This is a genomic window from Halomonas koreensis, from assembly GCF_031451675.1.
GTDB lineage: Bacteria > Pseudomonadota > Gammaproteobacteria > Pseudomonadales > Halomonadaceae > Halomonas > Halomonas koreensis.
The window spans coordinates 1-51,551 of sequence record NZ_JARWAK010000013.1; the positions used below are offsets into that span (position 1 = coordinate 1).

The window sequence follows — 51,551 nt, forward strand, 5'->3', positions numbered from 1 at the left end:
CCACCGGCTACTCCTGCCGCAGCCAGGCCAGACGGCTGTCGGACACGACCCTGGCGCACCCCCTGCAGGGCCTGCTGGAGGCGCTCAGGCGGGCCGGCTGATCCCGCGCCCACCGGCGCGCCGGTGGGCGCGCCCCCTGGACCGCGACGCATGACGGCGAGCCCATGAACCGCACCCTGATCCTGATCGGCCTGCTGCTGGTCGCCGCCGGGGCCCTGTGGCCCTGGCTCGGCAAGCTGCCCCTGGGGCACCTGCCGGGGGACATCCTGATCCGCCGCGGCCACACCACCTTCTACTTCCCGCTCACCAGCATGCTGCTGATCAGCGCCGTGCTGACGCTGCTGCTGTGGATACTCCGACGTTGACGCGTTATCGCCGCGATTCATCGCGTCGATCGATTGCATGTCGCGCCCGGCGACGCTAGGCTGCGCGCCCTTTCATCCGATGGAGCGCGTACGACGATGGAGCATGCCGGCCTCTCCCTGGCCACGATCGGCCTGCTGGCGCTGATCTGCCAATGGCTCGCCTGGCAGTTGAAGCTGCCGGCGATCCTCATGCTGCTGGTGGCCGGCATCGCGGCGGGACCGGTCACCGGACTGCTCGATCCCGACGCCCTGTTCGGCGAGCTGCTGTTTCCGCTGGTCTCCCTGGCGGTGGCGGTGATCCTCTTCGAGGGCAGCCTGACGCTGAGCTTCCGCGAGCTCGGCGGCCACGGCCGCACCGTGCGCCGGCTGGTGACCTGGGGCGCGCTGATCACCGGGCTGATCGGCACCGTGGCGGCGCGCCTGCTGCTCGACCTCAGCTGGGAGATGGCCAGCGTGCTGGGCGCCCTGCTGGTGGTCACCGGGCCGACGGTGATCCTGCCCATGCTGCAGACCCTGCGGGCCCGGGAGCACCTGACCCAGATCCTGCGCTGGGAGGGCATCCTGATCGACCCCATGGGCGCCATCGGCGCGGTGCTGGTCTACGAGTTCGTGGCCCTGGGCTCGGGCAGCGAGGCGGCCACCCAGACGCTGATGCTGTTCGCCCAGATGGCGCTGATCGGCTTCGGCCTGGGCAGCCTCGGCGGCTACTGCTGGGGCCTGGTGCTGCGCCGCCACTGGCTGCCGCGCCAGCTGCACAGCTTCGGCACCCTGATGCTGATGCTGATGCTGTTCACGGCCTCCAACCTGCTGTTCCACGAGTCGGGGCTGCTCACCGTGACGGTGATGGGGGTGTGGATGGCCAACATGCGCGGGGTACCGACCCGGCCGATCATCGAGTTCAAGGAAACCCTCTCGGTGCTGCTGATCTCGGGGCTGTTCATCCTACTGGCCGCCCGGCTCACCGTGGACCAGCTGGCCCTGCTGGGCTGGCCGGCCTGGGGCTTCCTGGCGGTGCTGGTGGGCGTCGCCCGGCCGCTGACCGTCTGGCTGTGCACCCTGAACAGCGGCCTCGGCCGGCGGGAGAAGGCCCTGCTGGCCTTTATCTCGCCCCGCGGTATCGTCGCCGCCGCGGTGGCCTCGCTGTTCGCCCTGCGCCTCGAGGAGGCCGGGCTGCCCGGCGCCGAGCTGCTGGTCCCGGTCACCTTCCTGGTGATCATCAGCACCGTGGTCAGCCAGAGCCTGCTGTCGCGCCCGCTGGCCCGCTGGCTGGGCGTGCAGCGTCCCTCTCCCGACGGCGTGCTGATCATCGGCGCCAACCCGGTCGCCCGCCAGGTGGGCGGGGCGCTCAAGGCGGCGGGCGTGAGCGTGGTGCTGGCCGACAGCAGCTGGGACGCCATCCAGCTCGCCAAGCGGGCGGGGCTCTCCACCTACTACGGCGACCCGCTCTCCGAGCATGCCGCCCAGCACCTGGAACTCAGCGGCATCGGCTACCTGATGCCGCTGTCGCCCTATCGCGAGCTCAACGACCTGGCCGCGCTGCACTTCGAGCACCTGCTGGGCCGCGATCGGGTCTTCCGCCTGGCGGTGGACGAGGGACGGCGCGGCAACCGGCCCCATGGCCAGGCCCTGGACCACCTGCCGCTGCTGTTCGGACGCGACGTGACCTTCGCCCGGCTGTCGCGGCTGGTGGCCGAAGGCGGCGAGGTGCAGGGCCTGCGCTTCGACGAGAAGACCCGCATGGAGGCGCAGCGTCACGCCCACGGCGGGCACTGGCTGCCGCTGCTGTGCATCGGCCCGTCCGGCCGGGTGCGCCTGGCCACCGCCGAGGGGGGCCTCTCGCCCCGGCGCGGCGACACCCTGGTGAGCCTGATCTTCGCCGACTCGCCGGCCCTGCACCCCTCGCCGGCCGGCTGAGGCCCGCTCCTGGCGACGGCGCCCCGACCACCTCGGGTGGTCGGGGCGCCGGCATCCCGGGAAGGCGTCAGCCGGGGCTCAGGCGAACAGCTCGGCCAGGGCCTCGCCGGGATCGTCGCGGCGCATGAAGGCCTCGCCCACCAGGAAGCCGTGGACGTCGTGCTCGCGCATGCGCAGGACATCGTCGCGGGTATGGATGCCGGACTCGGTGACCACGGTGACGCCGGCGGGAATCCGCGGCAGCAGGTCCAGGGTGGTCTCGAGCCGGGTCTCGAAGGTGTGCAGGTCCCGGTTGTTGATGCCCACCAGGCCGAGATCCAGGGCCAGGGCCCGTTCCAGCTCGGCGGCGTCGTGGACCTCCACCAGCACGTCCATGCCCAGCTCGGTGGCCTGGCGATGCAGGTCGGCCAGCCGGGCATCGTCCAGGGCGGCGACGATCAACAGGATGCAGTCGGCGCCGATGGCCCGCGCCTCGCTGACCTGGTAGCCGTGCACGATGAAGTCCTTGCGGATCACCGGCAACGCGCAGGCCTCCCGGGCCGCGATCAGGTAGTCCTCGTGGCCCTGGAAGAAGTCGGCGTCGGTGAGCACCGACAGGCAGGCCGCCCCGCCGGCGGCATAGGCCGCGGCGATCTCCGCCGGGCGGAAGTCCTCGCGGATCACGCCCTTGGACGGCGAGGCCTTCTTGATCTCGGCGATCACGCCGGGATCGCCGCCGCGGATGCACGCGTCCAGGGCCGCCACGAAGCCGCGCGGCAGCGACTGGCGCCCGGCCAGGGTCAGCAGCTCGGCCTCGGACACCGCGCGGCGGCGCTCGGCGACCTCGGCATCCTTGCGGGCCAGGATGCGGGACAGGATGGTGGGAGTGTCGGGGGGTCGGGTCATCTCGGGCTTCCTGGGCGACGTCACTGGGCGAAGACGCGGGTGAAGTTGGCCAGCTCCTTGAGCTTCTCGTGGGCCAGCCGGCAGTCCTGGGCGTCCTGGGCCAGGGCCACCCCTTCCTTGAGGCTGTCGGCGACCCCGGAGGCGTAGAGCGCCGCGCCCGCGTTGAGGGCGACGATGTCGGCGGCGGGGCCCTCACCGGTCAGCGCCTGCTCCACCAGCCGCAGGCTGTCCTCGGCGGTCTTGACCTTGAGGGCGTCCAGGTCGTGGCGGGCGATGCCGAAGTCCTCGGGGGCGATGGTGTACTCGCGGATCTCGCCATCCCTGAGCTCGGCCACCCGGGTGGGCGCGGCCAGCGAGATCTCGTCGAGGCCGTCCTCGGCGTAGACCACCAGCACGTGCCGGCTGCCCAGCCGCTTGAGCACCTCGGCCATCAGCGGCACCAGGGAGGGCCGGTAGACGCCCAGCAGCTGGTTGGGGGCCCCGGCCGGGTTGGTCAGCGGGCCCAGGATGTTGAACAGGGTACGCACCCCCATCTCCCGGCGCGGCCCGATGGCGTGGCGCATGGCGGGGTGATGGTTGGGGGCGAACATGAAGCCCACGCCCACCTCGTCGATGCAGCGCCCCACCTGCTCCGGGGACAGGTCGAGGCCGATCCCGGCCACCGCGAACAGGTCGGCGCTGCCCGAGGAGGACGAGACCCCGCGGTTGCCGTGCTTGGCCACATGGGCCCCGGCGGCGGCCGCCACGAAGCTCGAGGCGGTGGAGACATTGAACAGGTTGGCGCCGTCGCCGCCGGTGCCGACGATGTCGACCACGTTCTCGGCGGCGAGCCTCACCGGCGTCATCAACTCGCGCATCACCTGGGCGGCGGCGCTGATCTCCTCGGCGGATTCGCCCTTCATGGCCATCCCCATCAGGAAGGCGGCCACCTGGGCGTCGGTGGCCTCGCCGGTCATGATCGCCGTCATCACCCCGTGGGTCTGGTCGAAGCTCAGGTCCTGGTGGCGCATCACCGCGCCGAGGGCTTCCCGCATCTGCATGGCCGTCTTCTCCTTTGGCAGTGGCACGTGTCAGCGACGCTCGAGAAAGTTGGCCAGGAGCTCGTGGCCCTGGCGCGTGAGGATGGACTCGGGATGGAACTGGACGCCCTCGACGTCCAGCTCGCGATGGCGCATGCCCATGATCAGGCCCGGGGTGACGTCGTCCTCGTCGGTCCAGGCGGTGACCTCCAGGCAGTCCGGCAGGCCCTCGCGCGCCACCACCAGGGAGTGATAGCGGGTCACCTCCAGCGGCTCGTCGAGTCCGGCAAAGACGCCGCGGCCGGCATGGCGGATGCGCGAGGTCTTGCCGTGCATCACCTGGGGCGCGCGGCCGACCTCGCCGCCATAGACCTGGCCGATGGCCTGGTGCCCCAGGCAGATGCCGAGGATCGGCAGCCGGCCGGCGAAGCGGCGGATCGCCGCCATGGAGATTCCCGCCTCGTTGGGCGTGCAGGGCCCGGGGGAGATCACCAGGTGGCTGGGGGCGAGGGCCTCGATCTCCTCGAGGGTGATGGCGTCGTTGCGGTGCGTCTGCACCTCGGCGCCGAGCTCGCCCAGGTACTGCACGACGTTGAAGGTGAAGCTGTCGTAGTTGTCGATCATCAAGATCATTTCGGGCCTAAGCTCCTGATTCTATTCAGTCCAGCGACTCCACCACCCGGATCGTACTCACAATCCTACTCACAATGCCCGAATCAACCCCTTGCGAGCCGGCAGATACAAAAATGCCGCCTCGGCGGGCGGCATGATGCTCAGACACACGAAAGCCGCCCCGTCAGATTGCGAGGCGCCACTGCTTTGCGATGGTCATGGAGATAGAGGTCATGGCCGCTATAGTGTGGTGACGGGCTTAGACTGTCAAGACGGCCACCAGGGCAGGGAGGGACAGCGTGGCGAGAAGATATTTTTCATCGGTAGACGAGATGAGGGGCTGGCTCAAGAAGACGACTGGCTGCCTGATCATAGCTGTAGGCCTGGCAAGCAGCGGAACTCAGCTTGCCACCTCGTTCACATCGCCAGTGGATATTGGTCGCGCGATAGAGCAATGCGACATCAAGATTGGCGACCTCCCCTGCTTCGTCGAATATGAGCCGATCGACAACGGGGCCGCCGGTGGCGACCTGGACTACTCGCAGTTCATTGTGGCCATCTTCTTTGACATCTCGAGGGATGGGGTGCGCTGGACGGACAATCAGGATCGGCTACTCAAGGCTGTCGATGACGACTGGCTTCTGGTCAGCACCGATGAGGAGCCTGGCTACAGGATAGGCAGGCTGCTGGTCAAGGCTCCACATGATCCGAGGGAGACGTTGGCGATAGCCAACAGGATGGCTGACAACGGCAGCGTCACGGTCTCCTGGCCTAATGGTGAGGATTACCTCGAGTTTGGGCGCAATACGGACTGGGGTAATTTCAGCACCCGACCGATCTAGCTGATGGATGACTACACCCTCCTCCGCATCACCCAGTGGCGGAAGCGCCTCGAGCGGAACGGCTGGACCGGGATCAAGAGAGCCACCCCGCCCCACAGCAGCCTGATCGAGTATCACATCATATGGCGTGGCCACCTGGTATCGGGCCGGATCCGGCTGAGCGATCACTCGAGCCAAGACGTGTGGCAGCCGGGCACGACGATGAACATGCTCTTGCGCGGGACGGATGTGACGGATGGGGCGTGGCGAGTGGCCAAGGATCAGAACAGGCGCCCAGGGCAGGTGCATCGGCGGCTGCCGATGTGAGGAGAGCAGGCTACGCTGATGGCAGCCAAGGAAGGAGATCGCCAGGCCCTCGCACGCCCCGCGAGGCTGCGCTACCTTGGGCGAGCAACATGCCCAAGGATGACACCATGAAGCACATCGCGACTTTCTTCGCCGCGGCGGCGCTTGCCGGCTGCGCGAGCCTCCCCGGCCAGAACGAGCCGCCCCATTACGACTACCAGCAGCAGGCCGTGATCGCGCCCGGCTTCCCGATCGAGAGAGTGGATCAGCCGGCTGGCTACTCTTTCTCTGGGGTCGAGACGAACAGCGACGTCGCCGAGTACTCGGCATGGGACTCCGGCAGCGGGCAGATCAACAGCCACTGGACCGCCTGGCAATCGCTCGAAGGAACGATCAGCGTGGCTCAGGCCGGCTATCTCTGGGTGGACGGACAGACCTATATGAAGCCGCCCCAGTCATCGCAGGGCTACGAGTTCGTGAACGGGCGCAAGGTGCTGCATATGTTCGATGCCGGACGCTATGAGGTCGTGGCCGGTATCGCCCCCGAAGGCGCGCCCGATTGCGCATACGCCACGGGCCTGGCCATCACCTCGCGCGACGCCCGGCGGCGGTATGTCAGCACCCTTACCGAAGGGATCTCGTGCGACGAGCTCGGCAACGTGACGCCGTCGGATCGACAGGCTCAGCTGGAGCGCACCTATCGCGTGATGGGGCTGAAATAGCAGGCCCTCGCATCTCCTTTCGTGCCCGGCTACGCTGGGCGCATGGGCGCAGACACCGAAACCATCATTGGCCTGGCCTTCATGCTGCCGCTGCTTGGCCTGCTGGTCATGATCGGCATGCCGAAGGACTGGCAGAACCTCCAGGGCTGGCTGATGGTCAGCTACCTGGGGCTGCCAGGCGCCATCCTGGCCATCGCCCTGGCGGTCAACGTGCCGGTGCTGCTGTTCGGCGCGCTGTTCCTGGCCGGCGTCCTTGCCGCCAGGCGCTGATCACCCCGCTCTTGCCTCAAGCACGCGCTCGCCCAGGGCCCGCTGGATCTGGTTCTTGATCGCGCGCAACCGGTCGATGCGCTGCCGTTTGATCTCGCCGTCCAGGTTCGAGCGCCGGATCATGTCGATGCGCTTGTTGACGGTGTTTAGGCGGCGCTGGGCCCGGTTGAGCGGCGTGCGCAGGGCCAGCATGTCGCGACGCGATTCCGCCACCTCGGCAGCCTCGGCCAGGCGCCCCATCTCGCGCAGCTCCTTGACGTCGGCGTAGGCCCGGCCTGCCTCGCGCAGCCCCTCATAGAAGACGGTGCCATAGCGGGTATAGCGGTCCTCCTCGCCCAGATCACGATAGAAGCGCCGCACCGGCTGGAACTCGTGCCAGCGGCTTGCCGGCGCGTCATTGCCCGTCGCGGCCCGCCAGCCAACGTCACCGATGCCGGCCACCCATGTGCCGACCTGCCCCAGGTAGCCGCCGATCAGGTGATCGACCTGCACCGGGGACAGGGCCAACGGGTTGGTGTCCGAGCTGCCGATGGCGCCGACCGTGGCATTGAGCCCCTCGCTGATCCACTCTGCAGCCTTAGACGTGCTCGAGCGCTTACGCAGTTCGGGCGACAGACGGTCCATGCCCATGCTCTCGATCGGTCGGCCCGTGAAGGCGTCGTAGTTCGCATAGACGTCCAGAGCCGGCTGCATCATCTGCGGCACCGGGCTGAAGCTGAAGGTGTCCGTCATCATGTGCATCATGCGCTGGCGGAACAGCTTGCCAGTGGCTTCGTCATCCACGAACTGCTGCGTCACCCGCTCGGCCATGGTGGCGATGGCGCCGACCTCGAACGGCTTGGGAATGAAGAAGGCGTTGTCGCCGGCGCGGAAGAACCAGTAGGTATCCTTCTGCCAGTCCTCGAGCTTCTGGTATTCCTCGTCGTCCTGGTTGTGCAGGTAGAGCGCCACCGTGGCCATGGTCAGCGCGCCGGCCACCGTCCAGAAGCGGGCCGCGGCCTGCTTGTCGGTGGTGTTGGCCTGCCCCTTGCCGAACACCTCACCCAGCACGTTCACGCCCGGCTTGAAGCCTGAGCGGTAGATCTTGTCCAGACCCTGGATGCGGGCGTTCAGGAACGGGACGATGTCGATCAGGATGCGCACCGCCGGCCAGGCGCCGTGGGCGCTGAAGTCGATCAGATCGCGTGACTCGAACGCCGCCCGCAGCTCGCCGCCCTCGCGGTTCTGGGCATAGATCGCTGCCCGGTTGACGTTCTCCGCCGTGTTGTTGACGTCGTTCCACCAAGCCCAACCGCGGCGCAGCACGTCGGGGATGGCGTAGGGCCCGTCCACGATCTGGGCGTTGCGCATGTCGCGGGTCAGCTGGGCGCGCAGCTCGTCGGGGTTGTTCTGGTACAGGTGGCCGAAGTTGAACGCCGCCCCGCTGGCCATCATTTGGGCCCGGGTGCGCTCGTCCTGCCAGCTGCGGGCGCCGCCGATCACGTTCTTGAAGGCGTTCTTCGAGACGTCGTTGGTGGCCGTCGCCTGCAGGCTGTCGCGAATCAGGTTGGCGACCATGAACTGCGGCGTGGTGGTCGTCAGGTTGGTGAACACGCGCTTGAAGCCGCGCATCACCTTCATCATCGCCGAGTTCATGCCCGGGTGGGCCAGCGAGGTCAGGGCCTCGAACACCAGCGGGTCGTCGATCTGGTAGTAGGCCTTCTTGCCACCCTCCATCACGAAGGTGGACTTGCTGGTGTCGCGGCCGGTCTCCGGCACCTGCTCGGCCAGGCCGAGGCGCTGGGCGTTCTCCACCGCCTGAACCGCCGCCTGGTTCTTAAGGCTGGCGTCCAGCAGGTGGTGGAAATTCATCATGGTGTTCTGCAGCAGGTCGTTGATGTTCTGCGTACCGCCTTTGAGGCGCTTGTAGGCCTGCTGGCGGGACAGCCCGCTGGTGGCCATCTGCCCGGTGGGCTCGCCCTTCTCCTCGCTGAGGCGGTAGAACGGCACATAGAACTCGTCGCGCCACATGGCCCGCTGGTCGGCGCTGATGATGCCCGACTGTTCGGCCACGGCCAGCACGTCGTCGCGGTACTGCTGGAAGTCGCGGAACACCTCCTGGTAGCGAGCCGCCCGGTCGCTGCCGTCCTCGAGGCGCCCCTGGTCGAGCTTCTTGCCGGCGGCAATCTCGTCCTCGCTGAACAGGAACTCGCGGCCCTCGCCCTTGAGCTTGTCCGAGCGGTTGGCGGCGATCCACATCATGAAGCGCTCAATCTCGGCGGCCGAGCCCAGGCGGCCCAGCACCGAACCTAGGCCGGTCGAGCCGTCGTCCTGCAGCTGGATGACCTTCTCCTTGGGGTCGAGCCGGATGCGGCCGTTGTGCAGCATGGCGTGCAGCGCGCCGTTGGCGGCGTTGCTCATGCGGGCCAGCACCCAGCTCGAGCGCTGGATGTTCTCGCCCAGGGCCGACTCGCCGTAGAGCCGCTCGTCCATCTCCTTGAGCGCGGCCACGCGATCCACCATGCCCTGGCGGATCTTGAGTCCGGCGCGATCCCACTTCTCGCGCACCCAGTCCACGGCCTTCTGGGGCGGCGTGCGCGGCCCGAACTTGGCCATGAAGGCGCGCTGCGCGTCGGACAGGTCGTCGAACTGCTCGGAAACCGGAGAGCGCTGCTTGCCGCGCAGGCTGTAGAGCTGGATGTCCTCGCCCTGACGCTCGGCCTGCTGCCGGCGCAGGTAGTCCCGGCTGCGTTCGCCCAGGGCCAGCACGTCGGTATAGGTCCATGCGATCGAGGGGAAGACGCGACGCAGCAACTCGCGGATCTTGGCCACGGCGCGCTGCCAGGCCTTGGGCCGGATGCCCTTCTCCAGCAGGTGGGCGACCATCTCCTCGCCGATGGTGACGCGGTCCTCGCGCTTCGACGGATCGAGGAAGGGGTAGTCGCGCCGCACCTCGGCCAGCGCCGCCCGGCCTTCCTTGCTGTTGGGCAGGCTGCGGTAGAGGTCGAGCATCACTCGCTCGAGATCCTCGCCGAGCACGGCTCGCATACCCTTGTGGCCCACGGCCTCGTGGACGGCGACCTCGAGGCCCTCCTGGGCCGATTCCAGGTTGTCGGCGATGACGTAGAGATCGCCGCCGATGTACATGCCGCGCACGTCGGCGGGGTTGATGTCGCGCAGCGCCATGCCGACCAGGGCGGACGGCGGCAGTTCCTGGGCGGACTGGAGGACGCGCGCGTCGGCCAGCTCGGGGTGGGCTTTGATGGCGGTGGCCACGTCCTCGGCGCGTGGCGCCGGACGCAGGGCCTCGCTGCTGGGGTTGAGCGAGTAGAGCTCGACGCCGCGGCCCGTCTTGCGGTGCTCCATGGTGCCGATCAATCGGTCGAAGGCCGGCGCAATGCTCGCCATCTCGGCGTCCGTCGGATAGGCCCCACCCTCATCGTCGATGTTGACCAGGTAGTCGTTGCGCACGCCGTCGGCATCCAGTCGGTCACGAACATGCCGCTCGAAGGCGCGGGCCGCCATCTCGATCGGCGTGCCGAAATAGGGCTTGGAGCGCGGGGCGTCAAGCTCGCGGGAGCGGGCCTCGAAGCCGCTGTCCTTCAGCGCCTGGCGCATTTCCCGCCAGCGATCGGCTAGCTCTGCCCTGGCCGGGCCATCGGTCACCAGGTCGGACTGGTAGCGCCGCGAGCCCTGGCCGTCGGGGATGAAGTTGTCCAGGGCGTGGAACCACTCGTGAGCCAGGCTGCCCGGCCCGCCATTCTTGGTCAGGTTGATGACCACCTGCCCGGGCTCGTAATGGGCCAGCGCGGCACGACGGCCGCCCTTGCCGCGGGCGCCGAACGCCAGGCCGAGGGTGCCATCCAGTGACATGGCGCGCGGCGGCACGCCGAGCACGGACGCCAGATCCATCAGGGCATCATAGGCACTGTTCAGATCCTGCTGGCGGCGCGCGCCCTCGACATAGTTGCCGAACTGCACGCCTCGGAAGCCGAACACTTCACTGAACTGCTCGGGGCTGACATCGCCCTCGCGACGGTCCTCGCCGCCCCGCGGCCGGTTGCTGTCGCGGCGCATCTGCGGCCCGCGGCGGAGGGCGTCGATCTGCTGCTGCAGCGCGTCGCGGTTGGTCTCGAGATAGTCCACGGCCTCGGCCACGGAGCCGAAGCCGGCGCGCAGGCGGATGACGCGGCTGCCGGCCTTGAAGGCCAGGAAGCGGTCGCCGGTGCGCGTGTCGCGATAGACGTCGATCTGGGTCTGCCGGCTCTTCGGCTTGCCCTCCGTCTTCATCACGCCGTTGGCGATGGCGTTGGCCGCGTTCTCGCGCATGGTGTCGAAGTCGGTGGACCACACGCCGGTGTGCCGGCCGCGGTCGTCGCGCAGCTCGTAGACGGTCTGGTTGGGGCTGATCCGCTCGCCGTTGAAGATCGAATAGCCACCGCCGGCCTCGACCTTCCACTTCGCGGCCTTGGCGTACAGGCTGGGCTTGAACGGGGCGATCAGCTCAGCGGTGTGCAGCGCGCCCTCCACGGCGCGATACCGGCCGTCACCCTCCTGGGCCTTGGCCAGCATGCGCTCGAAGTCGATGTCGCCGGACAGGATGTCCCGGGCCAGGGTCTGCGCCTGCTCGAGATCCTGCATCCAGCGCTTGAGCTTGAATGCCTTGCGCGGCTTGGCCGGCACGCCGTTGCGCATCACGGCCACGAAGGCCGCGGCCCGAGGATCGACGCCCTCCTCGATCAGCTTCGAGTAGTTGGGCGCCGGGAAGGCCTCGCCGAGCGTGGTGTCGGCCGTGACCTCGGTGTCGAGGCCTGCCACCACCCGGTTGACCTGATCCTTGCGGGCGCCTTCGATGCGCTCGCCGAAGTCGTCGATCCGATCGGCCTGGCGACGGGGCTGCGGCTCTGAAGCCTGGGCGTCGGCATTCGGCTCAGGTGGGGTATCCTGCCCGCCCTCGTTGTCCGGCGAGGGCGGGGCATCCGCGTTCTCGGTGGGCGCTTCTGAGGGCTGCTCCTGCTGCTGAGTGGTTGCTGGCTCGGCCTGGCGGGCAGGTTCGGCGGGCGATGACTTATCCTGAGTGGGCTGGGGTTCGGCCTCGGGCTGTTGGGCTTGCTCCGCCTCTTGGCGCCCCTCCTCGAAGGCGGCGCGCAGGTCGTTGTTGGTCACGCCGATGGCGCGCCGGGCCTCGGTGATGTTGCGCGAGCCACCCAGCGCGGAGCGCATGCGCTGTCCGGCGTTGCCCTGCTGGATGGCGACACTGTAATCGCGGCCCGGCATCTCGCGGCCGATGTCGCGCATGATGCCGAGCATGGTGTCGCGCTCGCGGCCGGCCTGGGCCTGATCGCCCTCGATCTGCAGCGCGAAGCCGCCATCCACCTCCACCGCGTCATACCGCCGGCCCTGGCGCTTGGCGCGGCGGGCGTAGCCGCTGGCCAGCGCGCTGCGCCGAGAGGCAAAGGGTTGGCCATTGGTGCGGCGCTGCAGGCCGTCGTCTTGCGGCTGGGTTTGCTGTCGGGCGCTGCCGGCGTCGGCCTCGGCGCTGGGCAGGTCGCGGACCTCGGCCAGCACCTCGCCGATGGGGGCGTCAAGCCGGATAGCCCGCACACTCTCGCCCTGGTCGGCGGCGGCCATCCACTGGTGGTGGCCGTCCACCACATGGCCGTCTGACGAGATCAGGATGGCGCGGTCACCGCCCTCTCGGTCCTTGGCGGCCTGTACGCGCGCCTCGCTGAACTCGGCCTGGGTGGGCTTGAGCTGACCGGCGGGAACGGTCTCCTCACGGCTCTGGATGCCGCGGGCGGACAGGAAGTTGGCCAGCGCGCCGCGGTTCTCGGCCTTGACCTGGGGCATCTCGGCGCGAGGTACGCCGCGGGTGCCGGACTCGGGGGCGAAGGCCGTCCACTCGCTGTCGATCGGCTGGCCGCGCAGGCTGTCGGGCTGGCCCTGGGCTTGCGTTTCGGCATCCGGCGCGAAGCGCGGGTCAGCGAACGGCTGATCCAGCCCGGTGTTGGCGTTGCCGGCCGTCGGGCCGTCGCCGTAGACGATGCCCTGGTCGGCGATCTGTGGGCGGGCATTGGCCTGCTGCTCGCGCAAGCGCTCGGCACCCTGGCGTTGCGCGGCCAGGCCCTCGTCGCGGCGCACGTTGCGCGCCTGGGGGTCGTACTGGGTGGTGTCGGCGGTGGGGCCGGCGGCGAAGATGGTCTCTGGGTCGCCTGCCGGCAGGCGGCGGCCGTCCTGGCCGAGCAGGCCGGCCGGGCCTTGCCGCCCTTCTTCCTCGCCCACCAGCTCGCCTTCGCGATGGGCCGGGCGCTCGTCGGTGCCCTCGCGGCGCAGGGCATCGCGCAGGTTGGCGCCGATCTGCTCGGCGCGGTTCACCATGCGCTCGGCCTGGGCGATGTTGCCGGCATCAAGGGCCTGCTCGGCACGGTCGATCATGCGCGAAATATTCCGCAGCCGGGTCTGTCCCTGGTAGCTCGACCCCCGGGCCATGCTCTGAAGGTCGTCCAGGTCGCCCATGGCGAGTTGGACACGATTGCCCACTTCGGCAGCCGCCCGAGGGTCCACGCTGGGTCGCTCGGCTTCTTCCTGCTGAGCGACAGTTTCCGCCTGCTGGCCGGCCATCGCCTGATCCAGAGCATCGCCGCCCTGAGCCTCGGCCTGCTGCCGGGCAGCCTCGATACGAGACACCTGGGTGCGCGCCTGCCGACGCTCACCGAGGCCTGCCGGGGCGCCGGCCAGGCCGCCCATCAGTCCGCCGGCGGCGGCCTCGTCTACCAGCGCCTTCATGTCTACCTCGGAGAGGTTGCCGAGAAGCGACTCGCCGTTGTTCTCGACCCAGTAGTTGGCGTGCTGACCAATGAGCCCCTGCAGCCCCTCGGTGGAGGCCTCGCCGATCAAATTGGTCAGTGATCCAGAGCGGGCCGAGCCCAGGGTAGAACGGCCGGCTTGCCGCCGAAGATCGCGCAGCACGCTGTCGCTGATCTCGTTGGCGGCCTTGTCGGCCAGCTCATGGGCGCCGGCACGGCGCAGCAGGCGCACCGGCGTGATGGCGTCCAGCGAGCCCGCCAGGGCGCCGTGGGCGAGCGAGACATCGAGGTCTTCCGTCTCGCCCATCAGGGCGCCGGTTTCCATGCCGACCGATGCCCCGGCGGCACCGGCCGCCTGCCCGATGCGAGCCGCTGCCTGCTTGGCGGCGGCTCCAGCCAGCCCGCGCGCCGCCAGGCCACCCGCGCCGCCACCGGCCACGGAAGCGGCCATCATCGGCAGCAGGTTGCCGGCGGTGTAGCGCGCCCACCGGAAGGCATCGCCCGGGCCGCGAATGTCGGTGAAACCATAGCCGAGATCGTTCTCGGCGGCCTCGTCCATGTTGCGCTGGTAGACCTCGCGGCCGGCGTCGAGCAGCCCTTGCGACTCGGTGGCCTCGCCGGCAGCCATCATCAGTCCGCCACCCATGCCCTGCAGCTGGTCGATGCCGGCGGACAGGCCCGCCATGAAACCGGGCTCGCCCTGATCAGGCTGGCCGGCGCCGGGCTGGCCGGAATCGTTGCCGCTGACGTAGGCGTCGAACTCCTCGTCGCTGAAGTACTGAAACTCGGGTGAAGGACGGATCAGCGACTTGATCTCCTCGTCGCTGCGGTTCTGGAGAGAGGGGTTACGGCGGCGGATGTCGTCAATCAGGGCCATCTGGCGTTGTCTCCCGACAAGGCGTAGTAGGACCGGGCGCAGTCTGGCGGGGTTCAGCCAGCCCGTCCCGGCGGGTGATTACTGGTCGTCCAGCTCGATGGGTACGCCCAGGTCTTGCAGCTGCATGATGCGCTCGGCGATCCACCGGCGCTGGTCCTCGGATACGTGCTCGCTGCGGCTAACCTCGAGGAGTCGGTCGGCGACCGCCTGGGCGCGTTCGATCGTCTCTTGGCTGGCTTCTGCGGTGCCGCCATTCTGAGCGAGGAACCTGTCCTGCATCACCGGGCTGCTGTAACCCCCGGTGCGCTCGCGGTAGATCTCGTCGATGACGGCATCAGCCTCGTCCTTGGCCTCCTCAGCGGCGGCCTTGACGTCACGCTGTTCGAGGAAGCTGGACTGCTGCTCTCGCTGGCGAGCGATAATGCCGCGGGCTGTATCCCCCGCGGGCGCTTCACTCCGGCTGCCGGCCGCCTGGCCTTCGGTCGCGGGCTCGGCAGTCGTCGGGGGCGGTGTACTGTCGGCGCCGTCACCCTCGCCCGCCATCAGCCGCTGAAGCGGGGTCTGGCCACTTCCGCCGCCCAGCAGGGCGTCATACTGCCCCTGCAGGCGGCCCAGTTCAGCCTTCTCCTCGGCGGTCAGCTCGCGCATCTCATCGCTGGCCTGGGAGCGGATGGCCTCGATGCGATCCTGGATACCGTCGAGCTGATACTTGTCACGATCAGACAGCTCGCCGTTCATGCCGCCGCCGATCTGGGCACCCTCGGGCAGGTTGGCCGGGCGCGAGGCGTTGCGGCTGGGGCTGTACTGCACCAGTCCGCCCCCCTCGGTCTTGATCAGCTGCCAGTCGTTGCTGCCCTCAGCCAGGCTAGCGGAATGCCGGGCGTTCTGGTTGCCCTGGCGGTAGCGCTCCTGCTCCATGCTGTAGCCGTGGCGCACGCCCAGTTCGTCCACGTTGTAGTCGTGGCGCTGACCCAGCTCGTCCAGGCGCTGCCCGTGCTGCACCTCGTCACGCTCCAGGGTGTTCTGGTGACGAATGCCTTCCATCTCCCTGGCGTTGTCTTGCTCAAGGGCCATCAGCGCGCGCTGCCGCTTTTCCTCGATCTGGCCCTGGGCGTTCCACTGCATCGCCTTGCCGGCGCCGGCCAGGGCCCCGGCGAGAATACCTGCTGCCATCACGCACCTCCTTGCGGGTCACGTGGGGCCTGCTGTGGTTGTGGGCGCTGGGCGGGCGCCTGACCGCCACCCTGCTGGGTGCGGCCCTTGGCCTCGCGCATGCCTTCGATCAGCTCCCGGAAGCGTGCACGCTGCGACGGCGACATGTCCTGAGCCGTGGCCTGGCCGAACTGACCAAGCGCGATCATGAAGCCGGCCTCGATGGGCTCGCCGTTGCCCTGCTCGGGCAGCAGGCCCATCTTGACGGCCATCTCGCCCACCGACTGGGCAGCGATCATGGCGGCCTGGATCATTACGCCCGGTGGCACAGTACTACCCTGGTCGCTCAGCGCCTGCCAGGTGGTCAGCATCAGCTGGGCCACCACTCGGCCGATGGCGTCTTGCGGTGCGTCGGGCTGCTGCTGGAGGATGCGCTTGACCTGCGGGAGCATCGGCCCATACAGGGCATCGAGCATGGCGTTAGCGATCTGGTCACGCTGCTGGCCGCCCTGCTGGGGGTCCATGTCCACGCGCGGATCGCCGCCGCTCTGGGGCGGTTGATGGGAAGGCTGTGAGGGGGCGCCCGCTGGCTGGGGCGAAGGGGTCGGCTGCGGCCCGCCCTGGGGCTGGCCCATGCCTTGCTGAAGGATTCCTGCCATGTGTCGTCGCCTCCCGGCGAGTTACGAATAGAACGCTGCGGCGTAACTGGCGTAGCCGTCGAAGTCCACCGGGCCGTAAGCCGGCGTTGCCACACTGGGTGTTTGCACCGCGCCCGGCGTCGAGGCATCGGACACCATTGTAGCATCGCCCTCCGCGCCCATACCCGTGCCGGGTGTGCTGCCCGAGCCATCGAAGCCGTCCATGGCTACCGAGCGGCCCAGGCTTCCGCCCAGGGCGCTGCCACCCAAGGCTCCCGCAATGGCGCCGGGCGCCCCGAAGGCCGATCCCAGTCGGCCGCCCAGTAGCCCGCCGGCACGGCTGCCTGCCAGGCCCCCTATCGTGCCTACGGCCTGACGCCCGATATTGGATGCTAGGCCGGTATCGACATTGGTGCCGAACTCGGCGTTGTGGGCCTCGGCATCCTGCGCGGCATCGTAGCCGCGCGCCACTGTATCTACGGCCATACCGGCGGCCGGATTGGCGACACCTGCCACCATCGCCGCCACGCGCCCCACGATACCGGGTCTGGCTTGCTCCGCGATGTTCTGCTGCGCCATCGCTGTCTGCTGCGCGGTGCTCATCGCCCGGGCATCGACCTGGCCAGCGAAGCCGGCAGCCGGTGTGGCATCCACCTCGCCGGTGAACGACGCGATAGCACCACTGGTGATGGAGTCAAAGCTCGCGGCCTGGTCAAGCTCGCTGCGCCGAGTCTCGGCTCGCGTCTGAGTGGCCATCTCGGCTCGCGTGCTAGGCGTGCTGGGCGCACTGGCACCCCCGCCCCCCGATCCATCGGTGCTGGCGTGGCCACTGCCATAGCCAGACCCAGAGCCTACGGTGCCCAGCTCGCTACCGAGACGGCCGCCGCCAGACGAACCGCCGCCGGTGCTGACGCCGCCGGTATCCACTTGGCCACCGAAGCCTCCGCTGTAACCGCCACCGCCGCCGCTGCTACTGGAGCCACCGCCGTAACCGCCGCCGGTGGCTGAGTCTGCCCAGCCCATATCAGCCTCCCGAGATCATGCCGCTTGAGATCAGGCCCTTGCCGGCCAGGGTGTTCAGATGGCTGCCATAGCCATTGACCTCCCCCGGCTTGGCCATGCGGTCGCGGCGCTTGCGCTCGTACATGTCGCGCGCGAAGGCGCGCTGATCCTTGGCTTGTTCGTTCTGCAGATAGGCCTGGCCCACACCTGCGGCAATACCGCCAAGCATGTTGGCAGCCTCGGGATTCTCGCTCAGCCAGTTGAAGGCGTCGGTGGCGAAGCCGGCGACGGTGTCGAAGCCACCCGATACGGCATCGCCCACACTGCTCATCCAGTCCATGATCGGTCTCCTCGAGGGTTACAAGTTGGGGAACAGGCCCGAGTTGCGCAGGAAGCCGGACATGTTCTGATACAGCCCTTTCTGGAACTCGATGTCGGTGTCGCGCATGCTGGTGATCTGGTCGATCATCTTCGTCTTGTCGGCCTGCGAGATGTCGGGATTGGCGTTGATGTTGGCAATGCCTTCCATCCCCTGCGCGACAATGTCGGTGATGTTGTTGGCCATCACGCCCCAGGCATTGGATGCCGATGTGGCGCTGAGCTTGCCCAGCTCCTGCTGATAGCCTGCATCCTGTTGAGCAATGGGCAATGCGCTGTTGATCATGGCGTTCTGCGACGCCCCGATACCCATCGAGGAATTGAGAAGCCCGCGCTGATTCGCCTGCTGCTTGCCCTGCGTAGCCGCGGTCTTCATCAGCTTGGAATTGCTGTTCAGGATGCCGTTGAGTTGGCCCTGAACGGTGTCGTTCGCTGCCATGTGTCACCTCCCGGTGAGTGTGAAGTGGCGGGCTACCAGGTGATGGAGTCAGCCTCGCTCACCGTGGCAGCAGCCTGCACCTGCTTCACCAGTCGCTGCCGGCGGCCGGTGAGCTCCTGCGCCTGAATGAAAAGCTCGGCGTTCTCGCGCACCGCGAGGCAGAGGTCGTAGAGCGTCTCGGTGCCGTCGTTGCCGTTGCGGCCGGCGAGGATGCGGTCGAGCACCGGCGTGGCCGGGGCGGTGCCCTGCTGGCCGGCGTCGTACCAGGCCAGGTAGGCCTGCGATTCCGCGTCCTGCTGCCCCCATCCCTGCTGCTCCTCGATGGGGTATTCGCGGACCATGGGGGCTACCTGCTCGCGATAGCCGTCGTTCACGCGCTGCACGGCCGCCCGCTGGGCCGCCTCGAGCTGCTCGGCCGCCGTCGGCGCCGGGGTGAATGTCTTGATCGTGCCCATCAGAGCGTCGCCTCCCCTTCCAGTCGATTCTCGTAGTTCGCCGCGCCCCAGTACCACGCGATCAGATGCACGGTGAGCACACCGTCCACGCGCTCGGCTCGCTGGATCGGGCAGCGAGGCAGCGTGGTGTCGAACTCCGTCGCCACGCCATCGGGCATGTCTGAGAAATCGAACGTATCGGTTTCGCCGTTGACGGTGGCTGTCAGCACGTCTCCGTCGGCGGTGTAGTCGTAGACGATGAAATCGTCGACCGGTGTGTAGTTGACTTGCATCCCCATCTCCTATTGATACCAGTAACCCTCGATGCGAAGCCGGACATAGCCAGTCGCGTTCACTGTGGGTCTGTCCGAATCCGGGCGGAACAGCACCCTGACCTCACTACCGCTCCACGTAGCCGGGTCAACAGCTGCAACGACTCGGGACAACCGATTCCACCAATCTGCGTTGGCCGGGGCGCTCTCAGGCAATGTATCGAACAAGATGCCCCCACCGACGGTAGAGCCCGGATCCAATGCGACGGGCAGCGTGAATAACTGGAACCCGCTGTCGTTCAGAGAAATTAGAACGCGAAGGATAATCTCTGCCCTTCCGTCTGCGTGGCGAGCGTACTCACCATTCGAGTTACTCCCCGGCTCCACCTCCCGATCCGCGACGAACCGATCATTCGCCGCGTCGTAGGTGATGGTGGTGTCGGCGTCGGTGCGGATATACCCCGCCGGCAGCGCCACGCCGGTCACTGTGACCAGCGTCTTCGCGCCCAGGCCGTTGACGCTGACGGTCGAGGCGCCGGTGTTGGCGGCGCCGGCGCGGAACCGGTACTGGTCGCCGTCGTTGTAAGCCGTGGGCGCGGCGTCGGCGTAGTTGACGCTCAGCACGTAGGCGTCGGCGGCGCCGCTGTCGGTGGCGTAGGCGCCATTGCCCAGCCGGTAGGCGGTGGCCAGCTTGCCCTGGTTGACCTTGGCCTGTGCCGCCCATTCCGCCATGGTGCGGGTGTCGGCGGTCTGGTCGGCGGTGATGTCGAACAGGTTGGGGTCGCCGAACGAGGCCGCCTCTTCCGCCCACTCTCGCGAGCTCTTCTTCCCGGGTTCGGGCTCTGTGCCCTCCGCCCAGGCCTGCGACTTGTCCCGCGCCGTTTCGGCGGCAGTCTTCGCGTTGCCGGCAGTCGTGGCGCTATTGGCTGCGCTGGTCGCGCTGTCATCGGCGGCCGCGGCGGCATCGATGGCGTCCTGTCGTGCCTGGTTGTAGTCGGCGCTGCGCACCAGCATCGACTCCCAGTAGGTGCTGCCGCCGGTGTCGTTGGGCCCGGTGCCGGTGACGGGAGCGATGCAGACATAGGACTGGCCGTCGTCCTCGACGCAGTCGTACTCCAGATAGGGTTCCAGCGGATCGTAGGCGCCCTTCCAGTTGAAGCGCACCCGGCCGAGATTGAGCGTTGGCATTACAGCGTTACCTCCAGTTCACCGGCGGCATTGACGGAGAAGTTGCTGGCGTCGGAGTAGCCGGCGAAGTGCGCGATCAGGTCCGGGCCGCTCAGCTCGAAGTTGAGGAAGTCCATGGTGGTGGTGTCGTTGATGTTCTGCGCTACCAGGGCGGCCTCGTCGGCGGCGTCGCTGGCGGTCTGGGCATCGTCCGCCACCTGCTGGGCGGTGGCGGTGACGTTGCTCTCGACGCCCTGGATGCTGCTCTCGCTCTGCGCTGCCGCGGCGGCGGAATCGCTGGCCTCGCCGGCCTTCGTCGTCGCCGTGCTGGCGGCATCTGTAGCGCTCTGTTCGAGGGTCTCGACGCGCGACTCGGCGGCGGCGGTCTCGTCACGATAGCCCCGCGCCGCCTGCTCGCTGCCACGGGCATCCAGGGCATAGAAGATGGCGCCGCGATAGCCGTTCTCGACGGGGTCGAAGCTGCTCGCCCACTGCTCGGCGAGGTCGCGCGCCGCCTCGGCGGCAATGCGCGCAGTGCGCACCGTGTCGGCGTCGATGGCCAGATACCAGAGGCTGGTATTGCCGAAGGCCGGCGTGGCGCCCGAGGTGTGCTTGGCGACGATCAGCACGTAGAGATTGGTGGTGTCGGGGTCACGCACCACGTCGTTGAGGAAGTAGTCGGTGTTCGGCTGCCAGTCGCCGCGGTTGAAGAAGCCGGACACCAGCGCCAGGTTGCCGTCGGTATCGAAGCCCAGCACGCGGTTGCGCCGCTGCAGGGTGGTAGCCGAGAACTCCTGGCTGGGCATGCCCGCCTCGAAGGGGAATTTCAGCGAGCGCCGGGTGTCTTTCTCGACCTCATAGAAACCCGTCGCGACAGCGTCGAACTTCTGGTCCACCGCCTCGCCTTCGGCCGTGGTGCCGGGCTGGAAGCGCTGCCCTTCATCGCTGTTGTCGTAGTAGGTCTCAGCCACGGCGATTCCTCCTCACGTCGAACTGAAGGTCGTAGCCCAGCAGCTCGTGGGATGGGCTGTCGGATTCCGAGAAGATGGCGAAGTTGATGCTGGTGCCGGTGCCGCTCACGTCCAGCGGCTCCTGGCCCAGAGTGGGCACCGACCAGTTGAACTCGCCCCAGTTGTCCACGCCCCACAGGCCGCCGCCGAGCATGAAGTCGATCGGCGAGCGCCGCGGGCGCCCGGTCTGGTTGTCGCCGTAGTCGAAGTCGGGCTGGATCCAGATGCGCGCATCGCTGCCGGCCCGCACGTCGAAGAAGGCGCGCCGGAAGCGCTTGCGGGTGCTGGGGGACTTCAGGTCGGTGTAGGCCAGGGTGAGGAAGGCGCGAATCGGCGTGCCGTTGAAGGTCTGCCCCTGGTCGAGCCGGAAGACGCTGCCCTGGTCATCGCCGAACAGCAGCACCTCCTCGCCGCTGGCCAGCTCGCCGGCGTGCGTCACCGCCACCTGGTCGGGCAGCTGCACTTGGGTGATGCCGCTCGAGCTCATGTAGAGCCCGGTGCCGTTGTCGAAGAACACCCGGTACTGAGCCTTGTCCCGCGACACGCTGCTGGCCACAACGCGATCGGCCAGGCCGGCGGCAGCGAACAGCGGCTCGACGTTGCGCCCGGCCTGGAGCGGCGAGAAGTCGCCATAGCGCTGCGTCGCTTCCAGCGTGGTGATGCCGCGCTCGCCGACGAAGTAGGGCATCATCAGCGACTGGCCGGAGTGGGCACGCGCGCCGGCGCCGGGGACGGTGATCTCGAGCAAGAAGTCGGCGGCGCTGGTGCCGCGCAGGGTTTGCACCGAGTCACGGCACAGCACGTGCAGCACCCCGCCGACGCCTTTCAGGATGCCGTTCAACTGCTGGCCGACGCCGATCTCGCCGGCGCCACCAGTCGATGCATCCCACCCCGCCGGATCGCCGATGTTGGAGAACTGCAGGCTGCCGGCGGCGAAACCCAGGAACAGGTGGTTGTGGTGCAGCGCGATCATCGTGGCGCCGGAGGGGGCGTTGGCCAGCACCGTGAGGGTGCCGTCCGCCTTGATCTCGAACGGCTGGCCGCCGCCGACGCCATACAGCGCTTTGCCGCTTTCCGTGGCGTAGGCGTTACCCTCGTCGAACTCGTGGCGCCCCGCCGCCAGCTCGCCGCCGGCACCCATCACCTCCCAGGTCGTTTCATCCAGGCTGAGGCGGTAGAGCGTGGCCGTGCCACCGCCGGCATCCTCGCGCACGGCATAGTGCCGATCGTCAAAGGTCGCCACGCCCAGCACCGGGCCTTGCCCCGGCACGACCGGGCCCAGCTGGGCATAGCCATCGATGCGGCGATAGCCGCCGGTGACCGGGCACTCGTAGTTGATGCAGGACAGCGCGGCGCCGGGCTGAAGCTGCCGCGGCGGTGTGACCAGATCCAGGCCGCCGCCGAGCGGAATGTAGGCCGATTGGGTCATGCCACCGGCCCTCCGAAGACATCCATCGCCGGCAGCTCTGCGTGCTCCATGGCGGTCATAACGCTCTGCTCCCCTCTCTGTGCCTTCTGAGCCACCTCAGGAGCATTCTCGTAGAGCGCATAGGACAGCATGGCGCGGTAGACGATCAGCATGTGGTAATGGCCGGGCATGCGCGGCGTGTCACCGTTGGCGGCGAGCGTCTGCGGCGTGCGGAAGTACTCGAAGCTCAGGGTGGTATTGGCGGCCGGCGGCGGGGTGTCGAGACGCAGATTGCCGTTCGGCATGCGCGTGATGACGGTCGGGTGATCCCGGCCGCTATCGCTGCGATAGCGCTCGCGGAAGATCTCCCATTCCAGTTCGACAAGGGGGTGGCTGCCGGCGCGCAGCGTTGCCGCGTCCCAGCGGTCGATATCCGCCGGCGGCGAGTACTCGCGAAAGTCGGGGTCCAGCGCGACGCTGGCCTCGGCCCAGGCGAAGCGCCAGTTGCGACGCTCGAGCTGGATCTCCCGCCAGGCCTGAGCCACCCAGCCGATCAGGCGCTGATACTCGCCGTGCTGGCCGGTGACGGCCGCCGGGCCGGTGCCGGCGGCGCCCACCTCCTGGCGCAGCCGCTGGCACAGCTCCAGGAAGGTCATGGCTTACTCCACGACGTCGAGGACGGAGTAGGGGTAGGACGGCACCTCGACCCACTCCTCGCTCTCGGTGTCGAAGCGTGTCTCGACGGCGTTCTTCAGGCTCTGGAACAGCCCCTCGCCGATGGTCACGGTCTCGCCACGCACGATGCGCACGCTGCGGCCGTTGCAGCCCAGGAAGACCGGCTGCTTATCCTTGCCGTCCTTGTGGATCTGGACCTTGTAGCGCTTCTCGCCACGGCGCACGGCGATGCCGGTGTCGGCCTCATTGGTCGAGGGCTCGTCCTTGGGGTCGGCCTGGCCGAGCTTCTCGCGGATCTTGGCACGAATGGTGTCGTCGCCAGGGTTGCCCTTGAGGCTGATCTCGAGGATGCGCGCCTGCTCCTTGAGCTCGTCGGAGGTCAGGGCGTTGAGGTCGGTGGTATCGGTCATGATCTAGCTCCTGCGGCCCTCACGGGCGGCATGGTCGAGGAAGAGCGGGCCGCCTGTGGGCGGCCCGCTCGGTCACTGGCTCGCGCCAGGCTTACAGGTCGGAGGCGGCCACCTCAAGGCGGACCATCCAGGCCTCGTTGGCGCGGAAGCCCTTCCAGTAGGTCTTCCAGCCCACCCAGCCGACTTGGCCGAGCTTGTCGTTGGAGTCGATCTGACCCGGCTGGCGGATCTTCATCTCCACGGCTTCCTTACCCTTGAGGGCGATGTGGCCGTAGGCGTCCTGCCCGAAGTAGACGATCGGGTAGACGTCGGCCTGGCCCGGAGAGCCGCCGGAGGTGGTGATGACGCCGTTGGTGGTCGGGTCGCCGCCGGCATCCTCGAAGGCCTCGAGGACCGGGGTCAGGACGTAGCGCACGTCCTCGACCTTGCCGATCTCGTAGGGCAGCGGTTTCATGCTGCCGTACTTCTCGGTGGGCACGAAGCCCGGCATGTCGCGGATGTCGGCCTCCAGGTGGGTGTGCGCCACGGCGATGAAAGCGGCATCGATGGCCTCGGTGCCGTACTTCACGCTGGAGCTCACCATCTTGGTGACCTTCTTGGCACGCTCGACCTTCAGGGCACGGGTGACGGCGCGCTGCTTGGCCAGGCTGACCACCGAGTTGACGTCGGTGCGCGCGGAGCCGTTGGCGTAGAACACATTGGTCCCGCCGCGCAGGATGCCCCACATCAGCGACTCGATGGTCTCGGCGGACTGCTCGCCGGTCAGCTCGGTAGCGTCCTTGAGCACCGGATCCTCGGCCAGATCCTGGACCTTGTCGGTCAGCTCGACGACGTCGCCATACTGGTCGAGGGTGACAGACACGTCCTCGTACTGCATGGCCTTGGAGGTCGGGGCCGCGCCTTCGGTGAGCGGGGTCTTGGACAGGGCCAGCGGCACCGGGCGGCGGAACTTCACGCTCTCCGACTTGTTCTTCGGCACCGGCTTCGACATGCCGTACTTGGCCAGGCAGACGATCGGCTCGGCGTGCTTGAGGTGCTGGGTCATGGCCCAGTAGGTGGTCCGCTGGTTCAGACCGGAGTAGTTAGTCTGGCTCATAGTGTTGGTCCATGCGTGTCAGATAGGAAAGGCGTTGCGGTGTGCCCTTTCGCTTGCTCACACGGAGGATCCACAAGAAGGCCCCGCGTCCCGAAAGAGGCAGGGCCTTGAGGGTTCGTCCGCTTGCTGCGCGGCGGGCTTGCGCTTCGCCGGGTAGGAGGTGTCGAGCGGCCGGGTGGCGGCTCAGTCCTTATCGGCGAAGTAGTTGAACAGCGCATCCTCATCATCGTCGGGGATGGCGCTGCGTTGCCGACCGCCCCGGCTGGGGACAGTGCGGGCGTTCTCCAGCGTGCGCTGACGGCGCTGCCGGAGATTCTGGTTAGGCTGCTCCTGAGCCGCCCCGGTAGAGGTCTTGAAGGTGCCCAGCAGATAGGCGGCGTCCGCGGCGCTATCGCTGGAAAACATCTCCTGGACCCGGGGCGGCTGCTGCTGCAGCCAGCTGTGGAACTCGGGCCGGTTGACGGTCTCCCGCCAGTCCGGATGTTGCTGTTCGAGCGCGGCGATCTCGGAGTTGAAGGCCTGCTGCTCGGCCTGCTGCTGGATCGGTGTCAGTTGGCCTTTCAGCTGTTCGATTTGCGACTCGTACTGCTTCTGCATGGCGCCGATCTGCTGCTCAATGCCGCGGGCGATCTCGGGGAAGTCGGCCTTGAGCTGATCCCATTCCTCGTTGCTGTAGCCGGAGCCCTGCGGGTTGTCGCTCCCCTGGTCCTGGCCTTGGCCACCCTGACCAGCGGCAGGCTGGCCGCTCTCCTGGAGCTTGCGGTTCTCCTCCTGCAGCTCCTGGATCTTGCGCTGCAGGGCGTTCTGCCGGCCGAGGTCCGACTGGTAGCGGTGCTGCCAGGTCTGGGCCTCCTGGCGCAGCCGGTCGAGCTCGGCTTGGGGATCCTCATCGCCCTCCTGGGGCGCGGGGTCGCCGCCACCTTGGGGGGCGTCACCGCCATCGCCCGGGGCGTCGTCATCACGGGCGAATCGGCCATTGTCATCACGCGGCTGACCGCCATCGAGGTCATCGGCCGGCGCGTCGTCGCCCCGGGCTTCAGCCTGGGGATCCTCGGGGCTGACCGGGCCATCACCAGCGAACTCGTCGAAGTAGGCATCGGCCTGGGCATCTTCGAACTCCTGGTCGTGCTCAGGTGCGGCGTTGGGTTTGGTGCTCATGCTTCCTCCAGCGGCCCTCACGGGCGGCCATCGGGTGGGTTATTGGTAGGTGTCGGCGACGACCATCGGTGCATCGTCCGGAGTGCTCAGTGCGAGCAGCTCGTCCATGGCTTCAATCCGGCCACGCTGCTGCTCGCTGCGGTCGTCCTTGATCAGCGCCTCAATGGCATCATCGCGCTGGGCATGGGCCCACTCGAGGACGGCGGCCCAAGTGTCGGAGCTGGGGTCGATCTTCGCCATGGATGCCTCAGTAGCTGTCGTGGCCCATGGCCATGTTCTGTTCGCGGGCCAAGCGGTCGTTCTGCTGCTCGGTCATTTCGGCGGCCTTGGTGTCGCGCTGGGTCTGTAGCTGGGCGGCAGTCTTCTGCATATCGGCCTCGAGCTTCGAGGACTCGAGCTGCAGCCTGGCCTCAAGCTCGGCCATGGTGAGCCCCCGCTTAAGGGCCAGCTCGGCCAGCTTGACCTCTTGGTCGCTCTGCAGCTGGGCGCCCTTGTACTGCTGCTCCCACTGCTGCTCCTGGCTCCTGAGCTGGAGATCAGCCTGATCCCGCTGGGCCTTGGCCTGAGCCTCCTGCTGCTTGAGCTGGAGCTCGGCCATCTTCAGCTGGGTCTCGGGATCACCCTGCTGGGCGCGCGCCTCGCGCTCCTTCTGGATCTCACCGTCACTGCGGGTGAGTTGCTCGTATGGCACCTCAAGGGCTTTGGCCAGCTCGCGGTCAAGACCGGCCCAGTCGCGGCGGATCGCCAGCTCGGGATTGCCGGCCGAGAGGTTGGCGTAGGCCATCAGGTTCTGCTGCTGCTTCTCGCGGACCAGTAGAGCGCCGGAACCGCGCGCATCGACGCTGTAATCGCCCTTGATGCTCGGATCGTCGCTGTACTGCATGTTCCAGTCGTAGAAGCGGCTGATGGTCGGTCGAGTGATGTCGTCGTCCCAGTTCTTGACCGCCCGGCGCAGCACGATGTTGGCGCTGTTCATCAGCATCGCCATGCCGGAGCTGGTGTCGGTGACGTGGGCGGCCTGCTCGCCCTGGGCGATCAATGGCAGGTTGGTCTCTTCGTCGGCCAGCTGGCGAGCCATCTGGAAGATAGCGGCCAGCTCCTGCTGATGATTGGGGATGGTGAAGCTGGCGAAGGCCTCGCGGACATCCCGGGTCTTGTCGTTGAGATAGTAGAGCTTCTTCTTGCCGGGCTGGCTCGACCACTTGCCGTCAGCCGGTTCAATCAGATGACGGTTAGCGACGATGATGTCGCTCGCCGAGCTGCCGGCGTTGTCGAGCATCATCCGCCAGGCGGCGTTGATCACCACCTGGGGCTGACGCATCAGGTAGGGGATGCCGAAGCCGAAGATCGCGCTCTCATCGGTCTCCCAGTTGAAGACTGAGTAGGGCCGGTCATCGGTGTCCATCGGGTTCAACACCACCTTCAGCACGCTGTTGCCACTGAAGAACACCACCGCTTCGACCTCGTCGTCGAGCTCGTCGATCTGCTCCATGTCGACGTCCTGTCGAGATTCGGACAGGGCGTCGATCAGCTCATCCTTGGCGATCGGACCGTGGTATTCCCACACCTCGTACTTGGTGTCATTGCGCACCGAGTCGACACCAGTGATCCCTCGGATGTCGTTGACGTAGTCCTTGGCGATCTGAGTGCTGTCCTTGCCACCACGGACCACCGCCCGGATCTGCTCGAGCAAGGCGCCGGGCAGACGGGCGAACTCGCGCAGCTGCCGCTTGCTCCAGAGGTGGCGCTCGAAGATGAACTCGCACTCGTCGACGGTGCGCGCGCTCATATCAGGGAAGAAATCCCAGGGATCTACGCGCTCTACCGAAGGCTCGATGGCCTCCTCGATGGTCAGCACCGATGTGCCGTCGTCGCCAGTGTCCCAACGCTTCTTGACCCGGCCCACGATAATCGGGCCCTTTACGACCCCGGTTCCCATCAGCGCCGCGTCATGGATGACGTCACGGCACTTGATCTGGAAGCGGCCTTCCTTGAGCTGGTCGTCGATCTCCGACTGCATCGCGGCGGCCTTCTTCTTGGCCTCGCGATTGACCGCCTCGGCGAGCTTGGACTTGTCGATCGGCTGGCCGCCCGGGCTCTGCATCATCTCACCCGGCTCGACGTTGTCCAGCTCCGGCACCGGCGTAGGCTTGATGGCCCAGTTGCGGTCGTCGGTGGGGAACAGCATGTCCTGCAGCCGGGCCTCGGCGGCGTTGGTCTTGTTGCGGGTGATGTTGACGTAGACCTTGCTGCCCTCGGCCTGGCTGAGCCGAGAGGCCGTCGCCGGGTCGTACTCGCCGTGGTACTGGCGGTAGTCCTCAAGCCAGCGGGTCTCGAGCGACGCACGTCTCTGGACCTGCTCGTGAGCCATGCGGGACAGCCGGGTGGCGAACACCTGCAGGCGCTCGGCGGCCTGTTCCTGCTCGCCTGGCTGCTGGTCAGGCCCTTGGGCCTTGTCGTCTTCTTTCGGGTGCATCAGCGCCTCACGGCAGTGATCGGGGATGGGGTCAGTAACCGGCGGTGGTGTCGGCGATCGTGTCCTCGACCATCGCCACACGCTTGCGAACAGGCTCGGCGAAGGTCAGTGCCAGGGCATCGCCGGCGTCCGGGGAGCGCAGGCCACGCTTGCGCATGTCCTCCTTACTCTCGAGTATCCGCCGCTGGTTCGAGTCGTACTTGTAGGACGGGCCGCAGAGATCGGCGTGGAGGTCGTTGCGGTCAGGGATCATCACCGGCATGTCATCGTCAAGCCAGTTGCGCATCTCCCACCACATCTCGGCGCGCTTATTGCGGTACAGCTCCGGGTCGCCAGCCGCGCTGCCGAAGTTCACCGCCTCGATGATCTCGCCGTAGCCCAGCTCCTCGAGGCGATCGACCACCCCGGCGCCGATACCGCCGACGTCGATGGCCACCTGGGCAGGCCGCTCCTTCTTGATGATCGTTGCCACGATGCCGGCCACCTCCATGGTGCTGCGCCCTAGGTAGGTCTCGACGTCGTAGGCCGCCCGGTTGCGCCGACGGATGATCGCGGTTCGGTCGTCGCCGAAGCGCGCCGGGTCTACGCCGATCTTCAGCGGGCCGCTTCCCAGGCACTTGTACTGGCGGGCCGCGACCACCGGCTCCGGCTTGATCAGGGTGTCCCCCCCGGAGACCTGGAAGGCCTCCTGGGCGGTCATCGGATATTCCTGCTTGAAGGCGCTGACCCCGTCCACGCCATCGGCGGACAGCTCGGCGATCTTGTGCCGCCGAAACATCAGCTGCTCGTCATCCAGCCCGAAAAGCTGGGCGAGCTTCTCTTCCTCGGCGCTCTGGCTGAAGCCGTCGGGAACCGGCTTGCGGTACTCGTCCTGCCAGTACCAGGGCACGAAGATGGCGATGTACTCGCTCTCGCCGGTCTCGGCCGCCTGCCACTGCTGGTGGAAGTAGTTGCCGATGCCGTTGGCGGTGCTCTCCAGGATCACCTCGGTGTCAGCAGCATCGGGGATCGCCTGCATCACGCCCTTGGCGTGCTCGCTGGCATGTGGCCAGAAGGCGACCTCCGAGCCGTGGAAATACTGCACCGTGGTGCCACGGCCGACCGCCTTATTGCCCGCGGTGCCGACCTTGTAGCCCGAGTCAAGGCGCGAGAAGTAGAGCTCCCTGGCGTTGCTCGCCCCGGTGGTCGGCTTGACCAGCGGCGGGCAGTGCTCGTGATAGCGCTCGGCCATCTCGAACAGCGCCGCGGTGGACTCGGCCTCGTGGGTCAGAATGAAGGCCCGCACGCCTTTGCGGTGCGACACCAGCCAGTAGAGCCGGCCCTCGGTGTAGGTCGAGGCGCCCTGCTGGCGACCCTTGAGGAGGATCGCCCGGACCTTGCCGGTCTGGCGCTTCTGCTCCTCGAGGCAAGCATGGATGTGGCGCTGCGCCTTGTTGAGAGCGAAGGGCTCGACCCGACCTCGCTTGGTGCGGATCTTCAGGGCCCGCGGGGCGTAGTGCTCGAAGTCGTCCTTCAGCTTGCGGCGGATCTCGCGCTCACGGTCGTTCATGCCAGCTCGTCGAGCGCTTCTTCATGAGTCATGGACAGGCCGCCGGAAAGCTCGGTGCGTTCTTTGAAGGCCTGGACATCGACATGCTTGCCGAGTAGCTCCAGGTTCTTCACCTTGTCCGGCCACTTGATCTTCTTCAGCAGGCCGGTCTGCTCTCTCTCCTCGCCATACCCTTCCCAGAGCTCGGCCACGTCCATCGCCGACAAGGTGCGGCGCCAGGCCTTGGGCCACTGCTTCACCGGCAGGATGCTGCCGTCATCAGCGAGAATGTCAGCCACGTCCATCTGGTCGATCTCTACCAGGCGCTTGAGCACATAGGTGGCGTCGACCGAGAACTCCTCCTCGGCCTTCTTGGCGACGACTTCCTGCAGCTCAGAAACCCTTGACGCGACATTGACGTTCTTCAGCAGGCGAGAGGCGCTCGACGCGATGTCGGCGGGCTTCATCCGACCGGCTGCCTTGAAGGCCTGACGGTAGGCCTCGCTGGCGTTGTGGGTCAGGGCGTACTGCTGGGCGAATGCCTCGTGTCTCGGGTTCTTGAGCTTGCTCATATCGTCTGCGCGGACCTCTCGGCCGGCGTCTCCATGAATGAGGTGATGCGGCAGCCGGGCTCTCACCGACTCACGGTTAGGCAGTGGCCACATGGCGTACCCGTCGCAGGCTCCTCTGCGCAGTACCGCATCAGGGTGCCGGGCGTCTCACGACGAGCCGGCGGATCGGGCAGCGCCTCGCGGCGTGGCCCTACCCCGTCTCACGGTCAGGGGTGCCCGAGATACGGATCACCTCCTCGTCTTCCCGCTGGGGATCTCGTAGCATCTGAAGCCAAGCCCACAGCCGGAAACCACTCAGATGCCCATCTATCAAGTGCACTACGCCTACGCTGGAGATAGGAAAATTCACACCATCACTCGCAACGGAGAGCTGGACGACCAAGAGGTCCAACAAGTCTTGGTGGAGTTTCTTGATCTCGACCGTCAGGGGGCTGATTCGTATGCAGAGGTATTGCAGCGAAACCACGTGCATGTGGATCACTGGGAAAGGATTGGGTAGTCCTCAGCTTTCCGCCATAGCCATCGACAGCGGCCCGCTGGAGTGCAGCCGCTCGCGCAGCAGGTAGCCTTCCAGCATCCAGATCTTCTCCCTGGCGTTGCGCCTGGCGATCTGCCGGCCCAGCTCGGGGTCGAAGTTCTCCCGGCTGGCACAGGCGCTCTCGCCGGTGACGGTAAAGCCGTTCTCCAGGTGGAGCAGGCAGACGGTGACGGTGGTGCCCGGGAAGACGTGGTAGTCCTCGCCCTGGATCTTCTCGTCCAGGGTGTCCGGGGTGACGCGCGGCGCGGTCAGGCCGCGGTCGCGGATCTGCTGTTCGACTTGCTGGTCATCGCTCATGGTTATCTCCTTCGCATGGGTTGAGCGCCCCGCGGGCGATTCTGTCAACACGCTTCTTCACCTGAGTGGATGAAAATGCGAGACGCTCACCGATGCGGTTATCGGTTGGGGCGGACGATGCCCTTGATGGCATCCATGAAGCCGCTGGGGCGCTGCCCGGCGGCGACTTGCTTGTCCTGGCTGCGCTTGTGGACGTTGATGCCCAGGATGGCCAGGGCCACCGACCACATCGGCGTGAGGGCCGTCACTGCTTGGGCCAGGCTGCCGGCCTGTGACGGGTCGCGGACCAGGGCCCAGCCGATGGCGCCGCTCTGCAGCAACCAGGCCAAGGCGACAAGGTAGCCGAACGTCGGACGCCAGCGACGCACGAAGGCGTCCTCGCTCTGCGTCTCGGCGCGGATGGTCTTGTTGATCTCGGCTAGGCGGGCGGTTTCCTCGGCGGCCTTGGCCGCTTCTGCCTCCAGGCGCAGCTTCTCCAGCTCGAGGCGATGGTCGTTATCGATGCGCTTCAGCTCCGCGAGCTTCGCCGGGTCTTGCAGCGCTCCAGCCAGGCCTTCAGGAGTGTTCTCGACACCCAGCAGCCCAGTGACCATGCGGGCGGCACCAGCAGTGATGCCTCCAGCAGTAGGCCCGCCAAGCGCAGTGGCCACGGCGGGCGCGTGTTCGGCGACGGCCTCGATCGCATCCTTCCAGTCCATTAGTGGCCTCCGGTCGTAATCAGATCGGCCAGCACCTTGCCGACGATGGAGAGGAAGGCGCCAAGCAACAGCATCAGGACGGCGCCGGCAGCCGACCAACGTCCCATCAGGCGCTTATGCCCCTGCTTGCCCATCGCCTCGGCAACGGCGTGACGAGTTTCCACCTCGCGGAGGCGCTGGGAATGGTCGGTGAGGTGTGTCTCGTGGGCCTCGATCTTGGCGCCCTGGCTGTTCTGGCGCTCCTGCATCTGCGCCACTTGCTTGTTCAGTTCTGCGACGCCGGCCTCGATCCGGTCGAGCTGGGTCTGGTTGCTCGGCACTTGCGACATAGTCACCCCGCCCCCTCGCTGCAGGGCGATAACTCGAATACCCTTCGCAGCCATCCATAGGAGAATGCCTCCTGGCTCTCGCGCCCCTCGGCCAGCTCGATCAGGAAGCCCATCCGCAGGGCGTTGAGCGCGGCGGCCATCACGTCCAACCCCGGGCGGCCCCGGGTATCGTGGTAGGCCTCCAGGGCGCCCAACGTGGCCGGCCCCACGGCACCGTCCACGGCGATGTCGCCGTAGTCGCGCTCGACGCGGTTGAGCACGTTGAGCAGCCGCTGAAGGTCACGCCCAGGGCGGCCCGGGCCCGAGTGGTAGCCGTAGTCGAACAGGTACTCGGCCAGACGCTCGTGGTGCTCGGCGATGTCATCCAGGCGCAGGCTGTGCCAGTAGCGGTCGGCGGCGATCTCGCGAGCCAGCGCCAGAGGCAGCTCGCGCATATCACCCTGATAGCCGTGCTCGCGAGCCACGGCCTCGGTCACGCCGTAGCGTGTCGGGCCGCCGCGATCGGCCGGGTGATTCACATAGCCGCCCTCCCGGTCGATCAGCTCATCGACCAGGCGGCGCTGCAGGGGGTGGGACATGAAAGGTCTCCGGCGCCTCACGGCGTGAGAGAAAACGGAAAGGCCCCACCAGGAACTGGCAGGGCCGGATATGCGAAAGGCCCGCCGAAGCGAGCCTTTTGAAGTCATGGGCTGTTTTGGGCATACGCCGTCCAGCCTACCGAGAAGGGTATATCTAACCCCTCACTATGTCCAGTCGTAATGATCGATTCATTAGATAAGGCGTCATGCCGCCTGCTGGAGCTCCTCCTCGACCAGCCATGCGCGCAGCTGCTTGCGAGCTCGCGACGCGCACTCCTGAATGGCGCGCACGGACTCATACGGCCGCGCCACGTACTCAGCCATTCCCAATTGCCTCAGCAGCAGCGCCTGCCGCTCCACCGCCTGCTCGGCAGTCACCATCCATACGCTCTCACCCAGCTTGTCCGGGCGGATCCGGGCCGCCTGCAGCAGCATCGCCGCGGCCTGACGTTTCGGCAGCCGATTCAGCAGCCAGGCGCAGGCCTTGTGCCATTCACTGTCCGGCCGATAGCGCTCGGCGGCGAGCATCGCCTGGTCCACGGCCCTGCCGCTGCCCGGCATCGGCACGTTCCCGGTCACGCTGAACGGCTGATAGCCCACGCCGTCGTGGCGGCGCACCAGCTGCAGCTCGAGCATGGTGTCGATCAACCGACTCACCGCCGCGTCCCGGGCCGTCGAATCCGTGGCCGCTGCCTCGACCACGGCCCAGGGGTTCGGGTGCTTCTTCCAGTCATCAAGCATCGCCATGGTCTCGCTCCTTGTGTTGCTCGGCTGCGTGCTGTGCAGCTTTCGGGGTCTTGTGCCAACCCAGGGATTCATTGCGGTAGCTGAGAAGGAACCAGTCGCCGTTGTGGCCGACCCATCTCGCCACCCGGTAGCGGCCGCAATCGCTCACGGCCAGCCACTCGTTGCCATCGCGCTTTGCCCACTTCATCCGCGCCGCCTCGGATCGTTCTGATACCGGGCGTCCCGGGGTTTCTCCTGCTGCTTGTCGGCCACCCTGCCCTCCTGTCCGGTGCTGTCAGCCTGTCCGTCCGGCGCGTCCGGTTTGTCCGCTATCCCCTATGGCGGATAAACCGCCGCTTATCCTCTGGAGCGGATAATCCATGGCGCTGGCGGGCAACCGCATCACAGCGCCGGTCGTACTGGACGCACTGCCTCGCCTTGGCCGCCACAGTCAGCGCACGCCCTGGATAAATGTCTCGCCACTGCATGGCGTAGAAGGATTGCCAGCCGAGCCCCAGCCCAAGCCCTGGCGGGATCCGCAGCGCAGCGCGAGGAGGAAGGTCTCCAACGGCGTCCCGCACGGTCCTGGGCCTCACGCGGAATCGCGTCATGCCTCGCCCTCCAGCTCGATGATCTCGATGGTGGTGCCGGTCACCGCCTGGCGGTTGATCTCGGCCGGCTCGAGGATCACCCGACGGACATGGGCCTCGGTGTCGTCGGCCAGCACCCCAGCCTTGACCAGGGCATCCTCGAGGAGCTTGGCCGTCATGCTGGCGTTGCTGGTGTCTCGGCGGCGCACGCCCTTGCCCAGCCGCGGACGGAAGACCAAATCGACCCGCCCTGACACCGGCTGGATACCGGCAGCGCGGACGGCGGCCAGGGTGGCGCGACAGGCGTCATCCTTGGCCTTCTTCCGCTTCGCCCAGTGGACGCCGGCATAGATGGCGTTGGTGCTGGGCCCCAGGTACTCGACGAACAGGTGCATCAGTCGCCCTCCATCAGGTGGAAGCCGCTGGCCATCAGCTCGCGGGCCACGGCCTCGGCCGCTTCATCGCGGCGTCGCCTGGCGCTCTGGATAGAGCGCTCGGGGTTGGCGTATCGGTACGGCTCGGCCGTCACGGCATCCATCTCGTCCTGCGCCTCGGCCAGTCGGCGGCCGGCAGGGCTGCTGATCGACATCATGGGCGGACCTCCTTGGTCAGCTTTCTCCACTCGCGGTCCACGGCCAGGCACGCACTGCCGATGAGTGCGCCCTGCTTATCCGGCGATAGCTCGGTGCGATCCTCGGCCTCGTGCAGCCGGCACAGTGCCGAGCGAATCGGGTGATCGTCCGGCACGCCCATGCGGAACAGCTGGACGGGGAGCTGGGTGTAGTCGATGTCGGTCACGCTGCCTCCTCCTTCTCCTCGATAATCCGCCAAGCCTTGACCAGCTCGGCCTTCGTCTCGCCGTCGAACGCCCTCACAGCCCGGGACAGCGTGTCCCGCAGGAATGCCGGCTGGCGGTCTCGCAGGGCCTTGTTGCTGTGGATCTGCTGGTGACAGTCACGGACGTGGCCATAGATCGGGTCGCAGGCCGGCATGACGAACGAGTCAGGGGCCTTCAATCCCATCCCCGAAAGGCCGTACATACCGACCAGGTGGTGAGCTGCGACGCCGCCCGTGGCGCCACATACCGAGCACGGCAGCGTGCGCACCCACGCCAGATAGACCTCGCTGCGCCACCGGTTGTCGTTGGCCGCCTGGCGCCGCGGAGCACTGCGCTTCTCCCGCTTGCGATTCATCGGCGCCTTGGCCTTGAGCTCGCTGCGATTCTGGATCGGGGTCTTCCGCTTGAGCGGGCCGGTGCGCTTCACTCGTCGTCCTCCCACGGGTCGCCGAACATGTCCTCGCAGGTCTGCTCGAAGATGCAGTCCTGGCACAGCGCCTCGCCGTCATCGCTGACGACCACAGCCGGCTCGTCACACTTCTCGCATTCGCCGAGATCGAACATCACTCCACCTCCTTCGCTTCTGCCAGCGCATCGAACAGCGCGTCAGTGATCAGGGCCAGCTCGACGATCTGCCAGACGACCAGCCCCGCGGCGGCAACGGTGCCCGCGATGACGAGCCAGAATGGAATGCGCTTCATGCTGCCTCCCCGAATTCTCTGGCCAGCTCCATGTACTCGCTGTCGAACGGATGCGTCAGCGGTATGCCGAACTCTGTCGCCCAGCTATCCACTTGCGTCAGGAAGTGGTGCATCTCGCCAGAATCAAGCTCGCTGGTCTTGCGGAGCTCGTAGCGCTTGTCGACGGCGCCAGTGCGCAGGTCGATGTCGCTGACCTCCTCATGCCCCAGGAATGTCCGCTTGAGGTTCCGCTTCACGCTGTCCTTATCCATGGCAGTGCCGTCGGCGAACGAGGTCTTGCCGCGCCCGATGAAGAAGCCCGCGATCTCTTCGCACCACATGTGGAACATGGCGTTCTGTGGCAGCGATCGGCGGGTTCCGGTGATCTTGACGTTGCAGGGGAAACCCTTCTCTCGGATGGCGCTGGTAAGGCGCTGGAGATCGAAGGCGCCGTTGAGCCGAATGGTGGTGCTCATGCCGCCACCCCGCTGACCCGATACCCGAGCTCCATGTCCCTGTCCGCCCAGCCCGCCAGCCACCAGTGGCGGCGGCACATGGGCGAGGCCTCGCGCTCCTCTACCGGCGCACCGGTCTCCGAGGCCTGGCTGGGATGCGGGCACTCGCTGGCCGAGAGGTTCCTGCTTCGGGCTTCACGCCCGGCGATGTAGTCAGCGTTCATGCAGCACCTCCCGATCCGCCGCCCTCGACGACATACAGCCGATACTCGTGCGGCCGGGTGCCGGCATCCCCCGGCACCTCCTGGCTGGCGATGGTCTGGCCGTAGCCGCGCAGCTCGCGGATGCGCGCAGAGATGGCGGCGTGGCTGTCCTGCTGGCCGAAGCGCTCGAGGATGGCGTCGGCGATCTCGTGGAGCTGGAGCCAGCCGGCGGCGTCGCGGAGCACGAGGTAGGTCCGGCCCAGCTGGCTGTGCGGGTTGTCGAGGCGGCGGCCGCGGCGCGGCGCCAGTGCGGTGACGTTGCTCATGACTCGAGCTCCTCTGCATAGCGCTTCGGCGCCAGGTCTTCGAAGCGGGCATGGCTCAGCCGCGAAACGACGTGCACGGTGTCGGTCACGCCCTCTCGCTGCTTGCCGATGATGATCTCGGCCAGGCCTTTGTTGTCGGGGTTGTCCGGGTGGTAAACCTCGTCCCGGTAGAGGAACAGGATCGTGTCGGCTTCCTGCTCGATGGCGGATGAGTCCTTGAGGTCGCCCATGTTCGGGCGCTTGTTGGGGCGCTGCTCCAGGGAGCGGTTGAGCTGGGAGAGCAGCATCACCGGGCAGTCGAACTCCTTGGCGATGGACTTGGCCCCGGCCACCACCTCCTCGATGCCGAGGTCGTGGCGCTTGTGGTTGCCCTCGACCTTCACCTTGCCCAGGTAGTCGATCATCACCAGGCCGACCCGGCCGTGGCGGTCATGGATCTCCTTCGCCTGGGCGCGGATCTGCGAGATGGTCCGCGGGGTCTCGTGGTTGATGTACAGGTCGGCGCTGTTGATCTGGCTGATCGGGTACGCCATGCGGGCCATGTACTCGTCGATGCGATCCTCATGGCCACGCGGGTCGCGCAAGGCGGCGATCGGGATGTCGCCGATGCCAGCGACCAGCCGGTTGAACAGCGCCGGGCGCTTCATCTCGAGGCTCTCGATCAGCACCGGCGCCTGGCCGCCCAGCGCGGCGCGCAGGCTGTTCATCATGAAGGCCGTCTTGCCCATCGACGGGCGCCCGCCGACCACCACCAGCTCGCCGGGCTTCATGCCCATGGTGGCCTCATCCAGATCGCGCAGGCCGTAGGAGAGCCCCATGGACTCCTCCTGGCCGGAGTAGCGCAGGTCGAAGGGCGTGATGAAGTCGTGGTCGAGGTATTCGGCGGCGCGCATCAGGCGGTCACGCGAGGAGCGGCGCAGCGACTCCAGGCGCCCCTGCAGCTCGGTGATCAGATCGGCGGTATCCACGCCGCGGTCGGCGATCCGCTGCTCGGCATCGGGCAGCGTGCCCAGCAGCTGCCGGCGCTGGGCCAGATCAGCCACCACGTCGGCGTAGTGGATGGCGTTGCTGGCCACCGGCACCGCGCGGGCGATCTCGGCCAGGTCGCCCAGCGTGCCCACGCTGCCCATCAGGCCGTTAGCCTCTAGGTGGTCGCCCAAGGTCACGAGGTCGCACGGCTTGCCATCGCGCGCCAGGTTGATGATCCCGCCCCAGACCGTGCGGTGCTGGGCGAGATAGAAGTCGTCAGGGCGCACGATCTCGGCCAGGTCGGCCACCTGGTCGTTCTCCAGCATGGCCGCCCCGATGACCGACAGCTCGGCGTCCTGGCTGTAGAGCATGGTCATGAACGCCCCCGATAAGATTCCCAGTTGAACAGCACGACGGGGCTGGTCTCGCGCAGGCGATCCACCACCCGCTCGCCGAGCCAGGCCCGGAGGTCTTCGCTCATGAGGTTGGTGATGATCACCGTCGGCCGGCAGGCGTCGTAACGCTGGCCGAGCAAGCTGTAGGTGAGGTTCAGCTCGTTGTCGGAGCCCTTGCCGACGCCGATCTCGTCGATCACCAGCAGCGGGGCCGCCACCAGCTCGTCGAGGATCTCGGCCTCGCTCTCGCCGTTGCCGCCGTAGGAAGCGCGCACCCGCGAGAACAGGGCCGGCGCTGTCACGTACCGGGCAGGCACGGCCAGGCTGCGCGTGGCGTAGCGGATCAGGCCGACGGCCAGGTGAGTCTTGCCGGTGCCCATGTTGCCCATCAGCACCAGGCCATCACCGGTCTCGAGGTGGCCGGCCAGGCCCTTGGCGTACTCGCAGACCTGGCGGTGCGCGGCGTCCTGCTCGTCGCTGTCGCTGACATAGCTCTTGAGCGTGGCGCCCTGTAGGCGGCGCGGAACGCCAGAGGCCTCGAACATGGCCTGGCCACGTAGGCGGCGCAGGTCTTCGGCCTGGCTGGCGTCGCGCTCGGCCTGGTGCTGTTCGATGGTCTCGGCCGAGCAGTGCGGGCAGCCGGTCCAGCGCTGACCACCCAGGTTGAGCAGCACGGACTCGTACTCGCCGTGGCGCTCACATTGCGCGGGCCGCGTCTGCATGGCCCCGCGGATGCTGGTCGCTGTCATAGTGAGAACGTCCCGTCAGCGCGCGGCGTCAGGCCGGCGGCGTTGGCTTGGTCCAGACCGGTGTGCTTCGGCCGGGGGCGGTGGTCGTCAAGGCGATGGACGTTGGCCGGCGGCTGCTCGGCGTAACCGATGAACTGCTCGATCTTGTCGGCGTTGCGCAGGATCAGGCCCAGCTCGTTGTAGCGCTTGCGCCCCGGGTTCTCGCCCATGTGGTACGGCGAGAGGCTGCAGCCGGTGATGGCTGACTTCACGTCGTCCAGGCTGTAGGAATCCAGGGCCTTGGTGATCAGGCGCTTCCGGTTGTCGTCCAGCACGGTGCGGTCTGACTTGCCCATGGCTTCACGCCAGTGATCGAACACCGCCCGGACGTCGTCAGACGGACGAGAGGGTTTATCTGAACCCCTCGGGGTTGAACCCCTAACCCCTGAACCCCTCTCTGAGGCGTTTCCGCAATACCCCTCTTGCGTTTCCGCACTAGGGTTCGAGGCGTTTCCGCAATACCCCTCTTGCGTTTCCGCACCACCCAAAGAGCGGGACATGAAGATGCGACGCTCGACGATCTGCTTGCCTTCTTTCACCAGCTCCACGCGGACCCATCCGGCCTGCTCAAGCCGAGCGATGATGCGTGAGACGCGGGACGGCGACAGGTCGAAGAACTCGGCCAGCGCCTTGTTGGTCTTGAAACACCCGCGCTCGGGATGCTGAAGGCTGTCGATCTCGATCAGCATCACCTTCTCCTGAAGGCTCAACTCCCGATTCATCCAGATGTCGGCCGGGATCCAGACGCCCCGGAATGCACGGTGATCGCTCATGCTCAAAGCTCCAGCTCGCGCGTCACGCGGGCGATGAATTCGTCATAGGTCTCGGTCATCTCGACGCCGGCTGCTTCTCGCCCGCGGCGGATACGCTTGGCGTTCTCGTACCACTGCCAGCGCACCGGCTCAGGCAGGTGGCGGAACGATCGGTAGCTGGGCTCGGCGCCGGCCAGGGGTTTGCGGTCTTGTGCGGTCTGCATTACGCTTCTCCCGTCACTTGCGTGATCCTTGAAGCCCGGCCCTCGCTCCCCAGCGCGCCGGGCTTCTTCGTTTCTATGTGTCCTACTAGGACCTATCGCTGGAATGACCGGGCTCACGCCCGGCCACCCTCCACCACCCTCAGTTCAGGGCGACGGCGACGCAGGGCGTACAGCTGCCCCTGGACGTCGTCCAGGCATGCCTCGAGAACCACGTCCTCCACGCCGATGCGTCGCGACTTGGCCTCCTGCCGGGCGTTCTCCTGGGCCTCGGGCGACATCTGCGCGAAAACCCGCTTCAGTGAATCGCGACTGACCATCGCGAACTCCTTGGCCCTGTCAGGCCGATTGAAATTGGTTAATGCTGTTTCCTGAGAGCTGGCGATCGGCCATTTCGGCCAGCAGGCGCTCGAGCTCCTGCATCTCGTCAGCCGGGGGCGCTTCGCCGCTGGCCAGCTTCGCCAGCAAGGCCTCGCGGCGCTTCCGAAGAACCTCGAGGCCGAGCAGCGTGGCCTCGTGAACCAACGGGGCGAGCTTGCCGCCGTGGCGCATCGCCGCCTCCGCCTGAACCTGTTCGAACTCGTCGTCAGTGAAGCGGGGCTTCACCAGGTGTCGCAGGTGCTCCCCTTCGGGCTTGTGACGGCGATCAGCGAGGTGTGAAAGCATGGGCAGTTCCTTCTGTTGCTTCAGGGATGCCGCGGCCTTCACAGGCAGGCGGTTGGGGAAATCAGGCGGCCCGGGTGCGGTCGCCAAAGATGTCGGGGCGAAGGCCTTCGATGGTCAGTCCGCCGCGGGATGCGTCTTCGAGCCGCTTGGCCAGCTCGAGCGATGCCCTGCGGTGGCCGCCAGCGAGCTGCCAGAGATGTGCGACAGAGGTGCCGGCTCTTTCTGCCAGTGCCTCACGCTCTGCGCTGTCGTTCTGGCCAAGCCAGTCGCGAAGTTGTTGGGACATGGTCATCTCCTCCGTGATGCCCACAATTTAGCGTTGCGCTAATCTTTTTGCAAGCAGGGAGTTAGCGCCATGCATATTTATCGCTGTGCTAATGGCTGCGATTCTGGCGGCATGGACATATACGAGATTCGCAGAGCGAACCTGCTGCGCCTGATGCAGGGAAGGACCAAGGCGGCGTGCGCTGACAAGTGGGATACGTCGGCTTCCACGATCAGCCAGATCACCTCCAAGAACCCGAACCGGAACCTGGGGGATCAGCTCGCTCGCAAGATTGAGCGCATGGAGGGGTTGGCGCCGGGCTGGCTGGACACCGACCAGGGCAGCCACCGGGGTTCCGGGAGCGTCTCCCAGCACCCGGCGATGTACGAGACCAATATCGCACCGCCGCCGCGCCTTGCCGGCTATGTGCCGGTGCTGTCATGGATTCAGGCCGGCAACTGGCAGGAGGTGGTCAGCGTCGATGATCTGGGCGAGGACGCCGACCAGGTGCCTCGTCCGCCAAACTGCTCAGCTTCAACCTTCGCTCTGCGCGTGCGTGGTCAGTCGATGGCTCCCAAATACGAGCCGAACCTGATCATCTACGTGGATCCCGAGGTGATGCCTTTCGATGGTGACGACGTGGTGGCCATGCTCACTGAGCACGGCGGGGCCGAGGCCACATTCAAGCAGCTGGTCGAGGAGCCTGGCGGGCAACGCCTGCTTAAAGCTCGCAATCCGGCCTGGCCCGATCCCTGGATACCGATCAACGGGAACTGCGAGATCATTGGCGTGGTGATCGGGTCGCTGTGGCTCAGGGCGCCTAGAGCAAGCTGACAGGGAGGTCGGCATGAAGTGGGTCAACCGGTACACAGTGAGCGGCAGCGTTCTGCTGGCAGGCTATCTCGCCTTCTCCAGCCCCGGAGAGGTCGCCGTCTCGGTCGATGGCGAAGTGCGCGGACTGATCAACAAGGCTCGCGCAACGATCCAGCAGCGCGACTTCTGGAAAGACCAGATGTCGCTAGTGGAGGCAGAATACGACGAGCTGCGCGACGAGCCCGCCCGCAAGGCTCGAATGGAGCGAGAGCTGAACAGTCTGCTGGCCGAAGCGGACAGAGTGATTGCGCAGACCGATCGCGAGGTGGGCATCGAAAGTGGCGCAGCCCAGCGCTCAGCCGATCAGTATCGCGACCGGGCAGCCGCCATCGAGGATGCCGAAATGCGCCAGTGGCTGAACCAGATTCGACTGGAGCGCATGCGGGAACTCAGGACTATTGCTGTGCACGTTCAGTCACATCTCTGACGAGGCCATTCCGCGATGAATCTTCTTTGCTAGCCTAATGGGTCCGCCCATTGCGCGAGGAGCCATCATGCGAATTCTGTTTGCCTCAATCGTCGGAGCCGCTGTCCTGGCGGCCGCATCCCCTGCCTTGGCCACCTGTACCGGCTCCGGCAGCTTCCAGACCTGCTATGACGCCCAATCAGGAAACAGCTACAGCGTTCAGCGCCACGGCAACACCACCACCATCCAGGGCTACAACAGCAACACCGGCTCCACCTGGAACCAGACCAGCCGCAAGATAGGTGGCACCACCTTCCACAACGGGATGAGCAGCGACGGCAACAGCTGGAGCGGCACTTCTCGCAGCATCGGCAGCCAGACCTACCACCAGGGCATTGACTCCGACGGCGAGCCCTACAGCGGCTACAGCTACGACTGACCCTACCCTCTTCTCTATCCAGCCCGCCCATCGTGGCGGGCTTTTTTGTGCTCGGAAGAAAATATTTAGCGTTAAGCTATTGACGAGACTTTAGCGCACCGCTAACTTTAGCCACACGAACACGGCGCAAGCCGGTTCCGGCCCTCCAAGGGCCTGGCTCTTTAACAGTTCGAGATCCCCCGGTGCTTGGGCCAATGCATCCACGTCCATGAGACGTGCTTTCGAGAGTCCCTAGCGGGGCGTCAGGCGCACACCGAGAGGTTAGAACCTGGCGCGGGTGGCACCGGCTGTAGCGAAGCCGCTCGACTGAAGACCACGCCGGGGTCAGTACCGGCACGCTGGCCATCGAGCGTATCGGTGGCCATCGGGAAGCCTGCTCAACGCCTGTGAAGGCGCTCACGGTCACCACGCCGTGAGCCGCTGGAGGCGAGCCGGCTTCACTGATGCACCCATCACAAGGCGACACCGGCCCGCCGACCACGACAAAGCCGGATGCAGACAGAAGGAGAGCGACATGCTGCCGCGCGACTACTGAGCAAGACCGGCAGCCCCTGCCGCACCAGGGGCTGCATCCACCAGCGCCTTCGACGAGGGTGCTGATGGATGCACAACGACAGGAGAGCACGATGGATAAACAGCAGTGGATCGACCGCGCCTATGACCGCTTCGTTGAGCGAGGCGTCGAGGCAGACGAGAAGACCCGAGATTGGGCCAAGCTGTGTTGGCAGACCCAGCACGACGAGGCGTCGAATCCGGACGGCTGGCCGATGCAAGATCCGGAAGATGCCGTAGACGATGAGCTGCAAGCGGCGGCTGAGAGCCAGGATCACCCCGCTTCACTTTGAGCCGCGCCCCGGGCGTAGAGGAGGAAGAGATGGAAAAGCACAAGCCAGCCGACAAGCTGCCCGAACCGGGCCGGGTCGTCCTGATTTGCCGCAACAACGGCCAGATGGCCATCGGCTCTCGTAACAGCCAGCCGCTGGCCGACTCGCAGGACATGTCCCGCCAATGCCACTGGAATGCCTGCTACGCCGACAGGATGGCTGAACTGGAATGCCGCACCGGCATCCCGTTCAACGTCTCGTTTCAGGACGGAACCGTTGAGTGGTGGGCGGAATTCACCATCACCGCCTGAGCACCACGCGATCCGCTGCGCAGTGCGGCCCATAGCCTCCCGGTGGGCTGAGAATTCGCCGGGACGCATCAGGTATGCCGCCTGCCCCGACGGGACTACGGGGAAGCGCCAGGCGGCATATCGATGCGCCACCGCATCCCCAATTCCCTGCATTGCCCGCCCTCCCCGGCGGGCTTTTTTTCTGCCTGCGGGCTCGCCACGGCGGGCCGCGCCCACGACATGGAGATCGCCATGGAAACCCTTCTGCCCAAGACCCCGAAAGAGCGCGAGCGCGAGATCGACGACGCCATCGCGGCCAGCAGCCGGCGCATCGAGCTGGATCACTACCTGGCCGAGAAGCGGGAAGCCCGCGAGCGCATGGAAGTGTGGGAGCTGGACTCATGAGCGCTCGATACATCGCCTGGGATCGCCACAGCGGCCGCCTGACGCCGCGCTGCGATCTGCCTGGCAGCCCGTTCGGGAGCAGGCGCCAAGCCAAGCAGGCGGCGCACAAGGCCGGCATCGACAAGCCGAAGATCACCACCGTCACCCGGAGAGCATCATGAACGCACCCACCGACAACTTCATCCAGAGCCTCGCCCAGGGCGGCTACACCGTCGCCCTTGCCCTACTCCTCTGCTGCCTGATCGTGATCGGCGCATTCGTGATGCTCGGCGTCTGGCTGGAGCGTCGCGAGTGGCGCGAGCAGCAGCGCCGGCTCGCCGAGAGCGAGCGCCAGGCCCGCCGCCCGATCATCGGGCCGCATTGGTCAGAACGAGAGATGGGAAGGCGCTGACATGCAGGAATCAGCAGCCCGTCAGGCCATCGACCACCTACTCGCCGCCGGCGGCACCGACATCGTGCAGCTCGACGGCCGCCTATACCGCCTCACCGCCGAGCAGCTGACGCCCGACACCGTGTCGGAGGCTGCTCGCGAGCTACTGGAGGGACAAGACGATGCCCAGCAATGAACAACTCGCCCTGCTGCAGGAGCTGCAGCTCACCGCCCTGGCCGTCCGAGATCAGGCCGGTCTGCGCGCCTATCACGAAGCCCAGGCATGGGCAGACGGAGCGACCTGGAGCTCTGCCCGAGTACTCGATGCCGACGACCGCGTCGTGTTCACCAGCACCGTCTGCATAGGCCCTGACGGCCGCGAGACGGTAGCCGCCGGCAAGATCGAGTCGCTGGCCGAGCAGCGCGACCAGCTCGCCGCCTTCATCGCCGCCAACCGCGTCAACAAGGAGGCCGCCTGATGCCTATCGACTACCGCCGCGCCCTCTCGCCCGCCGCCCAGCGGCACTACGACGCCGTGATGGACGGCGACAACGACGCCCAGCTGGCATTCGCCGAGCACCTGATCGAGGAAGGGCTACTGGGGTGCGGGATCGAGGAGCTGCGCCTGGGGCTGACGGTCGGCCACCTAGTCGAGCGCTACGCCGCCACCAAGGACGGCACCGCCGAGCTCAAGGCCTGGTCCATCGCCGTGGCTGACGAGCACGACGCCGCGATGGCGGCATGAACATGGAGCGCGACATGAACGAACAAGCCACTCCGGTCTACCCGGAGTACCACAAGGAAGGCGTGCGCTTTCAGCTCTACAGCGACGGCACGGTCATGGTCTGGACCAAGGACCTGGAGTCGCGCGAGCTCGGCAAGCTGTCCGTCAGCGGCGAAGACCGCCCCTGGATTCCGAAGCACAAGAACTTCAACAGCTTGTGCCGGCAGTGGTTCAGAGAGGGTGACGTTGACGACCTGCTGTCCGAGCAGCGCCGCATCTCAGACGCCCGCGGCATGAAGCGGAAGGCCGGCGAGGAGCTGTACGGGGCACTCGAAGACCTGCTCGCTGCTGTGGAGCAGTCCGTTTGCGAAGGCAGCGGCCCGGCGCAGGACAAGGCTCGCGCCGCCCTAGCCAAGGCCCGCGGCGAGAAATGAAAAGCCCGCTTTTCTGCTGGCACAGGTAAGCGGGCCGGATGATTCGCACCACGAATCGAAGACGAGGATAGCGCAATGTCACCAACGGAGATAGGGCCGGGGTATTACCCCGACATACCCAACGCCGAATACCACGCAGGGCCGGGTGTATCGAAGTCGCAGCTTGATCTGCTGAGCCGGTCGCCCGCCCTGCTGAAATGGTCGCTGACGGCGCCCGAGGACGACGAGAAGAAGGCCGCTCTCAATATCGGCGACGCCGCCCACGCTGCCATCCTTGAGCCGCACCGGTTCCGCGACGAATACGCCATCGGCCCAGATGCGCCCAAGAACACTAAGGCCGGCAAGGCCGCATGGGAGGAGTTCGAGGAACAGCGCGGCGGACGCGTGGCGCTGACCCATAAGGAAGGCCGCCAGGTGGCGCTGATGCGCGACAGCGTGATGGCCCACCCACACGCCCGATTCCTGATTGAGTCCGAGGGCGACGCCGAGGCCAGCATCTATTGGCGCGACCCGATCACCGGCGAGCTGTGCCGGTGCCGGCCCGACAAGGCGCTGCCCAAGATGGGATGGCTGCTGGACCTCAAGACGACCGCCGACATGGGCAAGTTCGCCCGCTCGGTCTACGACTACCGCTATCACGTTCAAGACCCGTTCTACAGCGACGGCTATGCCGAGCACTTCGGCGAGGCGCCGCGGGCATTCCTGTTCCTGGTGGTCAGTACGAGCATCGAATGCGGCCGCTACCCAGTGCGCCTGTTCAGCCTCGACCAGGTTGCCAAGGACGCCGGCCGATTTGCCTACCAGCGCGACCTCCAGACCTACCACGAGTGCCGCCAGGCCAACGACTGGCCCGGCATCGAGACTCTGTCACTCCCGCCCTGGGCGGCATAGGAGACACCCATGAATCAGCAAGTGCAGACGGAACAGAGCAACCCATTCGCTGGCCGGGACATGGCCCAGCACGTCAACCACGGCACCGTGCACATCGAGCAGAGCCGAGCAGTGACCGAGGCGCAAGGGAAGCTGCTGCTGGCGAAGCAATTCCCGCGCGACGAAGCCCTGGCCTACAGCAAGATCATGACCAGCTGCCAGCGCCCGGCACTCGCCGCCGTGGGCGAATACGCCTACCCGCGCGGCGGGCAGAAGGTCAGCGGCCCGTCGATCCGCCTGGCCGAGGAGCTGGCCCGCTGTTGGGGGAATGTCGATTACGGCATCCGCGAGCTGTCCCGACAGGAGGGGAACAGCGAGATGGAGGCCTACGCCTGGGACGTGGAGACGAACACCTACAGCAGCCAGAAATTCACTGTCCGCCACATTCGCGACAAGCGCGGCGGCGGCCAGGCCCTGACCGACGAGCGGGACATCTACGAGATCACCGCGAACATGGGCGGGCGCCGCCTGCGCGCTCGTCTGCTGGCGATCCTGCCGCCCGATCTGGTGGATGCCGCCGTGAACGAATGCCGCAAGACGCTGGCGGGTTCCAGCCAGGAGCCTGTGGCCGACCGGGTGCGACGGATGCTCGAGGCGTTCGCCAAGTTCGGCGTCAAGTCCACGCACCTCTCGGCGCACCTTGGTAAGAGCCTGGACGACTGCCTGCCGGAGGACATCGCCAGCCTCCAGGCCGTCTACAACAGCATCAAGAACGGCCAGGCGCAGGCGTCCGATTTCTTCACTATGCGCGCCCACGAAGGCGAGGCCGGCGACCTGAATGCCGAACTCAAGCAGGCCCAGAGCGCCGCCTGACCACCCACCCGGGGCCCTGCCGGGCCCCGCCAGGAGATACCGATCATGTGGTTCAAGCACCTGCACCTTTACCGCCTTCACGACGCGCCCGAGATCGACGCCGCCCGCCTCGAGGAGGCGCTGGGCGAGCAGGCCTACCGCCCGCTCGGCGGCAGCGAGGCCCGTCGCCTGGGTTGGTGCCCGCCCGCCGGACGCGCCGGCACTCAGCTGCTGCACGAGCTGCAGGGCCAGCGCCTGATCACCGCCCTGCGCCAGGAACGCCTGCTGCCGGCCAAGGTAGTCAAGGAAGAGCTCGAAGATCGCGTCGAGGCCATCGAGATCGCCGAGAAGCGCAAGGTTCGACGCGGCGAGAAGCTCACGCTCAAGGAGCAGGTCTATGAGGAGCTGCTGCCCCGGGCCTTCGTGCGCAGCCAGAAGATCGACCTGTGGTGGGACACCCGCCGCAACCTGATCGCCGTCAACACCAGCAGCCGCAAGCGCGCCGAGGAGCTGCTCGACCTCCTGCGCGAGACGCTGGGCAGCCTCAAGGTCACGCCGCTGGCCAGCCAGACGTTGCCGATGCGGGCGATGACCACCTGGCTCGGCGACCCGGGCGCCCGCCCCGCCGATCTGGTCATCGGTGACCAGGTGGAGCTCAAGGCCAAGGGCGACGACGGCGTGGTGCGCGGCCGGCAGGTGGATCTCGACAGCGACGAGATGCAGCAGCTGCTCGAGTCAGGCCGCCAAGCCAGCAAGCTCGCCCTGGGCATCGAGGGCCGGCTGTCGTTCGTGCTCCACGACGACCTCGCCATCAAGTCGATCCGCTTCGACGACGCGCTGATCGACGAGGCCTCCCAGACCGATGACGGCGACGATGCCCTGGTGCGTCTCGAGACCGACTTTCTGCTCATGGCCCAGGCACTGGCCGACAGCATCGAGCGCATCCTGGCCTGGCTGGGCGGCGAGGCCCAGGCCGGCGGTGCAGTGCCCACGGCGGCATAACCCTTCATTCACCCCATCAAGGATTCACCATGTCAGGAATCTACTCAGCCCTCGGCCGCATCGGTCGCAACGCCGAGGTTCGCCAGACTCAGGGCGGCACGTCAGTCGCCGGTTTCCCGGTCGCCGTCGATGTCGGATACGGCGACAACAAGACCACTCTCTGGCTGGACGCCAGTATCTGGGGCAAGCGGGCGGAATCCGGCCTGATCCAGTACCTGGTCAAGGGTCAGCAGGTGTGGGTCGCCGGCGAGATCGGCACCCGAGAGTTCCAGAAGCGCGACGGCGCCCCCGGCTTCGCTGTCACCCTCAAGGTGCAGGAGATCAGCCTGGCCGGCAGCCCGCAGGGCCAGCAGCAGAACGGCGGCTACGCCAGCGGCCAGCCCCGGCAACAGGGCGGCAACTACGGCCAGCCCCAGGGTGGTCAGCAGCAAGGCGCGCCCGCCGGCCAGCCGGGCAATCCGGGCGGGCAATATCCGCAAGGCGGCGCCATGGGCGGCCAGCAGCAGAGCGGCAACTTCGGCGCGCCGGACCCGGGCAGCTTCGACGACTTCGACGACGAGATCCCGTTCTAGCCGGCCACTCTCCTACCTCCCCGGCCGTCACCGCGGCTGCTCGCCAGGACGGGCCCGGCCGGATCAGCAGTACCCAATATCCACCAGCAGCGGCGATTCCGCGTTCTCCACCGCCCTACCCTGGCGCCATTCCGGCAGTCCGGCCGGAGCGCTGGCGGCGGGCGAACCACGCATGTGGTAGCGGAAGGCAAAGCCGGCCACCCCTCCGAGATGGGGATCAATCACCAGAAGGAGCAGAGCAATGCGTCTGATCGATCAACTGACGAACCACCCGCTCCTCGAGGAGCGGCCCGTGAAGTTCATCTTCGAGCCGATGGGCTTCGAGGTTCACGTTGAGGTCGTCGAGGAGCCAGATCCCGACGAGCAACCGGAAGAGAGCGAGCGCTACCTGGCGGACATCGAGGCTTACATCGACGCGCTGCCGTTCGTCCCGCCGCAAGGATTCACCGAGCTGGGCCGCTGGAGCAATGAAGACAGCGAGATCGTGATGCTAGCGGTGAAGCCGACCACTCCACTCGCCAACCTGCTGATGCTATCGGTTGACGGCGCCCCAACCATCGCTGCCATCGCCAACGAGCGGCGTCGACAGGTGGAGGCAGAAGGCTGGTCGGTAGAGCACGATGACTCCTACCGGAACGGCCAGCTCGCTGCCGGGGCGGCAGCCTACGCAGGAACTGCAGCTATCGCGATTAGCGAACGAAAATCAGACAGCAGTCGGATGAGAACGACTCGGTGGCCCTGGGCTGAGCAGTGGTGGAAACCCACAACTCCACGACGCGATCTGGAGAAGGCCGGCGCTTTGATTGCCGCGGAGATCGATCGCCTAGATCGAGAGGATCGACCCGACGAGTCTGCCGCCTGACACCCACAACCGGCCCGCAGGGCCAAGGAGCGAGAGATGAAAGAGCGCCCGATACTGTTCAACGACGAGATGGTCCGCGCCCTGCTCGACGGACGGAAGACGCAGACGCGGCGGCTGGTCAAGAACCAGCCGGCCGGAGATACCCAGGGCAACGATTGTCGAGCGGCGAAGGTGGCTGGCGGCTTTCAGTGGCAGCACAGGGGCGGCGCGAGCAAAGTTTTCACCTGTCCCTACGGCAAGTCCGGCGACCAGCTGTGGGTGCGGGAGACATGGGGCGCGCTATTTACTGACCCGCCGGGCACCCCAGGCGGCAGAAAGCCCCAGCCTGGCGACGATATTCGATACCGTGCCGACCCCGGCCAGGACTGGCAATGGCGGGATGGATCGCTGCCGTGGCGCCCCTCGATCCACATGCCCCGCTGGGCCTGCCGCATCCTGCTCGAGGTCACCGCCGTGCGCGTCGAGCGGCTGCAGGACATCACCGAGGACGATGCGCGCGCCGAGGGGTGCGACAACTCCAGCACCGAGGCTGCTCATGAATGCGGATGGTACGAGAAACCGCGACGCGCATTCCGCCGGGTATGGGAGCAGATCAACGGCAGCGACAGCTGGGACGCTAACCCGTGGGTCTGGGTCATCGAGTTCCGCCGGATCGACCAGCAGCAGGAGGCCGACGCCGCATGACCATGCTCCTCGCCATCGCCTCGATGCTGAACGTCACCGCCCGGGAGTGGCCGGGCATTGCGATACACGACGCCTCGACGCCGGAGATCAACCACCGGAAGGCGCCGCCCCGGCCGCGCCATGGCGGGGTGAAGCGACACCAGCGGGCCGCCGCCAAGCGCAGAGCCCGGCGGCGGGCGAGACGACTCAAGCACTTCTGACAGGCCACCACCCGGTGGCCTTTTTCATGCCAGGGAGACCCTATGCGATACGGCAGCGTGTGCAGCGGCATCGAGGCCGCCAGCGTGGCCTGGGAGCCGCTCGGCTGGACGCCGCAGTTCTTCTCCGAGATCGAGCCCTTCCCGTCGGCCGTGCTCGCCCATCACTGGCCCGACGTCCCCAACCTGGGCGACATGACCAAGTTCAAGGAGTGGCCCGATGCAACTATCGATGTTCTCGTCGGAGGAACCCCGTGCCAGTCATTCAGCGTCGCCGGACTACGCCGAGGACTGGATGACCCGCGTGGCAACCTCGCGCTCACCTTTCTTGCCATTGCTGACCAATATCGCCCCCGCTGGGTGGTGTGGGAGAACGTCCCCGGTGTCCTGTCGAGCAACGGAGGACGGGATTTTGGTGCCTTCCTCGGGGGGCTGGTCAAACTCGGGTATGGGTTCAGCTACCGAGTGCTTGACGCTCAGTACTTCGGAGTGGCCCAGCGCCGCCGCCGTGTGTTCGTTGTCGGCCATCTTGGAGACTGGCGACGTGCCGCAGCGGTACTTTTTGAGCGCGAAAGCCTGTCGGGGAATCCTGCGCCGCGCCGAGGCCCGGGACAAGACGCTGCCGCCGATGCTGAATGCAGCGCTGACGCAGCAGGCACGCTCCGAGCATCCGACGGGGGAAGCTGCGTAGACCAGGCCATGGCCGGGCATCTACAGGTCGCCGGCACGCTGACAGCCACTTACGCCGAACAGGCCGGGCAAGACCTAGCCACGATGGAGGGCGGCCTCCAGGTGCAGGCCATCACCGGCGACATCACCCACGCCCTGAACACCGCCAACAACGGCAAAGGGTTCAGCGAAGACGGCACCGGCCGGGGCGTGCCGACCATTGCCTTCACCGCCAAGGACTACGGCGCCGACGCTCAGGCCGATCTGTCGCCGACCCTGCGCGCCGGCGGCCACGCAGCTAGCCACGCCAATGCCGGCGTGATGCCGGCTATCTGCTCAGCTCGGCCGGGGATGGCAGTCCGCCGCCTGATGC

General features: G+C 66.9%; 70 protein-coding genes (1 of these 70 running past the window's edge). 26 read left to right on the forward strand and 44 right to left on the reverse strand.

From position 1 onward, the window contains the following. Window positions 1-164 precede the first annotated feature (164 nt). Together QC818_RS14050 and QC818_RS14055 are read left to right on the forward strand one after the other, a co-directional pair. A complete protein-coding gene (locus QC818_RS14050; RefSeq protein WP_309653488.1) occupies window positions 165-365 on the forward strand; it encodes a DUF2905 domain-containing protein in 201 nt (66 codons plus the stop codon). A 96-nt stretch (window positions 366-461) separates the two neighbouring features. Then, window positions 462-2,279: a cation:proton antiporter gene (locus tag QC818_RS14055; RefSeq protein WP_309653489.1), complete on the forward strand. Its 1,818-nt coding sequence runs from the start codon at window positions 462-464 to the stop codon at window positions 2,277-2,279. Window positions 2,280-2,357: 78 nt separating this feature from the next. On the opposite strand, the gene trpC is transcribed toward QC818_RS14055, so the two are convergent. From trpC to QC818_RS14070, 3 genes are read right to left on the reverse strand one after another with little or no spacing between them, the layout of a single operon-like run. Continuing rightward, on the reverse strand, window positions 2,358-3,164 hold the full coding sequence (trpC, locus tag QC818_RS14060; RefSeq protein WP_309653490.1) for an indole-3-glycerol phosphate synthase TrpC: 807 nt from the start codon (window positions 3,162-3,164) through the stop codon (window positions 2,358-2,360). Window positions 3,165-3,184: 20 nt separating this feature from the next. Then, complete coding sequence (gene trpD, locus QC818_RS14065) at window positions 3,185-4,204, reverse strand: anthranilate phosphoribosyltransferase (protein ID WP_309653491.1); 1,020 nt, start codon at window positions 4,202-4,204, stop codon at window positions 3,185-3,187. Window positions 4,205-4,234: 30 nt separating this feature from the next. Further along, window positions 4,235-4,816, reverse strand: a complete 582-nt coding sequence (locus tag QC818_RS14070; protein WP_309653492.1) for an anthranilate synthase component II — start codon at window positions 4,814-4,816, stop codon at window positions 4,235-4,237. Between the two features lie 311 nt (window positions 4,817-5,127). Here QC818_RS14070 and QC818_RS14075 point away from each other — a divergent pair, with 311 nt between their 5' ends. From QC818_RS14075 to QC818_RS14090, 4 genes are all read left to right on the forward strand, one after another. Further along, the gene (locus tag QC818_RS14075; protein WP_309653493.1) at window positions 5,128-5,637 is read left to right on the forward strand and encodes a hypothetical protein; all 510 of its coding nucleotides are present in this window, start codon (window positions 5,128-5,130) and stop codon (window positions 5,635-5,637) included. Window positions 5,638-5,640: 3 nt separating this feature from the next. Further along, complete coding sequence (locus QC818_RS14080) at window positions 5,641-5,943, forward strand: hypothetical protein (protein WP_309653494.1); 303 nt, start codon at window positions 5,641-5,643, stop codon at window positions 5,941-5,943. 89 nt (window positions 5,944-6,032) lie between these two features. Then, window positions 6,033-6,644, forward strand: a complete 612-nt coding sequence (locus QC818_RS14085; protein ID WP_309653495.1) for a hypothetical protein — start codon at window positions 6,033-6,035, stop codon at window positions 6,642-6,644. Window positions 6,645-6,686: 42 nt separating this feature from the next. Next, complete coding sequence (locus tag QC818_RS14090; RefSeq protein WP_309653496.1) at window positions 6,687-6,914, forward strand: hypothetical protein; 228 nt, start codon at window positions 6,687-6,689, stop codon at window positions 6,912-6,914. Here the strand turns inward: QC818_RS14090 and QC818_RS14095 are convergent, their stop codons facing one another. From QC818_RS14095 to QC818_RS14295, 41 genes are all read right to left on the reverse strand, one after another. Then, the gene (locus QC818_RS14095) at window positions 6,915-14,576 is read right to left on the reverse strand and encodes an LPD38 domain-containing protein (RefSeq protein WP_309653497.1); all 7,662 of its coding nucleotides are present in this window, start codon (window positions 14,574-14,576) and stop codon (window positions 6,915-6,917) included. Between the two features lie 78 nt (window positions 14,577-14,654). Next, entirely contained in the window at window positions 14,655-15,749 is a 1,095-nt protein-coding gene (locus tag QC818_RS14100) for a hypothetical protein (protein WP_309653498.1), read from the reverse strand. Then, the gene (locus QC818_RS14105) at window positions 15,749-16,258 is read right to left on the reverse strand and encodes a hypothetical protein (protein ID WP_309653499.1); all 510 of its coding nucleotides are present in this window, start codon (window positions 16,256-16,258) and stop codon (window positions 15,749-15,751) included. The genes QC818_RS14100 and QC818_RS14105 overlap by 1 nt, the downstream gene beginning before the upstream one ends. Window positions 16,259-16,408: 150 nt before the next feature. Continuing rightward, on the reverse strand, window positions 16,409-17,122 hold the full coding sequence (locus QC818_RS14110; RefSeq protein ID WP_309653500.1) for a hypothetical protein: 714 nt from the start codon (window positions 17,120-17,122) through the stop codon (window positions 16,409-16,411). A gap of 268 nt (window positions 17,123-17,390) precedes the next feature. Continuing rightward, window positions 17,391-17,708, reverse strand: a complete 318-nt coding sequence (locus QC818_RS14115) for a hypothetical protein (RefSeq protein ID WP_309653501.1) — start codon at window positions 17,706-17,708, stop codon at window positions 17,391-17,393. 18 nt (window positions 17,709-17,726) lie between these two features. Continuing rightward, window positions 17,727-18,185, reverse strand: coding sequence for a hypothetical protein (locus tag QC818_RS14120; protein ID WP_309653502.1), 459 nt, complete (start codon window positions 18,183-18,185; stop codon window positions 17,727-17,729). Between the two features lie 32 nt (window positions 18,186-18,217). Further along, a complete protein-coding gene (locus QC818_RS14125) occupies window positions 18,218-18,640 on the reverse strand; it encodes a hypothetical protein (protein WP_309653503.1) in 423 nt (140 codons plus the stop codon). Continuing rightward, a complete protein-coding gene (locus QC818_RS14130) occupies window positions 18,640-18,912 on the reverse strand; it encodes a hypothetical protein (protein WP_309653504.1) in 273 nt (90 codons plus the stop codon). The genes QC818_RS14125 and QC818_RS14130 overlap by 1 nt, the downstream gene beginning before the upstream one ends. Before the next feature lie 9 nt (window positions 18,913-18,921). Then, the gene (locus QC818_RS14135) at window positions 18,922-20,079 is read right to left on the reverse strand and encodes a hypothetical protein (RefSeq protein WP_309653505.1); all 1,158 of its coding nucleotides are present in this window, start codon (window positions 20,077-20,079) and stop codon (window positions 18,922-18,924) included. Next, complete coding sequence (locus tag QC818_RS14140; RefSeq protein WP_309653506.1) at window positions 20,079-21,029, reverse strand: hypothetical protein; 951 nt, start codon at window positions 21,027-21,029, stop codon at window positions 20,079-20,081. Before QC818_RS14140 ends, QC818_RS14135 begins: the two co-directional genes overlap by 1 nt. Continuing rightward, entirely contained in the window at window positions 21,022-22,497 is a 1,476-nt protein-coding gene (locus QC818_RS14145; RefSeq protein WP_309653507.1) for a hypothetical protein, read from the reverse strand. The genes QC818_RS14140 and QC818_RS14145 overlap by 8 nt, the downstream gene beginning before the upstream one ends. Then, on the reverse strand, window positions 22,494-23,132 hold the full coding sequence (locus tag QC818_RS14150) for a phage adaptor protein (protein WP_309653508.1): 639 nt from the start codon (window positions 23,130-23,132) through the stop codon (window positions 22,494-22,496). The genes QC818_RS14145 and QC818_RS14150 overlap by 4 nt, the downstream gene beginning before the upstream one ends. 3 nt (window positions 23,133-23,135) lie before the next feature. After that, window positions 23,136-23,561: a hypothetical protein gene (locus tag QC818_RS14155; RefSeq protein WP_309653509.1), complete on the reverse strand. Its 426-nt coding sequence runs from the start codon at window positions 23,559-23,561 to the stop codon at window positions 23,136-23,138. A 91-nt stretch (window positions 23,562-23,652) separates the two neighbouring features. Further along, window positions 23,653-24,657, reverse strand: a complete 1,005-nt coding sequence (locus QC818_RS14160) for a N4-gp56 family major capsid protein (protein ID WP_309653510.1) — start codon at window positions 24,655-24,657, stop codon at window positions 23,653-23,655. A gap of 183 nt (window positions 24,658-24,840) precedes the next feature. Then, window positions 24,841-25,815: a hypothetical protein gene (locus tag QC818_RS14165; RefSeq protein WP_309653511.1), complete on the reverse strand. Its 975-nt coding sequence runs from the start codon at window positions 25,813-25,815 to the stop codon at window positions 24,841-24,843. Window positions 25,816-25,854: 39 nt separating this feature from the next. Beyond that, on the reverse strand, window positions 25,855-26,055 hold the full coding sequence (locus tag QC818_RS14170) for a hypothetical protein (RefSeq protein ID WP_309653512.1): 201 nt from the start codon (window positions 26,053-26,055) through the stop codon (window positions 25,855-25,857). A 7-nt stretch (window positions 26,056-26,062) separates the two neighbouring features. Further along, complete coding sequence (locus QC818_RS14175; protein WP_309653513.1) at window positions 26,063-28,291, reverse strand: hypothetical protein; 2,229 nt, start codon at window positions 28,289-28,291, stop codon at window positions 26,063-26,065. 31 nt (window positions 28,292-28,322) lie between these two features. Next, complete coding sequence (locus tag QC818_RS14180) at window positions 28,323-29,840, reverse strand: hypothetical protein (RefSeq protein ID WP_309653514.1); 1,518 nt, start codon at window positions 29,838-29,840, stop codon at window positions 28,323-28,325. Continuing rightward, complete coding sequence (locus QC818_RS14185) at window positions 29,837-30,391, reverse strand: terminase small subunit (RefSeq protein ID WP_309653515.1); 555 nt, start codon at window positions 30,389-30,391, stop codon at window positions 29,837-29,839. Before QC818_RS14185 ends, QC818_RS14180 begins: the two co-directional genes overlap by 4 nt. Before the next feature lie 502 nt (window positions 30,392-30,893). After that, a complete protein-coding gene (locus tag QC818_RS14190; protein WP_309653516.1) occupies window positions 30,894-31,226 on the reverse strand; it encodes a Gp49 family protein in 333 nt (110 codons plus the stop codon). Between the two features lie 98 nt (window positions 31,227-31,324). Next, window positions 31,325-31,924 (reverse strand): 3TM-type holin, encoded by a 600-nt coding sequence (locus QC818_RS14195; protein WP_309653517.1) that lies wholly within the window; start codon window positions 31,922-31,924, stop codon window positions 31,325-31,327. Continuing rightward, a complete protein-coding gene (locus tag QC818_RS14200) occupies window positions 31,924-32,253 on the reverse strand; it encodes a hypothetical protein (RefSeq protein ID WP_309653518.1) in 330 nt (109 codons plus the stop codon). Before QC818_RS14200 ends, QC818_RS14195 begins: the two co-directional genes overlap by 1 nt. Before the next feature lie 2 nt (window positions 32,254-32,255). After that, window positions 32,256-32,831, reverse strand: coding sequence for a glycoside hydrolase family 108 protein (locus QC818_RS14205; protein WP_309653519.1), 576 nt, complete (start codon window positions 32,829-32,831; stop codon window positions 32,256-32,258). Window positions 32,832-33,035: 204 nt separating this feature from the next. After that, window positions 33,036-33,578 carry a hypothetical protein gene (locus QC818_RS14210; protein ID WP_309653520.1) on the reverse strand — a complete coding sequence of 181 codons (543 nt, stop codon included), beginning with the start codon at window positions 33,576-33,578 and terminating at the stop codon, window positions 33,036-33,038. Then, window positions 33,565-33,765 (reverse strand): hypothetical protein, encoded by a 201-nt coding sequence (locus QC818_RS14215; RefSeq protein WP_309653521.1) that lies wholly within the window; start codon window positions 33,763-33,765, stop codon window positions 33,565-33,567. Before QC818_RS14215 ends, QC818_RS14210 begins: the two co-directional genes overlap by 14 nt. 399 nt (window positions 33,766-34,164) lie before the next feature. Continuing rightward, window positions 34,165-34,542 (reverse strand): RusA family crossover junction endodeoxyribonuclease, encoded by a 378-nt coding sequence (locus tag QC818_RS14220; protein WP_309653522.1) that lies wholly within the window; start codon window positions 34,540-34,542, stop codon window positions 34,165-34,167. Further along, window positions 34,542-34,739 (reverse strand): hypothetical protein, encoded by a 198-nt coding sequence (locus tag QC818_RS14225; RefSeq protein ID WP_309653523.1) that lies wholly within the window; start codon window positions 34,737-34,739, stop codon window positions 34,542-34,544. Before QC818_RS14225 ends, QC818_RS14220 begins: the two co-directional genes overlap by 1 nt. Next, complete coding sequence (locus QC818_RS14230) at window positions 34,736-34,945, reverse strand: hypothetical protein (RefSeq protein WP_309653524.1); 210 nt, start codon at window positions 34,943-34,945, stop codon at window positions 34,736-34,738. The genes QC818_RS14225 and QC818_RS14230 overlap by 4 nt, the downstream gene beginning before the upstream one ends. Continuing rightward, the gene (locus QC818_RS14235) at window positions 34,942-35,412 is read right to left on the reverse strand and encodes a DUF968 domain-containing protein (protein WP_309653525.1); all 471 of its coding nucleotides are present in this window, start codon (window positions 35,410-35,412) and stop codon (window positions 34,942-34,944) included. Before QC818_RS14235 ends, QC818_RS14230 begins: the two co-directional genes overlap by 4 nt. Next, window positions 35,409-35,549 (reverse strand): hypothetical protein, encoded by a 141-nt coding sequence (locus QC818_RS14240; RefSeq protein WP_309653526.1) that lies wholly within the window; start codon window positions 35,547-35,549, stop codon window positions 35,409-35,411. Before QC818_RS14240 ends, QC818_RS14235 begins: the two co-directional genes overlap by 4 nt. Beyond that, the gene (locus QC818_RS14245; RefSeq protein WP_309653527.1) at window positions 35,549-35,686 is read right to left on the reverse strand and encodes a hypothetical protein; all 138 of its coding nucleotides are present in this window, start codon (window positions 35,684-35,686) and stop codon (window positions 35,549-35,551) included. Before QC818_RS14245 ends, QC818_RS14240 begins: the two co-directional genes overlap by 1 nt. Next, a complete protein-coding gene (locus QC818_RS14250) occupies window positions 35,683-36,141 on the reverse strand; it encodes a NinB/YbcN family protein (protein ID WP_309653528.1) in 459 nt (152 codons plus the stop codon). The genes QC818_RS14245 and QC818_RS14250 overlap by 4 nt, the downstream gene beginning before the upstream one ends. Then, complete coding sequence (locus tag QC818_RS14255; RefSeq protein ID WP_309653529.1) at window positions 36,138-36,344, reverse strand: hypothetical protein; 207 nt, start codon at window positions 36,342-36,344, stop codon at window positions 36,138-36,140. The genes QC818_RS14250 and QC818_RS14255 overlap by 4 nt, the downstream gene beginning before the upstream one ends. Continuing rightward, a complete protein-coding gene (locus QC818_RS14260) occupies window positions 36,341-36,649 on the reverse strand; it encodes a hypothetical protein (protein ID WP_309653530.1) in 309 nt (102 codons plus the stop codon). Before QC818_RS14260 ends, QC818_RS14255 begins: the two co-directional genes overlap by 4 nt. Then, window positions 36,646-37,995: a replicative DNA helicase gene (locus QC818_RS14265; protein ID WP_309653531.1), complete on the reverse strand. Its 1,350-nt coding sequence runs from the start codon at window positions 37,993-37,995 to the stop codon at window positions 36,646-36,648. Before QC818_RS14265 ends, QC818_RS14260 begins: the two co-directional genes overlap by 4 nt. Next, on the reverse strand, window positions 37,992-38,762 hold the full coding sequence (locus tag QC818_RS14270) for an ATP-binding protein (protein ID WP_309653532.1): 771 nt from the start codon (window positions 38,760-38,762) through the stop codon (window positions 37,992-37,994). The genes QC818_RS14265 and QC818_RS14270 overlap by 4 nt, the downstream gene beginning before the upstream one ends. Continuing rightward, window positions 38,759-39,574, reverse strand: coding sequence for a helix-turn-helix domain-containing protein (locus QC818_RS14275; RefSeq protein WP_309653533.1), 816 nt, complete (start codon window positions 39,572-39,574; stop codon window positions 38,759-38,761). The genes QC818_RS14270 and QC818_RS14275 overlap by 4 nt, the downstream gene beginning before the upstream one ends. Before the next feature lie 2 nt (window positions 39,575-39,576). Then, window positions 39,577-39,777 carry a hypothetical protein gene (locus tag QC818_RS14280; RefSeq protein ID WP_309653534.1) on the reverse strand — a complete coding sequence of 67 codons (201 nt, stop codon included), beginning with the start codon at window positions 39,775-39,777 and terminating at the stop codon, window positions 39,577-39,579. Window positions 39,778-39,890: 113 nt separating this feature from the next. Beyond that, window positions 39,891-40,094: a hypothetical protein gene (locus QC818_RS14285; protein ID WP_309653535.1), complete on the reverse strand. Its 204-nt coding sequence runs from the start codon at window positions 40,092-40,094 to the stop codon at window positions 39,891-39,893. A gap of 19 nt (window positions 40,095-40,113) precedes the next feature. Next, window positions 40,114-40,440, reverse strand: a complete 327-nt coding sequence (locus QC818_RS14290) for a hypothetical protein (RefSeq protein ID WP_309653536.1) — start codon at window positions 40,438-40,440, stop codon at window positions 40,114-40,116. 61 nt (window positions 40,441-40,501) lie between these two features. Further along, complete coding sequence (locus QC818_RS14295) at window positions 40,502-40,726, reverse strand: helix-turn-helix domain-containing protein (RefSeq protein WP_309653537.1); 225 nt, start codon at window positions 40,724-40,726, stop codon at window positions 40,502-40,504. Window positions 40,727-40,795: 69 nt separating this feature from the next. Between QC818_RS14295 and QC818_RS14300 the strand changes: the two genes are divergently transcribed. The 20 genes from QC818_RS14300 to QC818_RS14395 all read left to right on the forward strand — a co-directional run. Continuing rightward, window positions 40,796-41,539 carry a LexA family protein gene (locus tag QC818_RS14300; protein ID WP_309653538.1) on the forward strand — a complete coding sequence of 248 codons (744 nt, stop codon included), beginning with the start codon at window positions 40,796-40,798 and terminating at the stop codon, window positions 41,537-41,539. A 13-nt stretch (window positions 41,540-41,552) separates the two neighbouring features. Beyond that, on the forward strand, window positions 41,553-42,005 hold the full coding sequence (locus QC818_RS14305) for a hypothetical protein (RefSeq protein ID WP_309653539.1): 453 nt from the start codon (window positions 41,553-41,555) through the stop codon (window positions 42,003-42,005). A gap of 127 nt (window positions 42,006-42,132) precedes the next feature. Next, window positions 42,133-42,423 carry a hypothetical protein gene (locus tag QC818_RS14310; RefSeq protein WP_309653540.1) on the forward strand — a complete coding sequence of 97 codons (291 nt, stop codon included), beginning with the start codon at window positions 42,133-42,135 and terminating at the stop codon, window positions 42,421-42,423. A gap of 599 nt (window positions 42,424-43,022) precedes the next feature. Then, entirely contained in the window at window positions 43,023-43,268 is a 246-nt protein-coding gene (locus tag QC818_RS14315) for a hypothetical protein (protein ID WP_309653541.1), read from the forward strand. Window positions 43,269-43,297: 29 nt separating this feature from the next. Then, on the forward strand, window positions 43,298-43,558 hold the full coding sequence (locus QC818_RS14320; protein WP_309653542.1) for a hypothetical protein: 261 nt from the start codon (window positions 43,298-43,300) through the stop codon (window positions 43,556-43,558). Window positions 43,559-43,789: 231 nt separating this feature from the next. Continuing rightward, complete coding sequence (locus QC818_RS14325) at window positions 43,790-43,942, forward strand: hypothetical protein (RefSeq protein WP_309653543.1); 153 nt, start codon at window positions 43,790-43,792, stop codon at window positions 43,940-43,942. After that, window positions 43,939-44,103 carry a hypothetical protein gene (locus QC818_RS14330; RefSeq protein ID WP_309653544.1) on the forward strand — a complete coding sequence of 55 codons (165 nt, stop codon included), beginning with the start codon at window positions 43,939-43,941 and terminating at the stop codon, window positions 44,101-44,103. Before QC818_RS14325 ends, QC818_RS14330 begins: the two co-directional genes overlap by 4 nt. Next, window positions 44,100-44,333, forward strand: coding sequence for a hypothetical protein (locus QC818_RS14335; protein ID WP_309653545.1), 234 nt, complete (start codon window positions 44,100-44,102; stop codon window positions 44,331-44,333). Before QC818_RS14330 ends, QC818_RS14335 begins: the two co-directional genes overlap by 4 nt. Window position 44,334: 1 nt before the next feature. Beyond that, on the forward strand, window positions 44,335-44,508 hold the full coding sequence (locus tag QC818_RS14340) for a hypothetical protein (protein ID WP_309653546.1): 174 nt from the start codon (window positions 44,335-44,337) through the stop codon (window positions 44,506-44,508). Then, a complete protein-coding gene (locus QC818_RS14345; RefSeq protein ID WP_309653547.1) occupies window positions 44,495-44,791 on the forward strand; it encodes a hypothetical protein in 297 nt (98 codons plus the stop codon). Before QC818_RS14340 ends, QC818_RS14345 begins: the two co-directional genes overlap by 14 nt. Next, window positions 44,791-45,057, forward strand: coding sequence for a hypothetical protein (locus QC818_RS14350; RefSeq protein WP_309653548.1), 267 nt, complete (start codon window positions 44,791-44,793; stop codon window positions 45,055-45,057). The genes QC818_RS14345 and QC818_RS14350 overlap by 1 nt, the downstream gene beginning before the upstream one ends. Before the next feature lie 14 nt (window positions 45,058-45,071). Beyond that, complete coding sequence (locus QC818_RS14355; protein WP_309653549.1) at window positions 45,072-45,470, forward strand: hypothetical protein; 399 nt, start codon at window positions 45,072-45,074, stop codon at window positions 45,468-45,470. 75 nt (window positions 45,471-45,545) lie between these two features. Continuing rightward, on the forward strand, window positions 45,546-46,361 hold the full coding sequence (locus QC818_RS14360; RefSeq protein ID WP_309653550.1) for a PD-(D/E)XK nuclease-like domain-containing protein: 816 nt from the start codon (window positions 45,546-45,548) through the stop codon (window positions 46,359-46,361). A gap of 9 nt (window positions 46,362-46,370) precedes the next feature. After that, window positions 46,371-47,213, forward strand: a complete 843-nt coding sequence (locus tag QC818_RS14365) for a hypothetical protein (RefSeq protein WP_309653551.1) — start codon at window positions 46,371-46,373, stop codon at window positions 47,211-47,213. A 45-nt stretch (window positions 47,214-47,258) separates the two neighbouring features. Further along, the gene (locus tag QC818_RS14370) at window positions 47,259-48,194 is read left to right on the forward strand and encodes a recombination-associated protein RdgC (protein WP_309653552.1); all 936 of its coding nucleotides are present in this window, start codon (window positions 47,259-47,261) and stop codon (window positions 48,192-48,194) included. A 29-nt stretch (window positions 48,195-48,223) separates the two neighbouring features. After that, window positions 48,224-48,766, forward strand: coding sequence for a single-stranded DNA-binding protein (locus QC818_RS14375; RefSeq protein WP_309653553.1), 543 nt, complete (start codon window positions 48,224-48,226; stop codon window positions 48,764-48,766). A gap of 241 nt (window positions 48,767-49,007) precedes the next feature. Continuing rightward, the gene (locus QC818_RS14380; protein ID WP_309653554.1) at window positions 49,008-49,628 is read left to right on the forward strand and encodes a hypothetical protein; all 621 of its coding nucleotides are present in this window, start codon (window positions 49,008-49,010) and stop codon (window positions 49,626-49,628) included. A 36-nt stretch (window positions 49,629-49,664) separates the two neighbouring features. After that, a complete protein-coding gene (locus tag QC818_RS14385; protein ID WP_309653555.1) occupies window positions 49,665-50,312 on the forward strand; it encodes a hypothetical protein in 648 nt (215 codons plus the stop codon). After that, complete coding sequence (locus tag QC818_RS14390; protein WP_309653556.1) at window positions 50,309-50,512, forward strand: hypothetical protein; 204 nt, start codon at window positions 50,309-50,311, stop codon at window positions 50,510-50,512. Before QC818_RS14385 ends, QC818_RS14390 begins: the two co-directional genes overlap by 4 nt. 42 nt (window positions 50,513-50,554) lie before the next feature. Beyond that, window positions 50,555-51,551, forward strand: the 5' portion of a protein-coding gene (locus QC818_RS14395) for a DNA cytosine methyltransferase (protein WP_309653557.1). It continues 173 nt past the right edge of the window; only the first 997 of its 1,170 coding nucleotides appear in the window; the start codon lies at window positions 50,555-50,557; its stop codon lies off the right edge, out of view.

Excerpts from the sequence above, each read along its gene's own strand:
- QC818_RS14050 (WP_309653488.1), top strand. The coding sequence starts at position 165 with ATGAACCGCACCCTGATCCTGATCGGCCTGCTGCTGGTCGCCGCCGGG.
- QC818_RS14055 (WP_309653489.1), top strand. The coding sequence starts at position 462 with ATGGAGCATGCCGGCCTCTCCCTGGCCACGATCGGCCTGCTGGCGCTG.
- trpC (WP_309653490.1), bottom strand. The coding sequence starts at position 3,164 with ATGACCCGACCCCCCGACACTCCCACCATCCTGTCCCGCATCCTGGCC.
- trpD (WP_309653491.1), bottom strand. The coding sequence starts at position 4,204 with ATGCAGATGCGGGAAGCCCTCGGCGCGGTGATGCGCCACCAGGACCTG.
- QC818_RS14070 (WP_309653492.1), bottom strand. The coding sequence starts at position 4,816 with ATGATCTTGATGATCGACAACTACGACAGCTTCACCTTCAACGTCGTG.
- QC818_RS14075 (WP_309653493.1), top strand. The coding sequence starts at position 5,128 with ATGAGGGGCTGGCTCAAGAAGACGACTGGCTGCCTGATCATAGCTGTA.
- QC818_RS14080 (WP_309653494.1), top strand. The coding sequence starts at position 5,641 with ATGGATGACTACACCCTCCTCCGCATCACCCAGTGGCGGAAGCGCCTC.
- QC818_RS14085 (WP_309653495.1), top strand. The coding sequence starts at position 6,033 with ATGCCCAAGGATGACACCATGAAGCACATCGCGACTTTCTTCGCCGCG.
- QC818_RS14090 (WP_309653496.1), top strand. The coding sequence starts at position 6,687 with ATGGGCGCAGACACCGAAACCATCATTGGCCTGGCCTTCATGCTGCCG.
- QC818_RS14095 (WP_309653497.1), bottom strand. The coding sequence starts at position 14,576 with ATGGCCCTGATTGACGACATCCGCCGCCGTAACCCCTCTCTCCAGAAC.
- QC818_RS14100 (WP_309653498.1), bottom strand. The coding sequence starts at position 15,749 with ATGGCAGCAGGTATTCTCGCCGGGGCCCTGGCCGGCGCCGGCAAGGCG.
- QC818_RS14110 (WP_309653500.1), bottom strand. The coding sequence starts at position 17,122 with ATGGCCACTCAGACGCGAGCCGAGACTCGGCGCAGCGAGCTTGACCAG.
- QC818_RS14115 (WP_309653501.1), bottom strand. The coding sequence starts at position 17,708 with ATGGACTGGATGAGCAGTGTGGGCGATGCCGTATCGGGTGGCTTCGAC.
- QC818_RS14120 (WP_309653502.1), bottom strand. The coding sequence starts at position 18,185 with ATGGCAGCGAACGACACCGTTCAGGGCCAACTCAACGGCATCCTGAAC.
- QC818_RS14125 (WP_309653503.1), bottom strand. The coding sequence starts at position 18,640 with ATGGGCACGATCAAGACATTCACCCCGGCGCCGACGGCGGCCGAGCAG.
- QC818_RS14130 (WP_309653504.1), bottom strand. The coding sequence starts at position 18,912 with ATGCAAGTCAACTACACACCGGTCGACGATTTCATCGTCTACGACTAC.
- QC818_RS14135 (WP_309653505.1), bottom strand. The coding sequence starts at position 20,079 with ATGCCAACGCTCAATCTCGGCCGGGTGCGCTTCAACTGGAAGGGCGCC.
- QC818_RS14145 (WP_309653507.1), bottom strand. The coding sequence starts at position 22,497 with ATGACCCAATCGGCCTACATTCCGCTCGGCGGCGGCCTGGATCTGGTC.
- QC818_RS14150 (WP_309653508.1), bottom strand. The coding sequence starts at position 23,132 with ATGACCTTCCTGGAGCTGTGCCAGCGGCTGCGCCAGGAGGTGGGCGCC.
- QC818_RS14155 (WP_309653509.1), bottom strand. The coding sequence starts at position 23,561 with ATGACCGATACCACCGACCTCAACGCCCTGACCTCCGACGAGCTCAAG.
- QC818_RS14160 (WP_309653510.1), bottom strand. The coding sequence starts at position 24,657 with ATGAGCCAGACTAACTACTCCGGTCTGAACCAGCGGACCACCTACTGG.
- QC818_RS14165 (WP_309653511.1), bottom strand. The coding sequence starts at position 25,815 with ATGAGCACCAAACCCAACGCCGCACCTGAGCACGACCAGGAGTTCGAA.
- QC818_RS14170 (WP_309653512.1), bottom strand. The coding sequence starts at position 26,055 with ATGGCGAAGATCGACCCCAGCTCCGACACTTGGGCCGCCGTCCTCGAG.
- QC818_RS14175 (WP_309653513.1), bottom strand. The coding sequence starts at position 28,291 with ATGCACCCGAAAGAAGACGACAAGGCCCAAGGGCCTGACCAGCAGCCA.
- QC818_RS14180 (WP_309653514.1), bottom strand. The coding sequence starts at position 29,840 with ATGAACGACCGTGAGCGCGAGATCCGCCGCAAGCTGAAGGACGACTTC.
- QC818_RS14185 (WP_309653515.1), bottom strand. The coding sequence starts at position 30,391 with ATGAGCAAGCTCAAGAACCCGAGACACGAGGCATTCGCCCAGCAGTAC.
- QC818_RS14190 (WP_309653516.1), bottom strand. The coding sequence starts at position 31,226 with ATGAGCGATGACCAGCAAGTCGAACAGCAGATCCGCGACCGCGGCCTG.
- QC818_RS14195 (WP_309653517.1), bottom strand. The coding sequence starts at position 31,924 with ATGGACTGGAAGGATGCGATCGAGGCCGTCGCCGAACACGCGCCCGCC.
- QC818_RS14200 (WP_309653518.1), bottom strand. The coding sequence starts at position 32,253 with ATGTCGCAAGTGCCGAGCAACCAGACCCAGCTCGACCGGATCGAGGCC.
- QC818_RS14205 (WP_309653519.1), bottom strand. The coding sequence starts at position 32,831 with ATGTCCCACCCCCTGCAGCGCCGCCTGGTCGATGAGCTGATCGACCGG.
- QC818_RS14210 (WP_309653520.1), bottom strand. The coding sequence starts at position 33,578 with ATGGCGATGCTTGATGACTGGAAGAAGCACCCGAACCCCTGGGCCGTG.
- QC818_RS14215 (WP_309653521.1), bottom strand. The coding sequence starts at position 33,765 with ATGAAGTGGGCAAAGCGCGATGGCAACGAGTGGCTGGCCGTGAGCGAT.
- QC818_RS14220 (WP_309653522.1), bottom strand. The coding sequence starts at position 34,542 with ATGCACCTGTTCGTCGAGTACCTGGGGCCCAGCACCAACGCCATCTAT.
- QC818_RS14225 (WP_309653523.1), bottom strand. The coding sequence starts at position 34,739 with ATGATGTCGATCAGCAGCCCTGCCGGCCGCCGACTGGCCGAGGCGCAG.
- QC818_RS14240 (WP_309653526.1), bottom strand. The coding sequence starts at position 35,549 with ATGTTCGATCTCGGCGAATGCGAGAAGTGTGACGAGCCGGCTGTGGTC.
- QC818_RS14245 (WP_309653527.1), bottom strand. The coding sequence starts at position 35,686 with ATGAAGCGCATTCCATTCTGGCTCGTCATCGCGGGCACCGTTGCCGCC.
- QC818_RS14250 (WP_309653528.1), bottom strand. The coding sequence starts at position 36,141 with ATGAGCACCACCATTCGGCTCAACGGCGCCTTCGATCTCCAGCGCCTT.
- QC818_RS14255 (WP_309653529.1), bottom strand. The coding sequence starts at position 36,344 with ATGAACGCTGACTACATCGCCGGGCGTGAAGCCCGAAGCAGGAACCTC.
- QC818_RS14260 (WP_309653530.1), bottom strand. The coding sequence starts at position 36,649 with ATGAGCAACGTCACCGCACTGGCGCCGCGCCGCGGCCGCCGCCTCGAC.
- QC818_RS14265 (WP_309653531.1), bottom strand. The coding sequence starts at position 37,995 with ATGACCATGCTCTACAGCCAGGACGCCGAGCTGTCGGTCATCGGGGCG.
- QC818_RS14270 (WP_309653532.1), bottom strand. The coding sequence starts at position 38,762 with ATGACAGCGACCAGCATCCGCGGGGCCATGCAGACGCGGCCCGCGCAA.
- QC818_RS14275 (WP_309653533.1), bottom strand. The coding sequence starts at position 39,574 with ATGAGCGATCACCGTGCATTCCGGGGCGTCTGGATCCCGGCCGACATC.
- QC818_RS14280 (WP_309653534.1), bottom strand. The coding sequence starts at position 39,777 with ATGCAGACCGCACAAGACCGCAAACCCCTGGCCGGCGCCGAGCCCAGC.
- QC818_RS14285 (WP_309653535.1), bottom strand. The coding sequence starts at position 40,094 with ATGGTCAGTCGCGATTCACTGAAGCGGGTTTTCGCGCAGATGTCGCCC.
- QC818_RS14290 (WP_309653536.1), bottom strand. The coding sequence starts at position 40,440 with ATGCTTTCACACCTCGCTGATCGCCGTCACAAGCCCGAAGGGGAGCAC.
- QC818_RS14295 (WP_309653537.1), bottom strand. The coding sequence starts at position 40,726 with ATGTCCCAACAACTTCGCGACTGGCTTGGCCAGAACGACAGCGCAGAG.
- QC818_RS14300 (WP_309653538.1), top strand. The coding sequence starts at position 40,796 with ATGCATATTTATCGCTGTGCTAATGGCTGCGATTCTGGCGGCATGGAC.
- QC818_RS14305 (WP_309653539.1), top strand. The coding sequence starts at position 41,553 with ATGAAGTGGGTCAACCGGTACACAGTGAGCGGCAGCGTTCTGCTGGCA.
- QC818_RS14315 (WP_309653541.1), top strand. The coding sequence starts at position 43,023 with ATGGATGCACAACGACAGGAGAGCACGATGGATAAACAGCAGTGGATC.
- QC818_RS14320 (WP_309653542.1), top strand. The coding sequence starts at position 43,298 with ATGGAAAAGCACAAGCCAGCCGACAAGCTGCCCGAACCGGGCCGGGTC.
- QC818_RS14325 (WP_309653543.1), top strand. The coding sequence starts at position 43,790 with ATGGAAACCCTTCTGCCCAAGACCCCGAAAGAGCGCGAGCGCGAGATC.
- QC818_RS14330 (WP_309653544.1), top strand. The coding sequence starts at position 43,939 with ATGAGCGCTCGATACATCGCCTGGGATCGCCACAGCGGCCGCCTGACG.
- QC818_RS14335 (WP_309653545.1), top strand. The coding sequence starts at position 44,100 with ATGAACGCACCCACCGACAACTTCATCCAGAGCCTCGCCCAGGGCGGC.
- QC818_RS14340 (WP_309653546.1), top strand. The coding sequence starts at position 44,335 with ATGCAGGAATCAGCAGCCCGTCAGGCCATCGACCACCTACTCGCCGCC.
- QC818_RS14345 (WP_309653547.1), top strand. The coding sequence starts at position 44,495 with ATGCCCAGCAATGAACAACTCGCCCTGCTGCAGGAGCTGCAGCTCACC.
- QC818_RS14350 (WP_309653548.1), top strand. The coding sequence starts at position 44,791 with ATGCCTATCGACTACCGCCGCGCCCTCTCGCCCGCCGCCCAGCGGCAC.
- QC818_RS14355 (WP_309653549.1), top strand. The coding sequence starts at position 45,072 with ATGAACGAACAAGCCACTCCGGTCTACCCGGAGTACCACAAGGAAGGC.
- QC818_RS14360 (WP_309653550.1), top strand. The coding sequence starts at position 45,546 with ATGTCACCAACGGAGATAGGGCCGGGGTATTACCCCGACATACCCAAC.
- QC818_RS14365 (WP_309653551.1), top strand. The coding sequence starts at position 46,371 with ATGAATCAGCAAGTGCAGACGGAACAGAGCAACCCATTCGCTGGCCGG.
- QC818_RS14370 (WP_309653552.1), top strand. The coding sequence starts at position 47,259 with ATGTGGTTCAAGCACCTGCACCTTTACCGCCTTCACGACGCGCCCGAG.
- QC818_RS14375 (WP_309653553.1), top strand. The coding sequence starts at position 48,224 with ATGTCAGGAATCTACTCAGCCCTCGGCCGCATCGGTCGCAACGCCGAG.
- QC818_RS14380 (WP_309653554.1), top strand. The coding sequence starts at position 49,008 with ATGCGTCTGATCGATCAACTGACGAACCACCCGCTCCTCGAGGAGCGG.
- QC818_RS14385 (WP_309653555.1), top strand. The coding sequence starts at position 49,665 with ATGAAAGAGCGCCCGATACTGTTCAACGACGAGATGGTCCGCGCCCTG.
- QC818_RS14390 (WP_309653556.1), top strand. The coding sequence starts at position 50,309 with ATGACCATGCTCCTCGCCATCGCCTCGATGCTGAACGTCACCGCCCGG.